Source organism: Pseudoalteromonas qingdaonensis (assembly GCF_038739665.1).
GTDB classification, from domain to species: Bacteria; Pseudomonadota; Gammaproteobacteria; order Enterobacterales; family Alteromonadaceae; genus Pseudoalteromonas; species Pseudoalteromonas qingdaonensis.
The window spans coordinates 1-57,671 of the sequence record NZ_JBCGCU010000012.1 but is presented as its reverse complement, the minus strand read 5'-3'; the positions used below and the strand labels follow the sequence as shown (position 1 = coordinate 57,671).

Here is a 57,671-nt window from a genome sequence, read left to right as displayed (position 1 = left end):
ACCACACGGCGAGGCTTTGCCTTTGCGCCTAGTATAAACTAACAGGGCTAATAGCAGGGCCATGATGATATAACCAATAAAAATACGTTTATTGGCATCAAAAAGATAATCAGGCGTTTGTGCAATACTTTGCCAAATTGTCTCGATCATGACCCTTTCCAATTAAAACTGATACTTGTAGCCAATGGATAAAGTACGTGGCTTGCCAGGGCGAGCACCGTACGGACGGCGGCTGATGATCTTATCCTGATCCAACAAATTATCAACCTTGGCATATAAGCGGCCGTATTGACCAAGCTCGTAATGGGCAGCCAAATCCACCACGGTCGTGGCCGGCACTTCTTCACCAGCCAACGCCAGCTCAAAACCTTCGTAGCCAACGCCTGCGGTCTCAGGCATATCGCTGACATACTTAACCAGCATATCCAGCGCCCAATCCTGATGTGCCAAACCAATGCTTAAAGTAGCCTGGTGAGTTGGCAAATAAGGCAGACGATCACCCTTACGAATATGGCCCCACTGCACGAATTCGGAGAACAACTCCTCCTTGAATTCGCTTTGTGTGTAGGTGTAAGTCAGGCTCATAGGGATATCCAGATGTAGATTCAACGGATAGGTTTGCGCCAATTGTGACTCAACACCCCATACATCCACTTCTCCGCCGCTAAACTCTCTGTCCAGCTGGCCCTGAGAACCACAGTTTGACTGACCACAGCTTTCGATCAAATTAGAATAATCGTTAAAGAAGCCGATCACTTCAAAGCGGGTCACGCCATCGTTAAAGCGGCCACCGAACTCGTAGTTCACGCTTTTCTCAAAGTCATCTTCACCGGCACGTACAGGAGCCGCAGGGCTTGATGGCACAAAGCCCTGATGCACACCGAATAATAAGCCACTGTCTTCATTTAACTGATAAAAACCGCTGACACCCGGCAGCCAGATGCGAGTGGTCTTTTGCTGATAGTCATCGGCCAGATCCGGCTTGTCGTTTTGGTACTCCATATCCATTAATTCACCGCGTACACCCACACCCAGGGTAAGCTGGCCGAGTGTCACCTGATCTTCCAGGTAAACCGACCAGGCGTCGGTCGATTCGGTATTCTCTGTGGTGAAGTGACGAGTATCGGCAACCTTGGTATTAAAGCCATCCACCATGGCATAGGTGTCTTCAAAATGGTTACGCTCTATTTCGTCCTGATGGAAACGCACCCCAAAAGACACCTTGTGATCCATACCGAACAAGGCGGTGCGCCAGTTACCATCGACCTGAATCCCCTGCGAATAGTATTCGCGGTCATTGGTGCCCATGGTTAGGTAATAGGTGGTTTCACCGGCCACCACTGAATTGCGCTCACCAGTGATCACTTGATACTGCTCTGCAAACTCCTCCGGGCTGGCAAGAATATCGGAGAGGCTGGCACTGGTGTTGCCAACGCCGTTAAGTTTAAGCCAGGCTCGCTCATAATCATTACGATAGACACGGGTGGTCAGGTCAAAGTCCTGTGCACTCAACTGGTAAGTGAACATCGCCTGGGTGTGTTTTGTATCCATTTGCGCCGGTTGCGATGCCGCATAACGACGGTATGGATTTTGTGCATAATCGCTGTCGGTTAGGCCTAAATAGGTTTCATCTGACAATTCATCGGCATAAGAAAGCTTAAGCTCAAAACGCTGATCAAAACGTTCGCCATCAAGCTGATAATCCAACTTCACTAGGAAGTCGTCTTTTTCAAAGCCAGTGTCGCCGCCGCCATCGAGTTCTTTGAAACCATCGCTCTCCAGGTGCAACCCTTCAACCAAGAAGCCAAAGTTACCCTGGCGGTCGCCGTAATAACCATGGGCCTTGTTGTAACCATCGCCGCCCACTGCTAAATCAATGCCACCGGTGGCGTAATCGGGCACCTGACGACTAACCAGGTTTAGCGTACCGGCCACGGTTTGCGGGCCATATTTAATGGCCGCCGGGCCTTTAAATACTTCCACCGCGGTCATGCGCGTGGTTACCGGGAAGTAATAAGCCGCCGGCGCCGAGTAAGGTGCAGGGCCGATTAACACGCCGTCTTCCAAGATAGTGATCTTCTTACTGCGCTCGGGAGTCACACCGCGAAAACCGATATTCGGACGTAAACCAAAGCCGTCTTCTTCACGAATATTGACGCCAGGCACCTGTGAAAGCACGCGGTGAATATCGTCAAATTCAAACTCTTCGAGTTGTTCTTCACCAATTAAAGTCGCGGATCCGGCTTCGGTACGCAGCTTGTCGTGGTGGCTGATAATTTGAATATGCTCAAGAGATTTTTTTTCATCGGCAACTGCGTTAAATCCCAGCGCCGCGATGCTTACGGCTAAGGCTAATTTACTGTAATTCATGGTCTTCCTTAGTCGTTATCGCCGGCAGAAGTAGCCGGAAGCTCAAGGGCAAGTTCGTTAATAAAGTCGTTTTTCAGCTCATCGGTAATGGCTTTCACCTTGGTATGAACGTCACGTACCTGCTGCTCATTGTCGATAAGGGCGCTGGCCAGGCTCGAGTCGATGGCGGCAATGGCTGCCTTGGTCTCACTAATGGCTTGCAACATGCGCTCCTTGGTGGCCGTCGCCTGCTCTTCATCCAGATAATTATCAAAGCCCACCAAGGCCTCCTGGCCTTGCTGTTGACCCACTAACAGGGCTTCAAACGCCAAGAGGTTAGCCTGAATATTGGCAAGCGAGCTTTTTGCATCCAGACTTTCCACGTCCTCGGCACAGGCCGAAGTACCACAGGAGTTAGGTAAAATGCCGATGGGCTCGGCCAGCTTTTTATCCTTCACCATTTCAGTCAGGTAGAACATGGCATCGGAGATATGATTTAAGGCAACGTGGGCGTTTTCAAACTGAGAATTCGGCTCACCGGCGCTTTTCAACTGTGCCGCAAAGCCATTATCACCCTGCCATTTATTCAGTAGCTCCTCGGCAGATACTATCAGGTCGTCTGCAGCAGTAACCGCGTATTCACAACGGGCCACCTTACGATCTAGCTCGGTTAGGCTATTCCAATCGGCCAGTGCCTCATTGGCGATGCTGCAGTGATGGTCGTACTGGGGGTTAAATAACACATGTTGCAGCGCAAACAAGCCACGGCGAGTGGCGGTGCGGGTGCTGATATCGTATGGACGGTTAGGGTCCAGGTTGATCACTCCGTCCTGATGGTAGGCCACATCCTGGTCGATGCCGCAGCGGCTAATAGCCGGCCATGAATAGATGCGGTTACGCAGCTCGCCACTGTTGCTAAGAAGTGGCCCCATTTGCATCACTTCAACCTGTTGCCAGGCGCCCATGGTATCTAACCAGGCATTTTGCGCCGTACTCATCGCTGCTAACGCCTGCTCAGAGCTGCTTTCTATGCTCGCCTGCTCCAGGGCGCAATAATCGGCAATGGCCGTGCGCTGGGCTTGCGCCTGGGTATAAAACAAGCTGTAAGCAGGTGTAATTACATTATCGACCAAGCTGGCAACCAGCCCGGCTTCATCGAAAGTAGTCGGGTTGGTGATAACCCCTTGATCGCCGCCATTATTAAAGCCTTCGCCCTGTGAGCTTGAAGTGCTCTCGCCGCAGCCTACCAGGGCCAGGGTCAAGGCAAGTGCCAGGGTTTTAACGCGAAAATTCGCAGTAGTCATAATTCATCCTATTTAGCCAAACTCCCAGTTGCCGGGAGGTGCTGAAAACGACAAAAGGCCAGGCGCGAATAAGCTCGCGACTAGCCTTTAAAGTTATTATATGGGCGTGCTGCCTTGTTTCATTGCTTACCAGTTAGCAACATTGTCGGCGTTAAAGCCGTAGATGCTTTGCAGTAAGTCACGGGCCGCCATTAAGTTCGCCTGATATGCGGCAATGGCTGCTGCATCTGATACTATCGGCATATCGCCTAGCAAACCGTGCAACTGGGCAAATTTACCTTCATTAGCCGCAGCATTGAACGGCGAGAATGGGCTGAACTGGAAGTTCATGGCAAAGCCCTTCATTTCCGAGAAATGCTTAGCCATATTAGCAAAGTCATCCGCAGTGTAACCATCCGCAGCAATACCGGCTGCAATCGTGTCTAAGTCAGCATGCGTCTCGTTGATATAGTGCACAACGGTAGAAGCAATAGCATTTTCCCAGTTAGCTACGGCGATATCACGCTGAACTGTTAGAGCATCCATTTGCTCAGTGTTAAGCGCAGCGCCTACATTGTCGTTGATAATCTTACGACCGGCGATAAAGGCATTCATCGCCGCCGCCGAGAAATCCGTGGTTACCGTGGCGCCACGGTCACGCTTGGCGGCATTGGTCGAGTTGCCCCAGTTATATTCAGAAGTAAGGTTGATCTGACCATCGCCAGAATAGTCGTTATACCCTGAGGCGAAAGCCTCGCGACCGCCTTTACCAGCAAGCTCATCATCGCTGTACTCCAGGTAGTTACGCGCCGCACCGAAGTAACCAAAGCCTTCATCAAACTGGTGCTCAAGCGAAGTGTAGAGATCGCCGCTAATGTTATCTTCTTCAAGACCTTGATCTAAGTAATCATCGGTACCTTGTGAGAACATCAAAGCGCCAAGGGTATGCTTTTGAATTAACTGGTTTAAATCTAAACCTGATTCAGTGATATAAAGCTTGGTGATGCTGTTGCCATCCGGGTCGACCAGCATTTCACCGCTATTGAATTTATCTATGTTGGCGGCCAACAAATCGAAGTAATGGAAGATCAAACCTTCAGGCGTCTTTGCTTGTGTGCCGAAATCAGTCCAACCTAAGAAATTACCTTCTTCCTGCCAGGCCTTGTGCATTTTGTCTAGGCTGTCTTTACCTGCAATTTTTAGACTAAGCTCTTTGCCCGAAGAAGAAATTTCTGCAAATGAGCGCTGCTTGGTTTCTAGGTCACCAACAAATTTAAGACTGCTGTCTTTAACCGTTTCATAGTCACCCCAAAGCAGCATTAGCTGCTCTCTAACTTGGCTACCAGTTAGACCATTAGTAGCTATATGGTCATCTGTTAACTGACCGATAAAGTGCTTAATTTCCGCAGAGAGTGCGTGGCGAGCGATCTGGCCGCTGTAAGAAACCGATGAACCAGCGCCCAGTTTAGAGGCAAATTCATAGATGTTTACACCGTTTTCAGCGTCAACATCCTCAACGCTGATGGTCAATTCTTTGCTAAAGGTTAAGCCACCTGCGTCTGTTACCGTCACTGTCACCTTGGCATCGCTTTGCTGCTCAAAGTTAAGGGCGATGCCCTCTTTTAGCTTTAACCTGGTGCCATCAACAATTTCAAACAGGGCTTCATCGGCCGCTAATGAGAAGGTTAAACCCGAGGTGCTGTCATCCGTTGCGTTAAGTGTCCCTACCACAAAACCTACCTGGTCATCATTGACCGAACTTGCTGAAACAGCAATATCTGTAGGAGCTTTGTTTACCGGTGGAGGAGTTGTGCCTTCGTTATCCGAGCCTGAGCCACCGCCACATGCGGTCAGGCCTAAGGTTGCTGCTAGTACAGCGGTAGTCAGTAGAGATTTGCGCAAGTTCATGTTGTCACCCAAAAGTAGATAATAATCATTCTTGTTTGTAATTGGGAGCACATTATAACGATACGTAAATAACAATCAATATCATTTATTAATTTATTTAAATTAAGTTATTAGTTTTGATAACACATGTTGCATAAAGAGGAACTAATTGAGCTTTGACTTACTCTGCGGCAGTGACATAACGAACTTAGCACCCCCTAAGGCGCTGTCATCGACACTGATTTTGCCCTGATGCCACTGCACAATTTTCGCTGTGATAGCCAGCCCCAGGCCATAACCACCTGTGCTTTTAGCACGGCTTTGGTCAAGGCGGGTAAAGGGTTTAAAGATATCGGCGCGTTTTGACTCTGCGATACCGGCGCCATCATCCTCAATATAAACATCGCATTGCTCTTCATTGGAGCAGATACGCACCTGAATATGATGGCGGGCGTGTTTTAGGGCATTGCCGAGGAGGTTTTGCAGGGCGCGGGCTAAAAAGTGTGGGTCACAGCGATACAAGTTAGGTTGCTCGTGCTGCACTTCAATGCGCACCTTGCTATCAAAGTTCAGTTTTTCCACCATATTATCGACCAGCTCATTAAGGTCGACCAGCTCCAGCGCCAAGGTTGGTCCTTGTGCATCCAGGCGCGCATAGTGCAACATTTCACTGACCAGATTTTCCAGCTCGGTAATATCTGAGGTCATGGACTGCATATACTTTTGCTGCTTTTCGTCACTGCCCTGCTCTAGCATGGCCAGAGCAAACTTAAGCCGGGCCAGGGGTGTGCGAAATTCATGGGAAACGGAAGAAGTAAGTTCGCGCTGAGCATTGAGCAGGCTATAAATACGTTGCTGCATCACTTGCAAGGCATCTGTGATGGGTAATAAGAAGGAGCGGCCCATACCGCTGACGTTAATATCGGTGCGGCCATCCACCTGAGCACAGGTTTCACTGAGTTTATTGAAATCGCGCCACAGCATCAGACTCCACAGCCCTACTGGCGCGCCAACCACCAGCAAAACCAATAAATAGGGGCCAACAAAGTTCTCTCCTGGGGCCTTTGGCAATTCCACCGGGCCTATTTGCAGTAACTCTTGATCATCAAGGGGCACATACCAAAGCAAATGTTCTTCGGCATCAAAAACATGCACGGCCTGCGCCTGATCCAGACGTTGCCCGAGCTCATTTGGGAGGGAGATATCGCTGCGCTGCAACAAGCGCATGGGGTATTGGCTATTAATATACTGACGGCCGAGTTCGCTTTGCGCCAGAGCCTTAAAGTTGTTGCCCAGCTCCATCGCCAAGGGCGTCGACTGCTCCTCTATGGGCCATAGCCTTTCTATGGCCCCGGTCGCTATGACCAGAGAAACAATAATATATAAGTAAAGGCTGACAAAGAGTTTGCCCAAACTAGTTATTAACTCCAGGCATCACTGACGAAGAGATAACCCTGACCCCAAACCGTCTTGATCTTATAGGGTTTATCACTGTTATCGCCGAGCTTTTTACGAAGGCGCGAGATACGCACATCCACGGTGCGATCTAAGCCATCGTATTGGCGGCCGATCATTTGCTCATGCACGTATTCACGGCTTAATACTTCACCGGCATTGCTGGCAAGCAACCAAAGTAACTCGAACTCATGGGAAGTAAGGGTGATCTCATCGCCTTTTAAGGTAACGATACGGCTGTTTTTATCTATTTTCAGCTCGCCAAAGCTCACACTTTGTACCACCTTGTCCTGCTCCTGAGTACGACGCAGCAAGGCAGTAATACGTGCCAGCAACACTCTGGGCTCTGCCGGTTTAATAACATAATCATCGGCGCCCAATTCCAGCCCTATCACCTGATCGAAATCTTCACCCTTGGCGGTCAGCATCAAAATAGGGAAAGAATACTTATCACGGACTTCGCGGCATACGGCAAAGCCATCCTTGCCCGGCAGCATCACGTCTAAAATCATCAGATCCACTTGATGCTTTTGCACATAATCCATTACCTCGTCACCGCGAGATAACACCGCCACATCGAGATTATTCTGTTGTAAGTAGTCCCGGGTTAGCTCCTGTAGAGCCAGATCGTCTTCGACTAAGAGTATGTTCGCCATCGGCCAACTCCTGAATTAAAAAAAACTCCACACGGAACGTAAGCGTCGACGCGAGCTGCGTAACGTTTGTAATTCCAGCTGGGTATCTACGACTAATTCGCCTGTGTGCGCGTGAGTGAGGGAGTATATGGCTGGCAGATGAACCTCGGCTTTATACTGCCACAACCCCTGTTGCTGCGCGGGCCAGCAGCCCAAAGTGCGCTTATTTTCCAGCAAGCACACGGGAATAGCTTCGGGCAAAGTCCAGCGAATATTGACCTCAGTTGTACAGGCCTGTTCTTTGTTTTCAACCACACAATATTGCGGCGAGATCTCCAGCAGTTCGTCACTGTACGCGGGCATGGCTGTTATCATCACCGCACTGCCGATCATTGCTGTTGCCGCCACACTCATCATGCTAAAAAAGGTGCTTCACACCGATAAATAAGGTCAACGAAGAAGACTCTTTAAACAATGGGCTGGCCTTGGCCTGAGTATGGTAATCGATATACCCTAAATGCATACGCAGCGCATTGCGTTCATCGACTATATAGCTGAGATCAATTTTAGCATAGGGCTGAATACTGCTCCCAACAAGAATATCCGCATAACCGCCTGTTTCTTCTCGGCTTAAACCATAAAAATAGTCGTTCTGCTCGTTATTACTGTAATTGATACCTAAAGTAGGCTCCACCAGCCAGTGTTCAAAGCGGTATCCCCAGCGCCAGCTTGCCTGAGCGCGCCAACCCCGGTAAACATCACTGATATCCGCCAAAGCCTTGACCTGAAACTGTCCTATCGGGGAGAAATAATGATATTCAAAACCGCCATCAAGTGCCCAATGGCGTTTATCCAGATCATCGACTCTTACTCTGACCGGGCCATCGGCGTTCAAGATGCTGTTATTGCCCATTTGTTGCAACGCAAAGACACTGCTCGGATGCCAATCGACAAAAAACCTGGTTTCTGGGTTAACCTCGGTGATCAGGCTGAGTACATGTTCGTCCTGGTTAACAAAGCTGTAGCCCAGCTGATTATTGTCGAGATACCAGGTATCTGTGTAATAGGCGACATCGGGAACCAGAAATAAGGGCATATCACCGCCGCCATAAAGCGGATTGGTCATCATCCCATAGCCGATGTTAAGACCAAGATGCCATTGCTTTAAGGGCAGCTCATTGGCTTGTACGCCACTGGCAAATGCAGCCAAGGCGACACTTAACACCGAATTATGAAGCCCTAAACGCATAAGCTTTCCCGAAAATAATTTCCCGAAAATAAAAGTGCCGCTATCCTAGCAACAGTCAAGGTTTTGTTCAGTATGCAATAACAATTGTTAACAAATTAAGCCGCTCTGGTCACTTAGACGCCATTTATAATTGCTCCGCCAACTGCCAGCAGGCGCCGATCACAGGCTCAGACAGGCGTCGTTGCAAGGCCACCAACCCAATCTCAAAAGGCCGCGGCGCATCACCTACTTTCACTACCTGCACCTTATCACTAAAAGGACTGTTCTCAAGCACCACCTGCGGTATCAAGGCCACCCCTAACCCCAAGCTGACCATGGAAACCAAGGCCTCATGGCCACTGACCTGAGCATAAATGGGCGGCTGTATCCGCCTTGTTCGCCACCAATTAATCAAACGGGTGCGATTTTCCCCCTGCTCGGGAATAATAAAGGGGAGTTGCTCCCAGGCAATGGCCCCGCCCTGATTGATCTGCTGGCTCACCTCACAGGGAATTTTTGGGGCGATAAACACCAGCTCAGACCAACCTAAACGACAAAAGGCCAATTGTTGCGCCAAACGCTCGGGCCTGGCAGCGATGGCCACATCTTCATGGTGATCCAATACCCGCTCCGGCGCCTGAGCCGGGTCGCCGGTATGCAATTTCATTTCAATTTTGCCGTGGCGCTGACGCAGTGCCGATAACAAGGGGTTTAAAAAACTGTAGGCGGCACTGACGGAGCAATAAATACTGAGCTCTCCGGCTATTTCCTGCTCTTGGCTCAGGCTGGTTTTGAATTGCTGCCAATGAGCCAAGGTGCTTTTGGCATATTGAATAAAGTGCATACCGGCAGAGGTCAGCTGTACCTGACGATTATCACGCACAAACAGCTCGCTCCCCACTTCCTGCTCTAGCTGCTTAATGTTGCGACTCAGGGTCGAGGCACTGATATAACAGCGCGCGCTGGCGCGACCAAAATGCAGGGTCTCGGCGAGCGCCAAAAAGTAATGGAGTTGCTTATGTTGCATGGTTACCTCGTTTCAATATCTGCAATACAATAATGCAAATATATCATTTTACGCAATACACTATTTTGCCTACATTCAATAGCAGACCTATTTGCAGCACTTCTATTTTTAAGGACCGACAATGGCAAATTACTTTAACTCTCTGGCGCTGCGTGAGCAGTTGGCACAATTAGGGCAATGTGAATTTATGGACCGTAGCGAGTTTAGCGACGGCGTCCAGGTACTGCTTGGCAAAAAGCTGGTCATTGTCGGCTGTGGTGCTCAAGGCCTCAACCAGGGTTTAAATCTGCGTGATTCAGGCCTAAATGTTAGCTATGCGCTACGTGAGTCAGCCATTAGCGAGCAGCGCCAATCATTTCTTAATGCCAGCGAAAATGGCTTTGTAGTCGGCACCTATGAAGAGCTTATTCCACAAGCAGATCTGGTATTAAACCTGACTCCGGACAAGCAACACAGTGCCGTGGTTGATGCGGTCATGCCACTGATGAAGCAAGGCGCGACCTTGGCTTACTCTCATGGCTTTAACATAGTTGAAGAAGGCAAGCAGATCCGTGATGACATCACAGTGATCATGGTGGCGCCTAAATGTCCGGGCTCAGAAGTACGTGAAGAATACAAACGCGGCTTTGGTGTACCTACGCTTATCGCCGTTCACCCGGAAAACGATCCTCAAGGTAAGGGTCTGGCTCAGGCCAAAGCCTATGCCGCGGGCACAGGTGGCGATCGCGCTGGCGTTTTGCTGTCATCCTTTGTAGCCGAAGTAAAATCGGATCTTATGGGTGAGCAAACCATATTATGCGGCATGCTACAAACCGGCTCACTACTGTGTTTCGATAAAATGGTGGAAAAAGGCATAGACGCCGGATACGCCGCCAAACTGATTCAATACGGCTGGGAAGTGATCACCGAAGCACTTAAACACGGCGGCGTGACCAATATGCTTGACCGCTTGAGCAACCCGGCAAAATTAAAGGCCTTTGCCCTAAGCGAAGAGCTCAAAACCATTATGCGCCCGCTTTATAACAAGCATATGGATGACATCATCAGCGGTGATTTCTCCAAAGGCATGATGGCGGATTGGGCCGAAAACGATGTTAAATTACTGAGCTGGCGTGCAGAAACGGCAGAAACCACCTTTGAACAGCAAGAAAATAGCGATGTGCATATCAGCGAGCAGGAGTTTTTCGACAACGGTATCTTAATGATAGCCATGGTTAAAGCCGGTGTTGAATTGGCCTATGAAACCATGACAGCAGCGGGCATTAAAGACGAGTCGGCCTATTATGAATCGCTTCATGAAACGCCGCTTATCGCCAATACCATAGCCCGTAAAAAACTTTATGAGATGAATCGCACCATCTCTGACACCGCAGAATACGGCTGTTACTTGTATAACCATGCCTGTTTACCCCTGCTACAAGACTTTATGCGCGATATCGACACGGATGTGATCGGCCGCGGTCTGGAGCAAACAGACAATGGCGTTGATAACCAGGTACTGATCCAGGTGAATGCAGCGCTACGTAACCACCCAGTGGAAATCGTCGGCACCAAGCTGCGCAGCTATATGTCGGCAATGAAAAAGATTGTATAAACAGCGCCCTTAATCGCTGTGACTCCCTTCGGCCCTGCCCCTATGCGCAGGGCTTTTTTCTTTATGAATCAAACACCCATTCATGCTTTGTAACAATTCACCTGCCGGTGAAGCATCAGCCTCAACTATACTTAAATGAGTATTCTTCCAAGGATTGGGTTCTAAGTTTTAGATACGCCTGAGCCGTGGAGGTTAGTATGCGCGCTTTAATTACCTTGGTTATCCCACTTTTACTGTTATGGGGCTGTAATAGCACACAAGTCCAAGAGCTCCCTGCACCACCTATTAATTTGGCGCAACACCCGCAGCTCCAGGCCCAGCCGGTGGAAAGTTTGGAGGAAATATTCGCGCTTACCAGTACGATGAAAGCGCAATTAAACAATGCCTTTGCCACCCGCTCAGGTAATCTCAGCGCCACCAAGCGCTTAATGATGCTCATTTTGGAAAACGGCGACAAAAGCGTGCGCTATCAATCCGGCGCCACCCTGACTGCAGCGCAAACCTATAAGCAACTCAATGCCAACTGTTTGTCGCTGTCCATTTTGGCCTTTAGCATGGCCGAACACTTGGGTCTTCAGGGGCAATTCCAGCGCGTACATATTCCCGAATACTGGGCCCTTAATCGCGGCTATAACCTGCTCACCGGCCATATTAACCTGCGCTTATATACGCCGCGTCGTAACCGCCCCGAGGTTTATGAACTTTACAACGCCGAACGTGAGGTAACCGTGGACTTTGCCCCGGATTTATCCGGTAGCCAGTTTAAAATCACAGACATCACTAAAGAGCGCGTCGCCGCCATGTTTTATAACAATAAGGGCGCTGTCGCCTTGGTTGAGCAAGATTATGAACGCGCCTACAGTTACTTCTATGCGGCCACACAAATGGATCCCTATTACTCCGGCGGCTGGGGTAATTTAGGCATACTCTATCGTTTACTCAATGATTTCGAGCGCGCCGAGCGCGTCTATCAATACGCCATCAATATCGACAAGGATAACAACACGGCGCTCGGTAATCTGGCGATCCTGTATCGCCATACTGGGCGCGAGCAACAAGCTAAGGAGATAGAGCACAAGCTGGCGCAAATGCGCAAAGACAACCCCTACTATCATATTGCCCTGGGGAACGACAGCCTGGTACAAAAACAGTATGTTAAGGCCCTTAATCACTTTCGTAAGGCCCGCGAACTGGACGAGCGTATTCACGAAAGCTACTTCGGCATGGCTCATACTTATTATTTGATGGGCGACATTAAGGCCACACGCCGCTACTTGCTGATGGCGCAAAAGCGGGCGCAATTTGACTATGATAAGTTACGTTATCGCGGCAAACTGGCAAGCCTAGAGCTAATCGCTAACAATCGATGAAAAGACATATATTTTTAGCCACTGTGCTAATTGTGCTGGCGGCAAACCCGGCCATGGCGACAACGCTGCCACAATGGCACAAAGACTTAACCTACCTGAGCAGCGAGGCTCTGGCGGGGCGTAAAGCGGGCAGCGACACTGGTGCACAAGCCGGTGACTATGTGCAAAAGCGGTTACAACAATTGGGGTATCAAACTCAGGTGCAGCCCTTTGCCTTTAAGCAGGGCTTTTTTCAACAGGGTCAAGGGCGTAATATTATCAGCAATGATTGCCTGCAAAATTGTGTGGTGATCAGCGCTCATTACGATCATTTGGGACACTCAGGGCATAATTATTACCCCGGAGCCAATGACAATGCCTCTGGCGTCGCCGCCATCTTGTATCTCGCCGAGCAATTACATCCGCTGCGTAAGCACATCACCTTTGCCGCCTTCGACGCCGAAGAAAATGGCCTGCATGGCGCCAAACACTTTGTCGAAAACAAAGACCATGATGCGGTGCGCCTTAATATTAACCTCGATATGCTTAATCTGCCGCGCGCCAACAGTCGCTTGTTTTTCTATACCCGAGAGCCGTTATGCCCGATGGCGAAAACGCATTTAGATAACAGCCCAATAAAAACCCAGTTGACCAGAAGCAACCGCAGTATAAATCGCCGTCTTGATGGCGAGCGTATCGACTGGTTAAGAGCCAGCGATCATTGGGCTTTTGCCCGGCAAAAATTGCCCTTTATCTTTGTCACCGCCGCAGATGCCCCCCATTATCATCAAACAAGCGACACGTTAGCGCAAATCCACGGCAAGCGGTATACACAAACGCTGCAACTATTAACCCAGTTTATTGGGGAGTTGCTAGGAGCTCACTGCGATGATTTTCATGTTCGTGAATAAACTTTTCTTTGCCTGCACGACTACGCTTTTTAACCTCAATCTCTAATTTGCAGGCATCACTGCGCGTGCCCACAGGCATGGTGAAGACTAAAGTTAACGGCCCCTTGCCCTTGAGGTTTTTCGCCCCCTTGCCCTGCTCATGAGCCTGCAGGCGTTTGGCAACATTATTGCTGACCCCGGTATACCAATGGCCGTATTTTGTTTGCACAATATACAGCCACCACAACTCGGATTTTTCTAAACTCATTAAACTAATTACCTCGGTTGGGGTCTTATACCAATTCACTTAAATAGCTACATACTTAACAGAATTAATATGATTTATGATTTCGCGCTTTACCTTCGGTGTCGAATGGGTATCATGCTAACAACAATAAATAAGGACTGATAATCGAACATGCAGTGGTTTAAACAGTTTTCGCTAGTAGCAGCCATGGTTATTGTGTGCAGTAGTTTAAGTGCATGCTCTAGTTGGGTCTACCGCATCAATATTCCCCAGGGTAACTTTCTAGAACAATCCGACGTTGATAAATTACGTGTTGATATGAGCCGCGAGCAAGTGCTTTATGTACTTGGCAAGCCGGTTGCACAGGATGCTTTCGACAAGGATACCTGGTATTACCTTTATGTTTTCAACCTTGACCGCCAGTCTGAACAACGCAAACAGCTGAAGCTGCAATTTGCCGATGAGCGTCTGGTAAGCATCAGCTCGGAAGATTACGAGCAACCAGAAGACTTTAATACCCCGTTAGAACAATAACAAAACTCTCGGGATGATCTAAAAACGCGGCATTGGCCGCGTTTTTTGTATCACTGCTGTGCTAGTTACTAGGGTCTGTTTATCTTTGCGGTTTACTTTATGTTCAATCTAAACGCATTCTGATGAATATAATCACTGATTTATGTGTTCAAATTCATCCATGAAGCTTGGTTACATCGCGCATCCATGCGCTCACCTCGCTAAGCTGCGAAGCATTGCTTCGGTCTTGCTCGCCTATGTTCATAGCGAGCAACACAGAGCAGGATGCGTTTAGATGAACCCGTAGGGCAGCGCTTGTAGCGCATTTCTACTGTGTTGTTACATGTTTATGTAGAATAACTACACCACACATGTGCCGCCTTGTATAAATACACTACAAACTGCTGCAGAAACGAACAACAAAGGTCAACAGACCCTAGGGTCATCGCTTTTCACCTTGGCGCCAGTGATTTTATTGGCTCGGCCTTCTTCTTTGGCTTTTTCCGCGCGTTTACGTCGCGCTTCTTTAGGATCGGCAATCAGTGGACGATAAATCTCTACCCTGTCACCGGCTTTAAGCTCAGTATCCAGCTTGCAGGTGCGGTTCCAAATACCCAGGGTAAGATTTTTCATATCAATTTCTGGGCACTTGTCCACTATACCTGATTTCAATACCGCTTCTTCGGCTGTGCTGCCCTTGGGCAATTCAACACTGAGCACGGTTGCTTTATCGGGCAACGCAAAGACCACTTCAACTTCTATCATTAACGCTCTCCGTACACCACTTTGGCGCGCTGGGTAAAGGCCTGCACCATGTTTTTAGCGACCTCATTAAAGACGCGACCAAAGGCCATTTCCACCAACTTGCTGGCAAACTCGAATTCCAATTTAAGGCTCACCTTGCAGGCATGCTCATCCAGAGGCATAAACTGCCAATGACCATGCAAATGCTTAAAGGGGCCATCCACCAAAGCCAGGGCTATGGTGTGCTGCTCGGCATCAAGTGTATTTTCGGTGGTAAACCACTTTTTTAGTCCGGCCTTGGATATTTCCAGTCCGGCGCGCATATGATTTTGCTGCTGTGCAAACACCTTGGCATCACTGCAATGGGGTAAAAACTCCGGGTATGCATCGACATCATTGACCAGGTCGAACATTTCCTTGCTGCTAAACATCACCAGCGCTGATTTTTCTATTTGTGGCATAACCTCTCCTCACAACAGCGCAATTCTAGCAAGCTTTAGGGCCAGCCCCAAGGGGCATTCGCAAGGCTGCTGTTTAGAGTTAATATCAAACTCCACATCAAGCTCTAAGCAGGTAATAAAAAACTGGTGTAAATACACATACAATCAGTATAATGACGCCACTATGGCAAAGAAAAAAACAGCAAAATCGACCTCAAATACCATCGCGCTTAATAAAAAAGCGCGTCATGAGTATTTTTTACACGATAAATTCGAGGCTGGCCTTGAGCTTCAAGGCTGGGAAGTGAAAAGTATTCGCGCCGGTAAGGTAAATATCTCCGAAACCTATATTCATATAAAGAACGGGGAAGCCTACCTATTGGGGAGCCAAATCCAACCCCTGAACAGCGCCTCAACCCATACCATTTGCGATCCCTTGCGCTATCGCAAGTTGCTTTTAAATAAGCGTGAAATCGACCGCTTGATCGGCGCCACCGAGCGCGAAGGTTACTCTTTAATTGCCACCGCCATGTATTGGAAAAAATGCTGGGTGAAATTAGAGTTTTACCTCGCCAAGGGTAAAAAGATGCACGATAAGCGTGCCGATACCAAAGAAAAAGACTGGGCACGCGAAAAAGAGCGAACCCTAAAGCACAAGATATAAAAAAAGCGAACTCAGGTTCGCTTTTTTTTATGCCCATTATCAGGTAACAAAATATTCTTCTCTCCCCTCGCCTTCAGTACCACAAGAACCAGTATTTCTGCCTTTAACAGCCCTTCAATGTAAATCTATCTACACGCTTTTTTACAGATTCAACCAAAAGGCGCATTGCTTACACTTGTTAACAATGTTAATTCTATGTTTCTACTAAATTTCTACTACACTCCTATGTGGATATTTAGCAGTAGATAATTATGACAATGAAAAATCCCCACAGGGATAATAATAAGGATTTCAGGATGAGAAAGTTCACACCTAGTGCTCTTGGCACTGCACTCACCTTGGCTTTAGGCACAGGCGCGCTATCCGTATCGATTCAGGCTCAAGCCGAAGAAGCAACGGCGGAAAAAGTCGAACGCATCGAAGTCACCGGCTCGCGCATTAAACGTACCGATATGGAAGGCCCTTCACCGGTGCAAAGTATCGGCAAAGAAGACATTGCCAATATGGGTTACGACAACCTGCAACAGCTCCTAGAGCGTATGCCCGTTGCCGGTAATGGTACCTTCTCGACCCGCGGCAATAACCAGGACTCAACCGCTAACGGTGGTGCCGCGGTAAGCTTACGTGGTCTAGGCCCGGATGCTACCTTGGTATTGATCAATGGTCGCCGCGTTGCTATTAGTGCCTTTGCCGAGAGCATTACCAACTCTTTCGTTGATATTAACTCAATCCCAGTATCGGCCATCGAGCGTATCGATATCTTAAAAGACGGCGCCTCGGCCATTTATGGCTCCGATGCGGTTGCCGGTGTAGTCAACGTGGTCTTGAAAAAAGACATCGAAGGCATAGAAGTTAACCTCGGCTATGGTGGAACCACGGGACCAAACCATGAAGAAACCACTGCCAGTGTGGTCTGGGGTACCAGCAGCGCCAAGGGCAGCGCCTCAGTTATTCTTGATTACTTTAAAAACACTGGCCTCGAAGCCGATGAAATGGGCTCTCTGGGCACGGCCGACCAATCGCCTTATGGTGGCATGGATTTTCGTTCATCACGAGGCTTTCCTGGTTACTTCTACGTTAATGGCGTAAAAACCATTGACCCGGATTGTCCTGCCGACAGCGCCACCGCCAGTGGTAGCTGTTTATTCGATTACGGTCCTTATGGCTATATTACCCCGCCCTCGGAGCGGGTCGGTGCCATCGCCCAGTTCGATTATAAATTCGATAACGATATCACTGCCTTTATGGAAATCGCAGCTCAGCACAACACTTCTAAAGCCGCTGGCGCACCCACGCCTTTAGATGAAGATGCGGGTTTAACGGTTCCTGGCAGCCACCCATATAACCCCTTTGGTCAAGACATAGAAATAGGCCGTTACCGTACCGTGGATGCCGGTGCTCGTCGCTGGGATATAGAGTCTGACACTCTGCGCCTGGTTGCCGGTCTGCGTGGTGAAATCAACGACTGGGGCTGGGAAGTAGCGGCACAAAAAGGTCGCAGTAAGTCCGAGCAAAGCGGTGATCGATCCATGGGTTGGGTACGTGTTGACTTCCTACAGCAGGAAATCGATGCCGGTAACTATAACCCCTTCGGCGGCGTGCAAAACTCAGCTGACGTTATCGACCGTATTACTACCAGCCTTGTACGTCGTGGTGAATCACATATGACTTCATTCGATGCCAGTATCAGTGGTGAAGCCTTTGAGTTTAACGACCAAATGGTAATGATGGCGGCAGGCCTTGAGTACCGTGAAGAAGACGTGAGCGACGTGCCGGATGACCAATTCCAGCGCGGCTTAATCTTCGGCACCGAGTCAGTATCGGCAGCAGCGAAACGTGACCAGTGGGCAGCCTATGTGGAGTTCTCAATTCCGCTTAGCGATAACTTTGAGCTACAGCTTGCCGGTCGTCACGATGACTACAGCGACTTTGGTTCAACTACTAACCCGAAAGTGGCCTTTAAATGGGCACCAAGCGGCGAGTTTTCACTGCGCGGTTCATGGGCTCAGGGCTTCCGAGCGCCATCATTGGCACAAATTGGCTTAGGTCCATCGGAAGAGAGCCAATTCTTCGTTGATACTTATCGTTGTCAGGCCACGGGCCAAGACTGTGACTTACTCGACTATAATATCGAGTTTGCCGGTAACCCGGATCTGGAAGCGGAAGAGTCTGAGTCTTGGAACCTAGGTGCTATTTGGGCGCCGGTTAACGAGTTCGGACTTTCAGTGGATATCTGGAGCATAGAGCAAGACAACAAGATAGACGAGCAAGACTTCGGTAGTATTTACAACACCCATTGTAATGACCAAAACAGCACGGTTTGTGTGCGTCTTCCTCCAACAGCAGGTCAAAGCCTGGGCGTGATCCAACAGGTGCATAGCACGTTTGAAAACGTTTCTTCGCAAGAAGCCTCGGGTATCGATATATCCACCAACTATAAGATGGATATGGACGACATGGGTCTGCTCAAGTTCAATCTTGAGTGGTCATATATGCACGAGTTCAACAAGGATGGCCGTGAATATATTGGCGAGTACGAGTACCCGCGTCACCGTGGTTTATTCGCCACCAACTGGGAGTTCCAGGACTTCAATGTCAATATGAACATCAGTTACGTAGGCTCGTTTGAAGATACTCCAGATATCGATTTCGACGGTGCCCTTGATTTCGACACCCAGAAATCACGTGACGTTGACTCGCACACCCTGGTAGATATTCAAGGTGCGTATAACTTCAATGACGATATTCGTATCTCTGTGGGCATGAACAACGTCTTCGATGAAGAGCCACCGTTTGCCATTGGTGATGGCGATTCCGACCTTTACGGTTATGTGTCCTCAGTACACAACCCCCGTGGTCGTTATATCTACACCAACCTGACATGGCGCTTTAACTAATACGCCAAACACGACAAAGGCCGCTAAATAGCGGCCTTTTTATTTGCTTATATTTAACCTGAGCGATTAGCCGTAGGTATATGAAGCTTGAATACCCAGCGGAATACCCAGACCCCAATAAGCCAGTAAGAACAGGCTCCAGCCCACCAAGAAAGCGATGGAGTAAGGTAGCATCATGGCAATCAAAGTACCTATACCTGTATTCTTAACATACTTCTGGCAGTAGACCACTACCAGCGGGAAGTAAGGCATCAGGGGAGTTATGATGTTAGAGCTGGAATCCCCAACGCGATACGCGGCCTGAGTTAAATCAGGAGAGATATTCAGCTGCATCAGCATGGGCACAAAAATAGGTCCCAACAGCGCCCATTTCGCCGAACTTGAGCCTACAAACAGGTTTACAAAGGCGGTTAGGAAGATGATACCGACTATGGTCACCCCACTTGGCAGCGACATAGACTTAAGCACCGCAGCCCCTTCAATGGCCAACAAGGCACCGAGATTCGACTGCGCAAAGGCGGCAATAAACAAGGCACAGAAAAACGCCATAACTATATAGTAAGCCATGCCTTCCATGGACTTGGTCATGGCCATGATCATGTCTTTGGAAGTCTTAAAGGTACCGGCAACAAAACCGTAGACCGCACCGGGGATCCAGAACAGCAAGAAAATCAGCGGCACTATGGATTGCATAATCGGCGCACTAAAGTCCGCCAGATTGCCATCTTTGGAACGCAGCGGGGAGGCATCTAAGCTCGCGACATAGGCTAACAAGGCCAAGCCGGCCAGCATAACGCCGGTGGCAATTAAAAAGGCTTTCTTCTCTTTGCCGGTGGCCTGATCAAAGGCGGGCAGTTCATCGGTATTGCCATCCACTTCTGAGCTTTTCAGGCGCGGTTCGATAATTTTGTCGGTGATATACCAACCCACCAGCACGATAAAGATGCTCGACAGTGAGGTGAAGTAATAGTTGTTAAGCGGGTTTACTTCCATGCTCGGGTTGATGATCTGCGCCGCGCTTTGGGTAAAGCTTTGCAGTAAGGGATCTATGCCCGATGGAATAAAGTTGGCGCTAAAGCCGCCACTTACCCCGGCGAAAGCCGCGGCGATACCCGCCAAGGGATGACGCCCCATGGCATAGAAGATCACCCCGGCAAGCGGAATTACCAGCACGTACCCGGCATCTGTGGCTGTGTGTGACACAATACCCACCAAGATCACCATGGGCGTCAGCAGCGCCTTAGGTGTGCGTTTAAGCATCAACTTAATGCCGGTATTGATATAGCCGGAATGCTCGGCCACACCCACACCCAGCATGGCCACCAGTACCACGCCTAAGGGTGCAAAACTGGTAAAGGTTGTGACCATGGAAGCCAAAAAGCCCGCCAAGGCCTGGCCAGTAAGCAGGTTATTTACCACTATAGGGGCTTGAGTGCGCGGGTCAATAACATCAAAGGTCACGCCCGAGAAGGCCCAGGATAGAACCCAGATAAGTAACATAGCAAAGAGGAAGATCATCGCCGGATCCGGCAGCTTATTCCCCACTCGCTCTATGGTGTTAAGAAAGCGCGCGATTGCGCCACTTGGTGCAGCTCCTTGCTGGTCACCGTTATTATTATTCATTTTGTGACTCCTAACCTAAAAACAGTCACTCGGGCACTGGGCCCGAGTGAATAACAACAAGCAGCCTACTTGAAAATTAACATAAAGGCTACATGCTAAAGCATTAGAACGAACTAATGCCTGTAAACTAGAAATCCTTGGCTCTTAGCTGCCCAAGGCTTTCACCTGCTCCCAAATCACCACCACATGGTCACGATCTGTGTCTGTTAATTCGCCATTATGATAGGCCTTAACCAGGCTTTGCTCGATTTGCTCGTTGAGCTCCTGTGGGCTTAAAGCCAGGTTTTCTACTTGGGCATAGCCCACGGCCAAGTCAAAGTGACCGCGCAAATAGCCGCCGGCAAAAAGCTGGTCGTCATCGGCATGCTCAACCAGGTCGTCAAAAAAACGCTGTGCCGCATCTACATAGTTTGAATAAGGCATTACTGCTCCTCATTGTGGCCCACGGCATAGAGCACGTGGTCATTAAAACCTGTGGTTACTTGGATATAACCGGATAATTCGTCGTCCAGGGCACTGTCGCCGGTATCACAAATTAGTGGCCGACCTTCAAGGGCCTGTAGTTTGCCCTTGGTGGCCACCACGATAATATTTTCTTTGCCTATGGCGCGAATAAGCGCCGGGCTCAACTGCTGGTTACCGCGACCAAAGAGATGCCCCTGACCACCAATTAGAGTGATCACCAGTTTAGTCGGCTTGCCTTTACAGGCCTCGAGCAGCTGCTGAGCTGTCATATCGCGGCCTATTAATTCCTGGTCTTTAACCAGGTCAACGCCAAGCAGGGTGTTGTCCAGGCCCATTTCTTCCATTACCGCGGCCACGGTCGAGCCAGAGCCAATAATATATTGCCAGTCTTCATCCATTTCGCTGACCACATAGGCGGCGATATCGGCCAGAACCAGCTCGTCTACTTCCTTACCAGCACCGTTTTTCACCGCCTGAACATAACGCAGTTCGCTTGGCACTCGCAGCTCACCATAACGCTTGGCGCGCACCGCTCCGGCGCGAAAGGCGTCTTCGTCGATATCCATCACATCGCTTTCACTAAGGGTAACCAGCTCGCCCTTAACCAGCATTTCCACCACACGGCCTGCCGCTTTGGGAGTGATGGCATAGACGCCGGAGTGAATTTTACAACCCGCGGGAATGCCAAGGGCTGGCACTCGCTCGCCAATAGCGTGACATAGATTGCGCGCGGTACCATCGCCACCGGCAAACAAAATAAGGTCAACCCCTTGCTCGCACAGCAATTGCGCCGCTCGCTCTGTGTCCGCGGCTGTGGTCGGGCTGGCACTGTGATACACCACCTCAACGTCAAAGCCGAGCTCACGGGCCACTTGCTCACCCATGCCGCCATTGACGGTATAGATGGTTAAATTCTCTTGATAAGGCAGCAGTTGCTCAAGCGCCGCGCGAGCGCGCAGATGCGCCTTAGGCTCGGCCCCCAAGGCCATGGCTTTAGCCGCGGTATCGGCGCCATCACTGCCTTTTAGAGCCACCGAACCGCCAAGGCCGGCTACAGGATTGATAATAAAACCCAGCTTAAACTGCATAATCTAGTTCCTTTGGAGGTTGCCATTGTAGCTGCTCACGGCGCAGCGGATAAGCTTGACCATAATGCTGCGCTAAGGCCTGAAGCAATTGCTCGGTGCGCTCATTAAAGCCCTGCTCTATCAGGGTCAAGAGTTTATCATAGACCCGCTTTTGAAAGGAAAAGCGACAGGTCTGCTCACCGCCAAGATTATCGGCGGAGACGTTAAAGGTAAAACCCGCGGCCAAACACAGCGCCCATTCAATGGCTTGCGGATGCACTTCGACATTTTCAAACTCATGTTGCTGCGCCTTATCTCGGCCATCAGGGCAATACCAGTAGCCATAATCTTCCAATTGACGGCGGCGCTGACCGGCCACCAGCCAATGAGCTATTTCATGCAGGGCACTGGCATAGAAACCGTGGGCGAAAACGATACGATGAAAGTTACACTCGTCATCGGCGGGCAGATAAATAGGCTCAACATCGCCTCGCACCAAGCGGGTGTTATAAGTGGCAAAAAATGTGCGCTCAAAGAGCGTGATGAGTTCGTCAATCTGATGCATAACTAAGGGGAAATCTAAAACACCGCGCGATTGTACGGGCTTTAGCCGCTAAAGTAAAAACGCAGCCCTTAGGCTGCGTCGTTTATTCGGGTTTTTATTAGGCTCTTTGCCCTGGGATGGGCCCATGCTCAAGTTGCACATCAGGGTTTTGCCCTCGCTGACGCAACAGATGATCCATCAGGGTAATAGCCATCATGGCCTCGGCAATAGGAATGGCGCGAATGCCCACACAGGGGTCATGACGACCCTTGGTGATCATCTCAACCGCTTCATTGCTGGTGTTGATACTCTGCCCCACCACGGTAATGCTGGAGGTTGGCTTAAGGGCAATGCTGGCAACAATATCCTGACCGGTGGAAATGCCCGCAAGCACGCCGCCGGCATGGTTAGAGGTAAAACCTTCGGGAGTCAGCTCGTCGCGGTGCTCAGAACCCTTTTGTTCGACTACCGCAAAACCGTCGCCGATTTCCACGCCTTTAACTGCATTGATGCTCATCAGCGAGTGCGCCAGCTCCGCATCGAGGCGGTCAAACACAGGCTCACCCAAACCAACGGGAACGCCACTGGCAACCACCTTGACCTTGGCGCCAATAGAGTCGCCTTGTTTTTTCAAATCGCGCATATATTCGTCCAGAGCATCTAACTTGCTGCTATCTGGGAAGAAAAACGCATTTTGCTCGACCTGCGCCCAATCATACTGCTCAGCCTTAATGGGGCCAAGCTGTGACAAACAGGCTTTGACTTCTATGCCATGGAATTGCTTCAGGTATTTTTTGGCAATAGCACCGGCGGCTACACGGATCGCGGTTTCCCGTGCCGATGAGCGGCCACCACCACGGTAATCACGAATCCCGTATTTGTGCCAATAGGTGTAATCACCATGACCAGGACGAAACACGTCTTTGATCTTGCTGTAGTCTTTGGAGCGCTGATCTGTGTTTTCAATCAACAAACCTATACTGGTGCCCGTGGTTTTGCCCTCGAACACGCCAGAGAGAATCTTCACTTTATCCTCTTCACGACGCGCCGTAGTGTAACGGCTCTGCCCGGGCTTACGGCGGTCTAAATCGCCCTGTAAATCCGCTTCATCAAGCTCTAAACCGGCGGGACAACCATCGACCACCCCACCAAGGGCGGGGCCGTGGCTCTCACCAAATGTGGACACCCGAAACAGCTGCCCTATACTATTACCTGCCATATTTCATCCTCATTCCAAATGGCGCGAAAGATCAGCGGCGCTTATTGCCCAAAGTAGGCGTCAAGATCCGCTTTCGATATCATAAATACCCCAAGGCCGCCGTGTTCAAACTCTAACCAGGTAAAAGGCGCATCGGGGTAAAGCATATCCATATGTACCATAGAGTTGCCTACTTCAACAAATAACAAGCCCTGCTCGGTCAAATGGGCAGAAGCCTTGGCCAGCAACTCGCGGGTGACATCCAAACCGTCTTCACCAGAGGCCAGGCCCAGCTCGGGCTCATGGTGAAACTCTTCTGGCAAGTCAGCCATGTCCTCGGCGTCCACATATGGCGGGTTAGCAACAATCAGATCGTATTTTTCATCGCCCACACCACTAAAGACATCAGACAGAATCGGCATAACTCTATCTTCTAACTGGTAATCCTGAATATTGATATCGGCCACAGCCAAGGCATCCGGGGAAATATCCACCGCATCCACCAAAGCATTGTCAAAGGCCTGAGCCAAAGCAATGGCAATACAACCTGAGCCGGTGCACATATCCAGCACACGGGTGATCTGCTCTGGGTGTTGAACCCAAGGAGAGAATTGCTCGCTGATCAGCTCGGCAAAAGGCGAACGCGGTACCAGTACTCGCTCATCGACATAAAACGGCATGCCGGCGAAGTAGCCTTGATTGGTCAAATAGGCCACAGGCGTACGCTCATTAATGCGTCTGGCGATAAGCGCACTCAAGTGTGCCTTTTCGCTGCTGGTGAGGCGACTGCCAAGCAGGTTTTGCGGCGCATCCATGGGCAAGTGCAGCGAAGGTAAAATAAGTGCTACCGCTTCATCCCAGGCGTTGTCAGTGCCATGGCCAAAATAAATGCCATGGGCGCTAAATTGACTGGTGGTCCAGCGTAGCCAATCACTAATGCTATGCAATTCCTGCTGAGCTTCTTGTAGCTCAGCGTCGTTAATAAGGTTTTCGTTCATACTCTGTTGCTAGTTCAGCTGATAATGTCGTCATTGTAGCCTGTTTAGCGCTAGGTTTTTACGCTTTTTTTGGCTAAAATCCCGGCCATGAAAAAACACCAATCTCCGAGTTCGGACAACGCCGAACTATCACAAGACGACATCGATTTATTTCGCCAAAGCATAGGCACGACCAAGCGGGTGAAAAGCGACACTGTGCGTCTGACAAGCGGGCAAAAAAAGCACATAGGCGAGCGCCAACAGGTGCAGCGCCAAAGCAAAACCGAATTCTACTTTTCCGATGAGTACATTCCCGATATAGATACCCAGGGTACGGTTAGCTATGTCAAAGAAGGTGAAGACAGATATCTGGCTAAGCAGTTACGTCGTGGGGATTATGCACCTGAGCTTATCCTCGATTGCCATGGCATGAACAAGGAAACGGTAAAGCTGGAACTGGCGGCGCTGATCAGTGCCTGCAAAAAGCAGCATGTGTCCTGCGCCTGTGTGGTACATGGCATTGGCGAGCGCATTTTAAAGCACAAGGTGCCTCAATATCTGGTGCAGCATCCGGATATTATTGCCATGCATCAGGCGCCGCTGGAATACGGTGGCAAGGGCGCCTTATTAATTTTGATTGACCTGCCCGTGGATGTCAGCCCACTGCTGTAGTGCCCAACCAATAGCAAAGGGCTCGTAAGAGCCCCTTGAACATCTTTAATCAACCGCTGATTCACAGCCGGATAAAACTTCTGGCAACTCAGCCACCGCTTGCTCCGACAAGGGCGGGCTAAAGTAATAACCCTGCACCACAAAGCAATTGTTAGCTTTGAGGAATTCCATTTGCTCCCTGGTTTCCACCCCTTCGGCCACCACATTAAGATTGAGCTTTTGCGCCATGGCGATAATAGCCGCAGTGATCGCCATATCGTTCGGATCATCTGGAATATCCTGAACAAAGGAGCGGTCAATCTTAAGCACATCGACAGGGAAACGCTTTAAGTAGCTAAGAGATGAATAGCCGGTACCGAAATCATCGATGGAAATCGACACACCAAGGCGCTTGATATCATGCAGTTGAGAAATGGCGGTATCCACATCCCCCATCAGCATGCTTTCGGTGAGCTCCAGATGCAGATTTTTAGGTGCCACCTTGGTCTGCTCAAGAATATTGGCAAGACTAGGGATCAAATTGGCATCCTGGAATTGACGTACCGATAAATTCACGGAAACATTTGCTTCAAGCCCAGCTTGGGCGCGACGAGCGGAGAAACGACAGGCTTCATGAAGCACCCATTCTCCAAGCTCAACAATCAAACCTGTGGCCTCGGCGATAGGAATAAACTTCACCGGTGAAATCGCCCCCTGAGTCGGATGAGTCCAGCGGATCAGTGCTTCAAAGCCCAATACCTTACCGGTGCGGCTATCTACCTGAGGCTGATAATTCAGATGGAACTGGCTGTCGCGAATACCTTGGCGCAACTCGTTCTCAATATACAGACGCTCATTGGCGGCGGCATTAAGTTCGCTGGAATAGAAGTGATAGGTGTTTTTACCCTTGGCTTTGGCCTCGTACATGGCCAAGTCCGCATGTTTAAGCAGTTGGTCTTCTTCGCTACTGTCTTCCGGCGCCATGGTGATACCAATACTGGCACTGACGATCACTTCGTTATTGCCTAAAGTAATGGGCTGGTTCAGGGTACGCTGTATGGTGTGTGCCACCTCTTTAGCGCGCTCATGATTTTCAATCCCACTGAGCAACACGGCAAATTCATCGCCGCCAAGGCGGGCTATGGTGTCTTCGGTACGCAAACGATTTTTCAAACGATTGGCTACCTCCACCAAAAGTTGGTCGCCGCTGTCATGGCCCAGGGTATCATTAATGCGCTTAAACTCATCAAGGTCGAAATAAAACAGTGCAAAAGCATAGTGACCACGCTCGGCCAAGGCCATGGATTTACGTAGCTGCATGCGGAAGAAGGTACGGTTAGCCAGACCTGTCAGGGTATCAAAATAGGCCAGCTGTTCCATTTTACGCTGGCTTTCTTTTACAAAAGAGATATCCTGCGCCGACACCACATAGCTGCTTACGCCTCCTTCTTCATCGCGGATAGGTGATACGCTTAGAGACACCCAGAGCGCCTTGCCATCGACTTGCTCCAACATGGTATCGCCACGCCAATAATTGCGGGTACGTAAATCATACTCGATATCGTCGTTAAATATCGCCATTTCCTTGGCTATCACGCTCAGCAATTTACTACTGGTAAAATGCTCTTCATTAAAACCTGTCATTTCCAGCATTTTTGGGTTTACGTATTCGATTTGCAGCTGATAGTTGGTGATCAAAACCCCCGTGCCCGAATGCGCCACCGCCTTGGACAAACGATTGGCGGCTCGCTCGGCAATGTCTTTTTCTTTAATACGCTGATTAAGGCCGGTGATGGTATTGGTTAGCTCCACACTCATGTCTTTAAAAGAGCCGTTGAGTACGCCTATTTCGTCCTTGCCTTCTGGCGGAAATTCGGTGTCCATCTTGCCTTTACCAAAGCTGGATACAGCGTCCACAAGCAGATGAATACGGCGCAGCACCAGCTGGTACAGGGCCTGATGCAACAACAAGGCGACCAAAATCGGGTAAAGAATAAAAAGTGCTAAGAATTTAATCTGTAGCGCCTCAAGCGCTTCTAATGCACTCGATTGCTTGCGATACATACCCACATACCAATCCAGACCTTCAACCTTGCTGATGGTAGTCAGGTATTGCTCCCCTTCATATTCAAACTGCTCATTCATGCTCGACTGCTTCGAGCGCAGCACATCGCCAACCAATTTGACCAACTGGGGATTAATAAAGTCGGACATGCGCAGCGCCCGACCCTCACGGCCATAACGCTGATACGTTGCCTCATCCAGGCTCGGATGGGCCAATAACTGGCCCTTGCCGTCAACCACGAACATTTGTTGATGCTTATCGTCTATGGGCAAGAAGCGTAACAAGCTGCTTAACTCGATATCGGCACCTGTCAGGGCTAGATGCTCATTATTCTGATAAATGGGGGCCACTATGCTGACCACCCATTTGCGACTCACAGTATCGTAGTAAACCGGGGTCCATACCGCGAGCCTGTCTGGGTTTTGCTCTGGGCCAACACGGCTGAAATTAACCGCATTATTGGCGCGATAATTTTCCGGCACATCCATGGCCCAGGTTGCAGGGGCAATACGCACAAAATCATCAGCGGTAAGCAGGTAAAAATTGGCAAACTCTTGCGTCAAGGTTGGTGAAATCACTCGCCAAAGTTGCTCGGAGCGAGTAAAAAGCTGTTGATAATAAGAGGAATAATTGGCTTTTGGTATTACCGCTGCACTCATACCATCGCGGGTAACACTGCGCAGGATGGGGGTATCGGTAGTAATAAAGTGCGGCATCGAAGCGCTGCTATCAAACTCGCCGGAAAACAACTCACGGGCCACCACTGCATTGGCTTGCTCAGCAATATTGGTTTTACTATCAATTAATTGCCCAAACTGACCAATAAACCGAGCACTGTATTGTGCCAGTTGCTCATCTTCTTGGAACATAGTTTGTTTTTGCTCGGATTTGAGCATAAACACCGCAGCAAAAATACCGGCGATCAAGCATATAGCCGAGATCAATACCGAAAGCTTTATGCTTAACGAGTGTATGCCAAATCGCGATGGCGGACGCCTATAAACCACAGCCGATCCTTTTTAAGTATCTGGTTTTTATTATTTTAGCCGGCTAGCAAATATAACAGCCACAGCCTTGATGTATAGCCCTTTTGATGCAAATTATCAGCTAACCGGCCAGCAACTAAGACAAAAGAATGAACCACAAGAATAATATAGTCGTTTTGGGAACAAACACCCAAAGAAAGTCATGTCTTAGCCTTTCAATCTTACTTTTATCCCCATGCCATAACGGGTGCAAATATTTACCAAATAACCACCATAGGCCTATTGACTTTTATCTGCCCAAGCCAGTAGATTGAAGTTATGAACATTATCTCTTTCGTATTTTTTCGCTTCTTTATCTACCACCCTTGTTAGGGAGGCGCGAGCGAGTACGTGAGATTCACACACATGCTAAGGCCTCCCAAACGGGAGGCCTTTTTTGTTTTGGGAATGAGGAAACCAAATAATGACTAATGATACGCTTTTGGCGCTGCGCCGAGACATCAATGAAATCGACTCTGAGCTGTTGATTTTATTGGCAAAACGCCGCCGAATCAGCCATTCAGTGGTGGAATATAAAATCGCCAACAACAAGCCCATTCGCGATGAAGCACGAGAGCAGGAGTTACTGGAAAAGCTGATAAGCTATGGTAAATCGCTCGGCCTGGATGCCTACTATATCAACAGCGTGTTTCAGCGGGTGCTTGAAGACTCGGTGCTGCACCAGCAAGCCATGTTGCAACAAAACCTCAACCCCGAGGTACTGGGCGAGACCAATCGGGTGGCGTATCTTGGCGGTCAGGGCTCCTACTCCCAGTTAGCAGTGCACAAGTATTTTAGTCGCCGTCCCGGTAAGCTGGTTGAAATGGGCTGCGCCCAGTTTGACGAGATCACAGGTGCGGTAGAAAAAGGTCAGGCTGACTTCGGCGTGCTGCCAATCGAAAACACCAGCTCGGGCAGTATCAACGAAGTATTCGACCTGCTCCAGCACGCCCAGGTTTCCATCGTTGGCGAAGTCACTCACTCGGTGGAGCACTGCCTACTGGTTAAACCGGGCACCGAGCTGGAAGACATCACCAAGCTCTATGGTCACCCCCAACCCTTCGCCCAATGTAACCGTTTTATTCAGGGCCTAAATGATGTGCAGCTGGAAAACTGCGACTCCACCACCAGCGCCATGAAGGCGGCGCTTAATTGTGATAACAGTGCCGCCATCGGCTCTGCCGAGGCAGGTAAACACTTAGGTCTGGAGGTGCTAAAAACAGGCATTGCCAACCAAAGTGAAAACCACAGCCGCTTTATTGTGGTGGCGCGCAAGGCCATGCAGGTTTCAACACAAATACCGACCAAGACCAGCCTTATTATGGCTACCGAGCAGCATGTGGGCTCGCTGGCCGATGCCCTTATGGTGTTCAAGGAGCATGGCATTAACATGGTAAAACTGGAGTCACGCCCAGTACCAGGCAACCCCTGGGAAGAAGTGTTTTATGTTGATTTAATTGCCAACCTGGCCGAGCCCAAGGTGCAGCGTGCTCTTGAAGCCCTAAAAGATCACACCCAGTTTGTACGTATTCTCGGCTGCTACCAAAGCGACTCACTGCAGGCGGTGGAAGTAAACTAACACCGAAAAAAAGAGCCAGAAGTGATGACTTCTGGCTGTTAATCTTATCTACTTAAATACATATCCCAATCATTCTTACGGTTGAAATCTGCAGTAATGCTGGTGTATACCTTTTCGCTTCCTGATCGGTTAGACCCCAAAAGATCAAAGCACCTGTACGAGCGTCACTATTACCGTTTAAATGAATATAGTGAGTACGCGCTGGCTGTTGCTGCTACATGGAGGCATAGCACTTAACCAGAGCTTTGCCGCTACAAGCAATCACCCACATAAGAGCTATACTCTATAGGCAGATTGGAGCATGAATTATGAGCCAAAAACGAGCCTTTTATCGCGTCCACAACAAGGTGATTTATATGTCATTTAAGCGCTCTTTTGCGCATGAAAATGACGGCACAGAGTTGCAGTCGTCATCCCCTAAAAAGCTCGCCAAAGTGATTAGACTTAAGCGAAAACGCTAACAGCGCTCGGCGTATCCTGCCAACTTCAACTTAGTGATCCTGTAAAGTTTCCAGCCACTGCTGCGGGTTGGCGAGAATAAACTCGTAGGCTTGTCCGTTGATTAAGGTGATTTTAATCGCCTCGCTCGATAGCGGAATGATGCCCCCACCCTTTCCCCTTGTCCTTTGCACCTCGGTGATATTGGCGCGGGAAAAGGCATAGGGCCCAAGGCCATACTTTTTATTGAAGGGGCTAAATTGTAGTTCACTTTCGGTTAAAACCAACTCTCCATCGGCGCGCGCTACACCTTGCTGAGCCGTAACCTTGGCCGACTTTAAAATAGACGCTGACATATTACACTCCTTTGCAGCTAGCTTGCTCTTCGCTCAAAACAGCCGCGGTTTATGCTTTAGTATCAAAAAGCTAGCAGTCTATTAGCAATTAAACAAACCAAAACCCGTAAAATCATTGAGTAAGCTTGCTTTTCAACCCTGCTTCTTACCCATAGGCCAAAATGGGATCACCGCAGGCACCCTATTTTTGTAATCCACATAAACATTACCAAAACGAGCTATTTTATAAAGAAAAATTACATTAAATTCATGATCTTCATCTGGGTTCATGGACAAGCTTTGTTTTAGCTCCATTAAATGAAAGAGGTCTATCTCAAAGGTGGCTAGCACCAAGATAAGCCAGCCAAAGACATGTAGTGCACGTAATATAATCACCGCAACCTGGTTATCTGTATGCCAAACCTTTCCGGCGATGGGCTGCCAGTACAGGCAAAAAGCGAACATAAAAAGGCCGGAAATGAGCACATAGATACTGCGCTCCACCGCGGCGGGCACAATCTGAGTCAGCTTTTTCTTAAAACTGCTGCGTGCCGCCAGGCTATGGTGCAGACCAAATAACAAGATAATTAATAAGTTAATAAGGATAGCCTGGGTGCCAGCGCTGCCGAGGGGCTGAGAATTGATATGCAAAGGTAAAAAGCTCCATCCCCCTAAATACAGCATAAATGCTGTGAGGCCTGCGAGTCCAACAAGATAGGTAAAAATCCCAAAGAGTGAAACCAAGAGCTTACTCATACTGCTCTCCCCGACCTCGGCCGGAATCAAGCATAAATGAGTAATTTACCGTTCGAGGTACAAACTAGCACCTGTGCTCACCTCCTTGTTTGCGAGGGCCGATTAAAATCTACTTTTAACTATAGACTTAATCTGTGCTTATGGTGGCTAAAAACATAGCTGGCTGGAGGTTAATTTTCAGGGCAAAGTCGTATCAACTTAAGAGAAACCGGTCGGCGCTTAGCACCGACCTGGCATGAGGGAAGCGCCGAAATGATTAATCCAACACTTTGGCATCATTGGCTTTATTAAGCAGGGCCCGGCTTTGGCGTAAAAACTGGTCGCTGGCATCGCTAAAGAAATGTTTGGCATCGTTAAAGGCGGCGATTAAGGCACCCTTATCCTTATCGCGAAGCATGTTCAGGGTTTGCTCGTAGGTGTTTTGGTACGCCTCAAGCAGCGGCTCGACGCGGTCAAACTGGGCCAGCATAATATCGCTGTAAAGCTCCGGGCTTTGTGCAAATAACCGCCCTACCATCATCAGCTCTAACTGATAGATGGGCGATGAGCAGTCACGAATTTCCTGCAAGCTGTGCTCCTGGCGCGCCAGAAACTGACCGTACACAAAGGTGGTTAAGTGGCGCATCACCTGAATTATTTGCATGGCTTCATCGTGTTTACGTGCGCTCATTGTCACCAGCTGGCAACCCCAAACCTTAAGCTGGGCTTGCAAGGCATCCCCAGCCTGACTCTGGCGACCTGGGCACACCACCACAGTTTGCTTAACCCAATGGCTGATATCGGGGCCAAACATGGGGTGTAAACCCAGCACAGGGCCACTGTGCTTTTGTGTAAGCGCGGCTAACGGCTTTTCCTTAACTGAGGTGATATCTACCAGTAGCGCGTCCTCATCAAGCGCAGGGAGTGACTCAACCACCTTCTCTACCGCATTGATGGGCACACTGATAATCACGCACTTTGCGCCGCGAATAATCTCTTCCGCCTTGCCTTGCTGTTGTTCATCCTTATCAAGGATACGCACCTCAACGCCACTGCGGATAAGTTGCTTGGCAAACAACTGACCCATGGCACCGCGGCCACCGACTATCACCACAGGGCTAAGCTCGGGACAAACACAGGCAAGTTCACTTTGTTGATTTTGATAGGCCTCGCGCATCATGCGGCGAAGAATATCTTCGACCAGGTCGGGATTCACGCCTTGCTCTGTTGCTTGCTCACGGCGCGCGGTAATGAGCGCGGCTTCTCTATCTGGTGCATGCAAAGGCGCGCCATAGCGCTGCTTGACCTTACCGACCTGCTCGGTGATCTGATTGCGTTTTGCTAAAAGGCGGACTAATTCACTGTCGCAGGCGTCTATTTCGCTGCGTAACTGGGCTAACTGCTGCTCGGCTGACATTGTGTAAACTTATAATTACATGCGGTAAATTAATAATTACACCGATACTAGCACAATCAAAGAGGAATTGAAGGGCTCGCTAGGCGACTGACGGAAACAAGTTGAGGGGGAAAAACCAAAACGGGCCAGCTATTGCTAGCTGACCCGTTTTTTCACGTTTTAGTAAAACGCGCGTATTAATTAAGTTTTTCTTTAATACGTGCAGATTTACCAGAACGCTCACGCAAGTAGTAAAGCTTAGCGCGACGAACCGCACCACGGCGCTTAACTGCGATGCTGCTAACAAGAGGGCTGTGCGTTTGGAATACACGCTCAACGCCTTCACCGCTCGAGATTTTACGAACTGTGAATGCTGAGTGTAGACCACGGTTACGCTTAGCGATTACAACACCTTCAAAGGCCTGTAGACGCTCTTTTTCACCTTCTTTTACACGTACCTGTACAACAACTGTATCACCAGCGCCGAACGCAGGTACATCTTGCTTAAGCTGTTCAGCTTCAAGCTCTTTAATAATATTTTGGTTTACTTTTGCCATTTTATTTCTCACTTTCCTAGGTGTAACTGTCTTCTAGCCACAAGCTATGAGTTTTCCTGCTGATATTCAGCAAGTAAACTTGCTTGCTCCTCAGTCAGAGCTAGGTTTTGCAACAAGTCTGGACGTCGTTGCCAAGTCCTTCCGAGTGACTGCTTAAGCCGCCATTTCGCAATTTCCTGGTGGTTGCCACTCAGTAAAACTGGTGGAACCGCTTTGCCATCCAATATCTCTGGCCGGGTATAGTGTGGACAATCAAGCAAGCCATCCGAAAATGAGTCTTGCTCAGCCGACTGGTTATGGCCTAACACCCCTGGCACCAACCGCGCGACTGCGTCGATTAATGTCATGGCAGGTAGTTCACCACCGCTGAGGATAAAATCCCCAATCGACCATTCTTCATCGATATAGGACTCGATGATCCTTTCATCTATACCTTCGTAACGACCAGCTACTAAAATCAGTTTGTCGCTAAGAGCAAGCTCTTGCGCGCCTTGCTGATCTAGTTTCCGCCCTTGTGGCGACATATAAATTACCTTCGCACCCTCGCCCGCTGCGGCTTTGGCATCGATTATGGCCTGCTTTAATGGTTCAACCATCATCAACATGCCCGGACCACCGCCATAAGGTCGGTCATCCACTGTACGATGCTTATCCGTCGCGTAATCGCGTGGGTTCCAGCAGTGAAAGTCGATTAAACCACGTTTCACTGCGCGGCCTGTGACACCCTGCTCAGTAATAGCCGAAAACATCTCGGGGAAGAGGCTTATCACCCCCACCCATAAAGGTGCTTGCGCCATTAAAAGGCCGGATCCCAGTCCACGGTAATTTGGCGAGCTTCATGGTCCACGTTCTGAATAACCGAATCGGTTAAGAACGGGATTAAACGCTCACCCTTGCCAAACGCATCTTTACTGTTTGCTTTCACAACCAGTACGTCGTTTGAGCCTGTCTCCATCAAGTCATCAACCTGACCCAGGTTGTAACCTTTATCGGTTACCACCGTCATGCCGATGAGATCTCGCCAATAGAACTCGCCTTGCGGCAGTTCTGGCAGTTGCGCCGCATACACAGAAATTTCCACATTGGTAAAAGCCATTGCTTGGTCTCTGTCGTTTACTTGCGCGAACTTGGCGATAAAACCTTTGTTGTGGCGACGCCAGTCACTCACTTCAAAGGATTGCCATTTACCTTGTTGCCCTATCAACCATGGGCTGAAATCGAAGATCCCTTCGGGATCATCAGTAAATGAATGTACCTTAAGCCAACCCTTAATCCCATACGGGGCTCCGAGTTTGCCAACGACGATTGTAGAGGCTTGCTCCTGTTGACTCATGGTTACACTTACGCCTATTAAGCCGCTTTACGAGCGTCTTTAACTAATTTTGCTACGCGATCTGAAAGAGATGCGCCTTGACCTACCCAGTGATCAACACGAGATAAATCTAAACGTACTTTTTCTTCCTGACCTGCAGCAATAGGGTTAAAGAAACCTACTTTCTCGATGAAACGACCGTCACGCGAGAAACGGCTATCCGCAACCACAATTTGATAGAAAGGACGCTTCTTAGCGCCACCACGTTGCAAACGAATAGTTACCATACCGTCCTCTAAATAGATTGACTGTTTTCATTAATAAGTTTACTTCCCCATAGAGGGAAGCTGGGGAATTGTACGAATTTTTTGCCACAATGCAAGTAAGAAGTGCATTTAATGCTTGGTTTATGTCGGTTAAATGCTGATCCTAAGCCGCTGTGGCAAGAGGATTTGGCCGTTATTCAAACACCTGCCGCTAATCATCTTCATCTATACAAATTGATGCTAAAACGAGCAGTGTTATTGCTTTCTCTTTTCCAGCATAACAAAGCGAACTTACTTAACGTCACCCGAGGCTTTGTCTGAGGCATAGCCACTGCCGATGGCTGAAAAGGGCATTTTCAATTGCAGCTCGGGCACCTGCAAGCCTATCCAGGCGGGAAAGGTGTTGCTGTTTGGCCCAGGGAACAAGGTGTATTTATGAGCCCAAGGGTAGCGCGTGGCCGCAGCTTTTATCTTAGGAATAAGTTGTTGTGCCTGTTTGCCACTGATGGATAAAAACTTCTCTGGCCTGGCACCATACCAGTATCTGTCCGGAGTACTGGTTTGATAGGTGCGCAGTGCCGGGCGTCCCTGGTCAACGCCCCAACCCACCACTTCGTACACAGTATATTCATCGGCGCCCTGCTCTTTAATGGCGAACCAGGTATGCACCGCAAACCAGCCGCGCCAGCCAAAGGCATCGGCGGCATAAAACTCGATAACCGCTTGTGGCTGCGAAACAGGCATAGCAATACCAGCGGGTTCACGACTGGCGGTGCGCCAATCTGAGTTGGCACAGCCGCTCACGCCAGTGAAGAATAAAACTAAGAGCAAAACTCGCAACATGATCACAACCGTTTTAGGCAGGAGCTTAGGCTGTCACTATTTCATGTGCTCTTGAGCTTTGCAAATACATAAAAAAAGCGCGACTCGTGTCACGCTTTTTCTATCTCGCTTGTTAAAGCGATTAAAGGCTTAAAACTTAGGACCGCCTGGGCCACCCATCATACCCGGTGGTAGCATGCCCTTCATGCCGCGCATCATTTTCATCATGCCGCCTTTACCTTTCATCTTCTTCATCATCTTCTGCATTTGCGTAAATTGCTTCAACAGTTTATTGATTTCCTGCACCTGAGTGCCCGAGCCCGCAGCAATACGCTTTTTACGCGAGCCCTTGATGATTTCCGGACGAGCACGCTCTTTAGGCGTCATAGAGTTTATAATGGCTTCCATTTGCACAAAGGTTTTGTCGCTCATTTGGCCTTTTACCGTATCCGGCAAGTTGTTCATGCCCGGTAACTTATCAAGCATGGACATCATGCCGCCCATGTTTTTCATTTGGCGCAGCTGCTCGGCAAAATCTTCTAAGGTAAAGCCATCACCTTTAAATACCTTGTCGGCAACCTTAGCGGCTTTATCCTTATCAATCTTCATCTCCACTTCTTCGATAAGCGACAGTACGTCGCCCATGCCAAGAATTCGTGAAGCTACCCGGTCTGGGTGGAAAGGCTCTAGGGCATCGGTACGCTCACCCACACCGATAAATTTAATCGGCTTGCCAGTGATATGACGAATTGACAGCGCCGCACCACCGCGGGCATCACCGTCTGTTTTAGTCAGGATCACACCGGAAAGCGGCAATGCTTCATCGAAGGCTTTAGCTGTATTGGCGGCATCCTGACCCGTCATTGAGTCAACAACGAATAAGGTTTCAATAGGATTGATGGCTGCGTGTAGCTCTTTGATTTCATCCATCATGTCGCTGTCGACATGCAAACGACCGGCGGTATCCACCAGCACCACATCGATAAACTTTTTCTTCGCGTGGCTAATGGCGCCAGTGGCAATATCAACCGGCTTTTGGCTGATGTCACTGGGGAAAAATTCAACGTCAACTTCGTTGGCCAGGGTTTCCAGCTGTTTAATCGCCGCCGGACGATATACGTCGGCACTGACCACAAGCACAGATTTTTTCTTACGCTCTTTTAAGAACTTAGCCAGTTTACCCACACTGGTGGTTTTACCAGCACCTTGAAGACCCGCCATCATGACTACAGCCGGTGGCTGGGCATTGAGGTTGAGCTCTTCGTTGGCCTCACCCATGGCTTTTTCAAGTTCTTCGCGGACGATTTTAATGAAAACCTGACCTGGGCTTAGGCTTTTTGTTACTTCCGTGCCAACCGCACGCTCTTTAACCTGCTTTACAAATTCACGTACTACAGGCAGGGCAACGTCGGCCTCAAGTAGCGCCATACGTACTTCGCGCAGCGTTTCTTTAATATTGTCTTCGGTAAGACGGCCGCGGCCACTAATATTTTTTAGGGTCTTTCCTAATCGTTCCTGAAGGTTTTCAAACATCGCTAACGAGTCCGTTGCTACTAACTTGGCGGCGATTATAACTGAAAGCGAGGGGCAAATCCCAGTGGCAAGTGCAATGGATTCACATAATTAGATCTAGGCAAGCGTGTGTGCATTACATACAATGTCCTTTTAAAGCATTCATTTAATTCCTTATAAAGGTCATTATGCTGATCACGGTTTTGACATTACTGAGTTGTGTTTTTTACGCTGCGGCGACGGTGCACGTTTTAACACGCTTATTCCACACCCAAGGGCCTTCACAGAAAACGACGGTGATCCTCAGCACCCTGGCTATTTTGACGCACATGGTACTATTGGTAAATTCGGTCTTTACCAATCAGGGTCAGGATGTCAGCTTTATTAATGTCTCTTTATTAACCTGCTGGGTTATTGTGCTCTCGGTTACTGCGGTGTCGTTAAAGTTCCCGGCCACCCTGCTGTTGCCTGTGGTCTATGGCTTTGCTGCTATTTTGCTGTTTGCCAGCCTGTTTATGCCGCACCATCTGATAGTGCAGAATATTCACCTTGAGGCAGGTCTGGTTACCCATATCACCTTGTCATTACTGGCCTACTGTATTTTGATTATCGCGACCTTGTACGCGGTACAATTTTACTTTATCGATAAGCGCCTCAAGCGCAAAGACCTGGCCATAGTCTACAGCCATTTGCCGCCACTTATGGTGGTTGAGCGCCAACTGTACCAATTGGTTACCGTGGGCACGGCGCTGTTGACCTTAGCGCTGCTGTCGGGCTTTATCTTTGTCGATACCATGATCAGCAAAGAATATGCCCATAAAACCATCTTATCTCTGCTCGCTTGGGCGATCTTTGCCACCGTGGTTTTCGGACGTCATCTTAAAGGCTGGCGTGGCAAGTCCTCGGTCATCACCATTATGGTCGGTGCCGCTTTATTAACGCTTGCCTACTTCGGTAGTCGCTTTGTTCAAGAAGTGATTTTGCATCGTTTTTAAGCAACCACAAACAGACCAGCATAAGCGGGCTTGACTCTGGGCTTTGAGTACCGCTTAATATACCCTGACTAACTACAAAAGGATCCTTCTTTGGACGACATATCGACGAGTACCCTGTTTATAATCTTGGGCATACTCATATTGATTTCGGGCTACTTTTCCGGCTCTGAAACCGGCATCATGTCTATAAACCGGATACGTCTTAGGCATCTAGAAAAAGAAAATCACCCTGCCGCCAAGCGTGTCAGCAAGCTACTGAACCGCCCGGACAGACTGATCGGTTTAATTCTTATCGGTAACAACCTAGTTAATATCGCCGCCGCCCAGGTTGCCACCATTATCGGTTTACGTTTGTATGGCGATATGGGTATTGCTATCGCCACCTTTGCACTAACCCTGGTCGTGCTTATTTTTGCCGAGGTTACACCAAAAACCCTAGCGGCTCTGTACCCAGAAAAAGTGGCCTTCCCCAGCTCGGTGATCCTCAAATTCCTGTTAAAAGTGCTTTATCCTTTGGTTGTTGTGGTTAATGCCATGACCAATGGCATGCTGCGCCTGTTTGGTGTATCGACTCAGGAAATTGAAGAGCACAGCCTGAGTAAAGAAGAATTAAAAACCGTGGTAAGTGAGTCTGGCGCCCTGTTACCGGCCAAACACAAAAGCATGCTGACCTCGATTTTAGACCTCGAGCAGGTCACGGTTGAAGACATAATGATCCCGCGTAACGAAATCAACGCCATAGATATCAATGACGATTGGAAAGTGATCAGCAAACAGCTGACTAATGCTCAGCACACCCGCGTGCTTCTGTATCGTGACCAAATCGACGATGCGGTAGGCTTTATCCACGCCCGTGATGCCCTGCGTTTGCTCACCAAGGAGCAGTTTAACAAAAACTCCCTGCTACGAGCGGTACGGGAAATTTACTATATTCCTGAAGGGACTTCGCTCAACACCCAGTTACATAAATTCCAAAACGTTAAAGAGCGTATCGGCCTTGTTGTCGATGAATACGGTGATATTCAAGGCCTGGTAACGCTTGAGGATATTCTCGAGGAAGTGGTTGGTGACTTTACCACCACCCAAACTCGCGCCCCGAGCGAGGAAGTTAATGTTCAGGCCGACGGCTCTGTGCTGGTTGAAGGCGGCGCCAATATTCGCGACCTCAATAAGGAAATGGGCTGGAAACTGCCTATCGACGGACCTAAAACCCTAAGCGGCTTAATCGTTGAATATCTTGAAGATATTCCCGATGCCAACCTGGGCTTAAAAATCGCCGGCTATCCTATCGAGGTACTGGAAGTAAAAGAAAACATGATTAAGCTAGTGCGCGTTATCCCACCGAAAAAGCGTAAGAAAAACTAGAAAAATCAACGTGGCTCAGTTATCTGTGTTTCTCCTTGGAAATGACAAGGTTTACTAAATACAGATAACTCGCACAATCAAAAAACGGCGCTCTGGCGCCGTTTTTACTGTCTTTTATTAAGGTAATTGAGGTGGTTAAGAGAACAAGCGCTCCAGCCAACTCTTGTCTAAATCGGCCTCACAACGCTTTAACTGAGCGCCATAACGTCCAGCCCGTTGCTTCACCTTGCTGGCCACGCTTAGTAACCACTTTTTATTATTGTGAGTGCCGCGCTTAAAGCCGCCCCAGCCTTCGTGATAATTAAGGTATTGGGCATAGGCATCCCATTTAGATATGCCGTTAACCTTATGGGTTTTCCACACAAACCAGGCCATAAAGTCGATGGCATCGTCAAAGTCGTCTCTGTCGGCACCGCCATTATCGGTTTCACGGGTATAATCTTCCCAGGTCAGGGTTTTCGCCTGAGAATAACCATAGGCATCGCTGGCACGGCCTATGGGAATAAAACCAAGAAAGTATTCCATAGGTGGTGCGGCATCGTGTTTAAAAGAGCTTTCCTGATACATCATGGCCATCAGCACATGTTTCGGCGATCCCCACTTTTCCTGGGCATCTTTGGCATCAAAATACCAATCTTCCTTTTCTTCAAAAATCTTACAGATATCATCGGGTTGCTTTGGTGGCGCGGTGGCACAACCGGACAAATACAGAGTCAGCAGCAATAAAGTCGAAATTTTTTTCATTTTTTTTGAACTAACTCCTTTGGGCCCAGTCTGAGTATATGAATGCAGCAGTTTAGCATTGTTTCATCCCTGTAGAATAATTTGCGCGGCTACCTTAGCCGCGCTTTTTTTATTCCTGAAACTATCCCTTAAAATAGTCATCCAAAAAGGCTTCAAAACTCAAGGTATCCGCCGCTTCAATCTCTTTTTGCGCCACCACCGACTGCTCAGCCTGTTGCTGCAAATAGGCTTTATCAAAGCTGTGATATTGCCACTTCTGATGTTGCTCCAGGTATTCCTTAGCCAGCTCCAAGGCAAATACACCATTGTCCGTATTCGCGGCCAATAGCTTCGCCATATAACGTCCTGAGGTGGTTTTTTCAGGAGCATCTACCCAGGTTGCAAGCTCATTAACCGTTTCACTGTAATGACTCACACCATGGGCCATATCCATATAGTCAGCGACCAGTGCGAGCTCAGCAAAAATATCGCCGGCCCACTGAGTTAACGAGACCTCTTGAGCATTGCGAACGAGCATAAGCTCAGGGTTACGGCCCTGATTGACTACCTGATCGAGGTTTTCCTGAGTTTGCGTTTGCTCTTCCCAGCTCATCTGTGGCGAGGCCTTAAGCAGGCAGTAGGTTAGAAATACATCGAGGAAATAAATTTGCTGTAAGTCGATACCGGTATCGGCAAAGGGATTCACATCCAAAGCACGGATCTCGATATATTCAATGCCACCACGTAACAGGGCTTCTGTTGGTTTTTCACCGGAGCGGGCATTACGCTTAGGGCGAATAGGCGAGTAAAACTCGTTTTCTATTTGCAAAATATTCTTGTTGAGCTGCTGCGGCACGGCTGCGTGATAATCTGCCAAGTTCTGATATAAATTTGAAGGCAGGCTGATCGCCTTTTTCAGACCGTCAACGTATTCTTCAAGGGAGTTATACATGACCTTTAAACTGGACTGGGCGCTATTGGTATAACCGAGATCGCCTAAACGCAGCGCCGTGCCATGTTCAAGATATAAAGACCCCTTACCGAGCGATTTAAAGGGCAAGTCAGTTTTGCGCCCTTCCAAGAAAGAGCTGCACAGGGCCGGCGAAGCGCCGAACAAATAACTGATCAGCCATAATTCGCGCTTAAAATTACGAATAAGCCCAAGGTAACCGTCGGAAATAAAAGCCTGTAAATCACCACTATCGCCGCTTTGGCTTTGCAGGCTGCGCCACAAGCTCTGCGGGAATGAAATATTAAAGTGCACACCAGCGATGGCCTGCATCATACTGCCATAACGATTTTTTAGGCCTTCACGATACAGGGTTTTCATTCGCCCTATGTTGGAGCTACCAAACTGGGCCAAAGGGATTTCCTCTTGGCTTTGAATGTAACAGGGCATGCTCACGGGCCACAGCAACTCACCGTCGAGTTCTTCAAGGGTGAACTTTTGTAAGTCCCTTAGCTGTGCCAGTGTTTCTTTTGGGTCATCACTCACCGGGGTAATAAATTCTAATAAGGCTTCGGAGAAGTCGGTAGTGATCATTGAATTGGTCAGGGCGCAGCCGATGGCAACGGGATGCGGACGCGTCGACAAACCGCCCTGCTTATTCGTGCGCAATGCCTCACGCTCAATACCACGTTGTATGCCTACTATCGCCGCCAATTCCGATGGCGCCGATAAAGCGCTCAGTCGCTGCTGTAATTGTGTACAAGTCAAAAAGTTCTACCTCTGGAGCGTCAGCTCAATTGTGTTGTTATGGGGGGCATAGCTCATTACTCAAGACCAGGGCAGTAAAATTACTTTCTCTTTGCTGCTATTTTGCTCGATTTGCTGATGCGCCACCCCCGCTGTACTTAAAGGCATACACCTGTGTGCTAACTTTAGCTTATCTTGGCAATACCAAGAATAAAGGCGCTGTAATTGCGAGGTGTTTTTTACCACCAGCACCCCCTTAGCTTGGACCCTTTGCTCCTGAGCCGCTGCGATAATTTGCGCCTGCGATAAGGTCGGCACAGTCACCATCACACTTTGTGCGGACAAACCCTGTAAACAGTGCATGCCCACTTCCATGCCCACCACATCAAGCAAATAACGCTTGGCCGATGATTTAACAAAGTCATCATAACTGATTTGCTCAAAGCGATCCGCTAACTCTTGGGGTAATGCACTGCGGGTGATTGCCACCACCCGATAGCCCATATTGGCGGCTATTTGCAGCGCCAGCGAACCGACACTGCCATTGGCACCGTTTACATACAAAGGCAGACTTTTCGGGCATTCGAGTTTATTAATGGCTTGAAATGCGGTCAGTCCGGCAAGACAAAGACCAGCTAACACAGGCTCTGCGCTCTCTTTATCGACTTTGATCAACTCGTTACCACGGGCCTTGGCATATTGTGCATAGGTGCCTGGATGCGCGGCAAATCCAACCATGCCCATAACCAGATCGCCACCTTGCAGGCCTGCAACCTGCTCGCCACACTCGACCACCTCACCGTAGAGATCATAACCCAGAGCCAGGGGCAGATTATGCTTGTTCTGCTCGGCGGCAAAACCTATACCGGCACGGGTTTTCACATCAATGGGATTAATGGCCGCACTAAGTACCTTAACCAAGACCTCATCGCCTGCAACTGTGGGATAGGCCAGCGAAATGGGTTTAAGTACACCGGGCTCACCAAAGGCCTGAATAGCCATGGCTTGATAGTCGCGTGTCATAAGCAACTCTGTTTGTTCGAATTAATAGCTCTATATTGACATTACCGCCGCGCAGAGACAATAAAAAAGGCGGCCAAAAACAGGCCGCCTTGTTATGTATTAGAAGATTAAATTTATTTACCGGTAAAGATAAAGCCATTCTCATCGGCATCGATGCAAATGTTACTGCCCGTTGTTAACTCACCACTGAGCAGCTTCTGCGCCAACGGGTTTTCAATGGCCTGCTGAATGGCACGCTTCAACGGGCGAGCGCCATACACAGGATCAAAACCACTTTGCGCCAGTTTAGCCAGGGCTTCATCGGTAACCTCAAGGCTAAAGCCCTTCTCAGTAAGGCGTTCATACAGTTTCGCCAACTGAATATCGGCAATCTGCTTGATATGTTCGCTTGCCAGCGGGTGGAAGACCACGGTTTCATCAATACGGTTTATAAACTCGGGGCGGAACTGCTGCGCTAGCACCATCATGACCTTCTCTTTCATGGTGGCGTAGTCGTTTTTACCCGCTTCCTCTTGGATCACATCCGAACCCAGGTTTGAGGTCATAATGATCACCGTATTTTTAAAGTCCACGGTACGTCCCTGACCATCGGTTAAACGGCCGTCATCGAGCACCTGAAGCAAAATATTGAACACATCCGGGTGCGCTTTTTCCACCTCATCAAGCAAGATCACCGAGTAGGGACGACGACGTACTGCTTCCGTGAGGTAACCCCCTTCTTCATAACCAACATAACCAGGAGGCGCACCCACTAAACGAGCAACGGAGTGTTTTTCCATAAACTCGGACATATCGATACGTACCATGGCATCTTCGGTGTCAAACATCAGCTGGGCCAAGGCCTTAGTTAGCTCGGTTTTACCCACACCCGTTGGCCCCAGGAATAAAAAGGAACCTATGGGGCGATTAGGGTCGGCCAATCCGGCACGAGAGCGACGAATGGCATTGGCCACCGCGGTCACCGCCTCATCCTGACCTATCACTCGCTGGTGCAGCTCCTGTTCCATTTGCAACAGCTTCTCGCGCTCGCCTTGGAGCATTTTCGCCACTGGAATACCTGTCCAGCGCGACAGAATTTCGGCAATTTCATCCTCGCCCACCTTATTGCGCAACAGGCTCATATCCTGCATTTCGGCTTGCGATGCAAGGTCCAGCTTGCGCTCAAGCTCAGGAATACGGCCATATTGCAGCTCAGACATGCGCTGTAAATCGCTGGCACGACGCGCCACATCTAAATCCAAACGAGCCTGCTCCAGCTCCGCCTTGATCACTTGGGTGCCCTGCAAGGAAGCCTTTTCTGCGCTCCAAACTTCGTCAAGCTCGGCATATTCGTCTTCGAGCTCTTTAATAAGCCCCTGCATTTCTTCGCGGCGCTTTTGAGAGGCCTCGTCTTTTTCCTTCGCCAATGCATTATCTTCCAGCTTCAGCTGAATAATACGGCGCTCAAGGCGGTCTAACGCCTCCGGCTTAGAGTCTATTTGTAAACGAATGGACGAGCCGGCCTCATCGATAAGATCAATGGCCTTGTCCGGTAACTGACGGTCGCTAATATAACGGTGCGACAAATGCGCCGCCGCAACAATAGCCGGGTCGGTGATCTCCACCGAATGGTGCAGCTCATAACGCTCTTTTAAGCCACGTAAAATGGCAATCGTGTCTTCAACGCTGGGCTCATCCACTAACACTTTTTGGAAGCGACGCTCAAGGGCGGCATCCTTTTCAATATATTGGCGATACTCATCCAAGGTCGTCGCCCCAACACAGTGCAGCTCACCGCGAGCCAAGGCCGGCTTTAGCATATTTCCCGCATCCATGGCGCCATCGGCTTTACCGGCACCGACCATGGTATGTATCTCATCGATAAAGAGGATCACCTGCCCTTCTTCCTTGGCCAGCTCATTAAGCACCGACTTTAAGCGCTCTTCAAACTCACCTCGGTATTTAGCACCGGCCACCAGGGCGCCCATGTCCAGCGACAAGACTCGCTTGTTTTTAAGGCCCTCGGGCACCTCACCATTAATAATACGCTGGGCCAAGCCCTCAACAATCGCGGTTTTTCCCACACCCGGCTCGCCTATAAGCACAGGGTTATTCTTGGTACGACGTTGCAATACCTGCACGGTGCGACGAATTTCTTCATCACGGCCAATCACAGGGTCAAGCTTGCCTTGCTCGGCGCGCTCGGTGAGATCTATGGTGAATTTTTCCAAGGCCTGACGGGTTTCTTCGGCATTTGGGTCATCTACTTTTTGTCCGCCGCGCAGTGCTTCTATGGCGGTTTCTACCTTGCTACTGTTAATGTTCAGCGCCTTGAAAATATCGCCCAGCGGGCCCTTGTCATCGCAGGCGGCAAGAACAAAAATTTCGCTGGAGATGTATTTGTCTTTTCGCTTTTGCGCGTATTTGTCGCACAGGTTAAGCAAGGTCACCATGTTGTTCGACAACTGCACATCGCCACCGACGCCTTCAACCTTAACAAGTTTTTCAATCGCCTGTGAGAGCTTGGTATTGAGTTCATCGGCACTGACGCCGGCTTGGGCAAATAAGGCACGCACGCTTGAGCCGCTTTGCTGCAGCAGCGCATACATAAGATGGACGGGTTCAATAAATTGATGATCGCGCCCCAGTGCCAAAGATTGAGCATCGGAAAGCGCTTGTTGGAATTTACTCGTAAATTTGTCTAAACGCATGTATCTGTTTCCACTAAATAGTTTGATTAGCTAATTAATGGGTGCGGGTTAGACAATGTTCAAGATGAACGAGCAAAAAACGGACGATTATTTGCGCCAGATCACACTTGCCATGCGTCCGGTTTGACCATCGCGACGATAAGAGAAGTATTTCTCGGTCAATGAATAAGTGCATTGCTGCGCATCGGCAATAGCGGTCACACCAAGGCCTTGCAGTTTTTGTGTTGCCAATAGAGGTAAGTCGGCAAGGAACTTATCGCCATGGGGTTTAAAGGCAAGCTTATGGGCATTATCAAGGGCAAGGAACTGTGCCTTTACCTCGGCGCCGACCTCAAATGCCAAGGGGCCAATTGCCGGTCCTAGCCAGGCGCATACCTGTGCCGCCGGAGCATTAAATAATGGGATGGCCTTTTCGATGATCCCCCCTTGCAAAGAGCGCCAACCACAGTGCAAGGCAGCAATTTCTTCACCATCATCACTGGCAAGTAAAACCGGCAGGCAATCTGCTGTCATAATAGCAAGGGGTGTTTGGGCGCAGCGGGTGAATAAGCCGTCCGCTTCGATATGGCTGGTATCGCTTTGATCGATAAGGGTATGGATATGGGTGCCGTGCACCTGCTGCACATAGTGTGCCGGTGCAGGCAGGCAAGCATTCAGCAAAGCACGGTTTTGGGCAACCAAGGCGTTATCATCACCGACATGATAGCCGAGATTAAAACCCTGATATGCCCCTTGACTGACCCCGCCCTGGCGAGTGGTTTGCAATGCACCCACTTGCGTGGGCGCGGGTGCAAGCCAATTCGGTTCGAACAGACTGGAATTAATAGTCTTCGTGACCATTTAGCTGGGTATCCAGACGCAAGGCTTCGGTCAGGGCAACCATATCCTCGGGCACAGGTACCTGCCAACGCATTTGCTCACCTGTGATCGGGTGTGCAAGTTGCAGCTTAATCGCATGCAGAGCCTGGCGTTTAAAGCCACGCAACACACCGATAAACTCTTCACTGGCATTTTTCGGCGGACGCGGTCGACCACCATAGAAGGGATCACCTACCAAGGGGTGGCTAATATGTGCCATATGCACACGGATTTGGTGCGTACGTCCAGACTCCAAACGCAAACGCAGACGCGTATGAGCACGGAATTTCTCAGCAACTCGGTAATGAGTGACCGCCGGCTTACCAGCCTCGGTTACCGCCATATGGGTACGTTTAGTCGCGTGACGGCCTATTGGCGCATCCACCATGCCACCCGCCGTCATGGTGCCATAACAAATGGCCTCATACTCACGGGTAAAGTTATCGCGCTTTTGCAGCGCCGCCACCAGGTGCGTTTGTGCCGGTACAGTTTTGGCTACCACCATAAGACCCGTGGTATCTTTATCCAGTCGATGTACTATGCCGGCACGCGGCACATTTTCGATTTCCGGGCAGTGATGCAACAAGGCATTAAGCACTGTGCCATCTGGGTTACCTGCACCTGGGTGCACAACCAAGCCCGCTGGCTTGTTAATAACTAAAATATCATCGTCTTCATAAACGATATTCAAGTCGATGTCCTGAGCCTCATATTCGCGCGGTGCTTCCAGTTGGGCTTCGATGTTAACCTGTTCTCCCCCCAACAATTTTTCGCGCGGGGTGTTTACCACAAGGCCGTTAACATGCACCATGTCATCGAGAATCCAAGTTTTAATGCGCGAGCGAGAATAATCCGGGAACAATTGCGCCAGAATCTGGTCTAGACGTTTACCGCCGAGCTCTACGGGAACATCTGCACTAAGGGAAATTTGTTCTGCCATAAGCAAGTTTTACCTAATTTACCAGTGCAAGGTCTGCTTGACTGGGTTAGAATCGCATAATTCGCATAGTTTACTCGGTTTTACCTACTTGGCCTAGCCAAAGACAACTAAGGTACCTAATTAATGATAAATAAAATAAGTAAACGGGCATTAGCAGTCGTATTTACGGCCTCCTTACTTAGCGCATGTTCATCGGCACCAGAGCAAGAAGAAATAGAACGCGTGCCTAATAAATCGGCGCAAGCGCTTTATGAAGACGCGCGCCAAACGCTAGACTCGGGTCTTTATGCCCGTGCAATAGAATTGCTATCGGCCATTGATGCTCGCTACCCTTTTGGTCCATTTTCTAAACAAGTACAGATGGACTTGGTCTACGCCCACTATCAAACTGGCAATACCGAGCAGGCCTTGGCTACCATCGACCGTTTTATTCGCTTAAACCCCAACCATAAAGACCTGGATTACATGTACTACATGCGTGGCTTGGTAAATATCAAGGCGGATGAAAATGCGTTTCAGGAATATTTTGGCGTTGACCGCGCCGACCGCGATGCCCAGCGCACTCGTGTGGCTTTTGCCGATTTATCGACTCTGATCAATAGCTATCCTGAGAGTAAATATGCTCCCGAAGCCAAACGTCGCCTGGTATGGCTGCTAAATAAAATGGCCCGCAATGAGCTAAAGGTGGCTAATTATTATTATGAGCGTGAAGCCTATTTAGCGGCGGCAAACCGCGGCAAATATGTGGTTGAGCATTTCTCGCAAAGCAGCTATTTAATCCCGGCACTGGAAATGATGGTGAAAAGCTATGAAAAGCTTGGCCTTGACGATATGGCGGCGCACACCAGACAAACACTGGAATTAAACAGAAATAAACGTTAAGCCGTTAAACAGCTTAACTCAGATACTAAAAAATCCGATGCTCAACACATCGGATTTTTTTATAGCTTAAATACCAATTCTATTAATGTAATTGGTATTAGATGGCTTGTTCGTCTTCTTCTTGAGTACGGATACGTACTACACGCTCGACATCGGTCACAAAAATTTTACCGTCACCAATTTTGCCCGTTTGTGCCGTGCTCACTATTACTTCGATGGCACGATCAACATCTTCATCGGCAAGAACAATATCCAGCTTCACTTTAGGCAAAAAATCGACCATGTACTCGGCGCCACGATAAAGCTCAGTGTGCCCTTTTTGACGGCCAAAGCCTTTCACTTCGCATACCGTCATACCTGTGATACCCACCTCAGATAAGGCTTCTCGTACGTCGTCCAATTTAAATGGCTTGATGATGGCTTCTACTTTTTTCATATTTTCGTTCTTGCGCTGGTAGATGCGCCGATTTTAGTCAATTGTTGACGGCGACGCAAACACCAAAAGGGTGACTAATGCGTTAATGGTGTTAAAATTAATATAATTACACCGACAGGACGATGCAATGAAAAATCATCACTTTACAAAACAACGCGGTTTTACCCTTATTGAACTGATGGTCACAATCGCCATTGCAGCTATCTTGCTGGGTATTGCTTTATTCAACACCACACAAATGACGAATAAAGAAAAAGCCAATAACTTCGCCATAGAATTTAAGCGTCAGGTTAAGTTTGCCCGCGCCAAAGCCATGACAACAGGCGACCCTGTGATCATGTGTGCCATGGAAAATCCAGGCTCTGATGGTGCTTGTGCAGCGGACTGGATGACAGGCACCATCATTATGTTTTCCGATATCGACAACAACGGCAGTTTTGAAAAAGACAACGATATTTTACTGCGCTCATTGTCTTCTCTTGTTTCTAATAGCAAATTAAAAGCTTCCTCTTCAACAATTAGGTTTGATGAAAAAGGCCAAGTGGGTGCAACTCCAAGCTTTGTTTATTGCCCAAGCAGCGACAATAAATACAATATTAAGCTTCAGGTGATACTTGGGGGCACCATTCGCGACCTAGGTAAAACGACTGATACTTGCGATTCCTAAGAAGGGAACTACTCTTACAGTTAAAGGATTAGATATGGGCTTCAAGGATGAAAGCACAATCTCTGGTTTATACACATCATGCCACCTTAGGTATGACACTGGTCGAATTAATGGTTGCTATCTCAATAGCCGCTATTCTTATCAGCATCGCCCTGTTTAGCTTTGGTGATCTACAACTCACTAATCGCCGCACCAACTATATGCAGACCCTGCATCGCAATGTGATGTCGGCTCGCACCTACGCCATCTACCATAATCAGTTTGTCAGGATCTGCCCTAGCATTGCCCAGCAATGCACTGATTCCTGGCAAAACGACATAATGATTTTCGTTGATGAAAATAAAGACCAACAGCGCAATACTAACGAACAGATCCTGCGTGTTATCTCCCCTCCTCGTTCAGGCGACAACATCAGCTATTCACGAACCGGTGTCAGCTTTAAACCCACAGGTATGTTGCTGGGCTTTAATAACGGCAGCTTTGTCTATTGCTCAGCAGAGCCCAAATTAAACCAACCCGCAATGCGTATTACTGTAAGTCTAGTCGGCCGAATTCGCTTACTTGAAGATAGCGATAAATGTAATTAAGACCAATTCTGTTAAGTGTTGTTGAGGGGCTGAAAATAAAAAATGCCAGCTATGCTGGCATTTTCAACAAGAGAGAGGCTAGCTCAATAAAGACTAACGCAGCTTCAACTCATCCAGTTTACGCGCATTGGCATCGGCAAACTCTTCACTGCGTAAAACGCACTGCTGAATTTCGGCTACCCGTTGCAGCTTTTTGCCTGGGTATTTATGGCCTTCTGCAATAGCTGCATTGGCTGCTTGCGCCTTACTTTTTTGCTTTATCTCCACATCGATAACGGCAAAGGTATTGTCTTCTAACAAGGCATAACACTTATAACCATTCAGCGATTTAGCATAGACACTTGATGACAAGGCAACCAAGGCACCCGCTAGCATTAATTTTGATGAAATTTTCATAGCTTACCTCTTCCAACAAGTATCGACATCGGCGGTTCCGTCTGAGCCTTTCACGCCAACCTCGGATATGGTGAATTTAGTACACTTGGTATCTTTTAACGCCACGCCTCCATCGGGAGTGGCAGTTATTTCGAACGTTTGACCATCTACGGTGGCCGATAAGGCGTATAAACCTGATTCAGTTTTAGTATTTAAGCCCAACTTGCTTATGTCCGTAGTGTACTCACGGTTATCGGCAAAATACTGCTCTTGCTTACTGGCCGCATCAAGTACCGCACTCATGGCTTCGGAGCGGGCACTGCTAATAACAAAGCTCTGATAACTCGGATAGGCAATAGCCGCTAAGATACCGACTATAGCCACCGTAATCATCAATTCAATTAGAGTAAATCCGTTACCTCGTTCCATTAGTTATTGTCCTCTTGACGGAAGATATAGTTTTGTATGGTTCTAAAGCCTGGCTTGGTTGTTTTAGTCGGATCGTTTTCATCTACCCCGATTAACTCTAACAACTTACCATTATCCGGCGTATCAGGTTCAGATTCGTCATCGGTACCACAGTTTAAGCAATAAAACTCATCTTCCACTACAAAGGTCGGCGGTGGCGGGATCTTATCGCCTAAGTCCAGGGAATGACCAAAGTCATACACACTGGAGCCATAGTGTAGGTTAAATGCGTATAAGCGCCCCATACCACCGGCAAGCACACAGTTTTCAAGATCATTCTCTTCTCTTGGGGTAAAGGAAGTAAAATAAGCAACGCCAAATAACACTGTAGGTTTAGCTAGTGATTTTTCGGTTGGGCTTAGTGAGTAATACCAGCCTTGGAAGCTGCTCATTTCTTTCTCAAGCTCTATAAATGCATCACTACTGGACTCAACATCTTCAAATGGTGAAGCTGAAATATTCATTAAATCCAAAGTTGTTAATGTCGTAGGTACATTATCTAAAGCATCTGTAAAAGACTTTGTTGTGGTATTTGTATCGCGCAACATATAGAGGAAGTTGCTCTCGACCGTTTCCAACGGGTGAGAACGGTTACCACTGCCCACCAACACGGCCTCATAAGGTAGCTCCTGTCTGGTTATATACTCTTCACCATCAATTGTGGTGGTTTTTACTTGCGTATAATAAGTACGAGCTACCGAGGGGCCATAAAAGAAGCGACGCTGCTCCGATAGTATTTCTGAATTACTTAACGCGGCAAAATGGAACACAGACCAGGTGCTCTTATCAGTACTAGGCATATCGAATCGCCACACATTACCACCGGTATCGCTGGCGTACATACGGTCAGTATAGCCATCATAATCACTATCTAACATAGCGACTTCACCGACAATGCCATGCTCGCCTTCGAAGGCAATGCCACCGCTTGAATCACCATTGGTGAACTTACCAACTAGACTACCATCACTAGCTTTAACCATATAGATACCACGGCCGACATTATCTGCTCCGAAGCCCGTGTCTTTGTTTGTGTCATAACCAGCACCAAATACCAAGATGGGCTCATCATTGCCAGCAGCATCACGATACCCTTTAAGGTAGGTAATAACGGGGTTTGACCAGGTTTGTCCTAGCTGACCCATTCCTGGAGTACTATTGTCCAAAGACCACATAAGCTCTGGCTCACTCCCTGAAATATCCAAAGCATAATATGAAGAACCACCACGGCGCATGCCGATAAAGACCCATACCTTGTCATCACCATCAACTATGCCATTGTTATTAGCATCGTTAAAATGAACTGTGGCGGTGCCATCCATACCATAGACTTTCTCGCCCGATTCGTTGTTACGCAAGGTCTTTAAATTACTTAGCAGCTCATGAGGAATAAAACTCCACTCTTCGGTTAAGGTATTATTTTTATCCGAGAACAAGTGCACAAAGCCTGCATTAGTTCCCATAATAATTTTTATTTCACCATCAGGGTAAGTCAGTGCCACTGGGCGGGAGTGCAAAGGGTCACCCATAATATCCTGGCGTATATCACCGGTTTGACTATCATTATCTTCATCATCGACATCGAAACCGCGTGCCCAGTTAATCACGTTTGTGATCTCTGTGGTGGAAACCCCCAGTTCAATAGCCGCTTTATCTTCACCACCATAAAAAGTTTTAACTTTTTCAGCGTCTAGTTCGAGCAGCGTATTACTCTCATTGTCAAGATTGGAATATACTTTGCGATTATCAACGCTTAGCTGTGATAGTACATAGTTGGCACCACCGGCACGAACCTCATCCCCATCTGGGGCTGCACTCCAAAATGTGGTTACTATGTCATTACCCGATTTAATATTACCGTCACCATCAAGCGCCGGAACACCATTTTTATCTACCACTTTGCCACCAGACACTTTTAACTTTTTCAAGTTGCCGGCCCAGCGAGCACCTTCCGTAGGTAAAAACATGGCGTAATAAACGGAGTCCGAGGTTTGCGTACGGTCAAAGTTATTACTGGCAACCGATGGGGCCGTAAATGAACTCGATTTCGAGAGAATATCACCGACTGACTTTTGAAGAGCTAGTTGCAATTCCTCACCGCTGTTAGCTGAATAATACTCGCCACCTCCCTCATGAGCGGCTTTTTTTAGAAGAGCCTCAGGGGCCCCTCCACCAAAACCAACCGTGTATAGGGTAGCGGTCTGATTACCTGAGATATTCTGATTAATATCCTGCTTTTTCATATAGTGAGCAAGCGCTGGTAAATAGCTTATTTGTGTCGTGACTACCGGGTCGCCGTCATCTCCCTCTACTACTTCTTCGTATTTAATCAAATCATCTACATCAGGCGCAGTTGAAGGGGTTACTTTGGGAATTTGGCCAGTAACATAATTATTAAAAAGGGTTCTTATTGATATATCAGCCGCGTTATCTATGGTAGGCGCACCATCTGTAATATAAATAATGCTGATATCTTCGGCGCAACCGCCACGGTTAGTATAGGGAGTTTTATAAATGGTACCAGCGCCGTCTATTGTTGTAGACTTATCAAATTCAGGAATATTCGCCGTATAATCAAGTCGGGCACATGCACCGCTCTGTTCGCTGGTGGCATTACAGTCCGTATCGTCATCACCAAACAACACATTATGACCACCAAAATAATTGTAAGCTTCAAACAAGGTCTCACACAAAGGTGTGTTCGTTTGACCTTCAATAGAGGTAATTATATCGACGATATTTTCATCCTGTCCAAATCCTGCAACTATACGCCCCCCATCTCTTGTGTTTTCTTCGGGGAAATTCAAGTTATATAGCATAAGAGCAAACTCGGCATCTGGGGTTGTACCAAGAGTTGTTCTTATTGTTTCTTTAGCCACTTCGATCTTATCAATCTTGTTATCTTGTTTATCCTTGTTAGCTATATACCAACGGATATAGTTAGGAGAATAAAGTGTAACTACATTAGCATTTTCGAACTCAGCCTCCATGTCTGAACGATCGTATTGGGAATGAGGAACCTCGCCACTGTAACCAAAAAATGGGTTATGGCTTTTGCCATAATTACTGTTTGAGGGAAAACCCTTAAGCCCATCGTAATTTGCAGAACTCTTTCCATCAACTTTCAAATACTGTTCTATCTGCGTTTTGGTGTCTACCGGAGATTGAAAGGCATTATCACCATCATCGTTATGAAAATCAGCCAAACAATCAATGGGGTTTTTCATATCAGCGCCATTGTTATTTATCAGGTTTATCCAACCACCATTCTTTTTAGATGAAAACTCAAGCATTTTCCCGGTAAAATAACCGTATTTGGCTAGAGCTTCTTTTGCGGCGTCACAGCCATTAAGCTCCATTTTAAATCGTTTTGCATCGGAGCGATTCTCTATTTCACTCGCAGCGATTTCATCGATGGGAATACCGACAGAATAGAAGAAAAAACCATCATCAAAAGCATTACCCGCCCCAACACCTGGGTACTCCTCATTGGTGTTATAAGGAGGAGGAGCAATAACCCCTTCATTCATACTACCGGAGTTATCAATTATTATCAGCACCTTGGCTTTGGCGCCCGTGGCGCCCATATTACCTACATAAACTTCTATATCTTCAGCATGTATTGCGGCGGGCACAGAAAGTGCGCACAGCAAAGCTAATTTTTTAAAAACTTTCATGTCGTTCACCTATTATTTTGTGCCGCTAGTATTACAGAGACTCTTGCTCTATGCCGGCAACCACACTGACCGTATGGCGATTGTTTTTTCCATAAGCAACTGAGCTAACGACCCTTAAGTCTCGACTGCATTTAATTTGGGCACCAGTGGCATGAGCCGATTTTTTACGCGAGCAGTTGGTGGCGCTAGGCACTCCAGGCGCCTTTAGCAAAGACAAGGATGCTTTAGAGCCAGTTGCGGTTAACACCACTGTTTCATCATTCGGTTTACTACCATCGATTGGGAATGGCGCTAAATTAGGCTTGGTGAAATTAATAGCACCATTTACCTTTATTTCATCATAAATAGCGCGGCTACTATCAGCATAAGCCTGAGTAAGAGCCTCATCATAATCTTGCGCCGCATTAATAACCTTCATATCCACGCTACTGCTACTCATTAGCGTTACTGCAATGCCGCTCACTACCAACACCATAACCAGGGCTGCAATCAGCACCACCCCTTGTTGGTGAGTACGTCCTAAATTGCTATTAACCATTGGTTGCCTCCAGCATTGTTAATCTTAAAGGTTGAAACAAACACCATGCGGCGATAGTTACCTGGTACAGCATCACCCGTTAATACTCGCTGCGTATCTGCGTTATCTCCACCCAATATATAGGTTTTATTTTCCAACTGCATATTAGGATCTTCTTTTGTGGCACGCACTAAGACAGATACTTGCACAGTTTTAATACTTGTAGTGCCAGATTGCTGCCAATGTGCAGGCGTCATGTCGCCCGCTTCTAGATATTCATCCACATCGCCATTGCCATCGTTGTCGAGGCCATAAAGAAAGCGAATATTTTCCACACCTTCAAGTACTGACTCAGTTTGCATTTGATCGCCAACTAAACGCTTACGCATAAGCACAGGCACGGCAATCTCTTTATCGCCCGAGGTATAAGTATCCTCACCGACGTAATACACTAGATGCTCGTAAGGCCATACGCCCTTACCAAGTTCAAATGGAATTGCAGTACCATCACCTTCGATAAAGCGCGCATCAGATAAGGTGGTTTGCACATAATACTGGCCAGTCTGTGTGTTTTGACCAGACATTTCCTCACCCGCAGCTCGTTTAATTTGAATTACATCACTGTTACTCTTAGGCTTGATCTCAGCTGAAAGGTCAACACAACTTAGTGGATTTTTCGTGTCTGTTGCCACAACACCGTAGAGTACGGGAAAGTTTGGTACAGCCCCCGTACCTGGAAAACTGCCTATACTAAAGACCTCGTCAATACAATCCCCTGTTGGAGCAGTCACCCCAGAGGCATCAGCTGTAGTTAAAGAGTTGATATTCAAACGGCCAAAAAAGCCTGTCATGGTCAGATCCTTACCTAAAATATCCAGGGCAATACGTCCGGTTTCTTGCAGCTCACCCATTTCCACCGTATCCGATGTAGTTACCTTCATACTCAGGTAGGTAAACATCACACCACCCAGTAGAAATAAGCCAACAACCATGGCGATCATTAGCTCTAATAGGGTGTAACCAGCGTTACGATTGACCCTGTTGTGCTTTATATCCATTGTCGCTCCCTACACAAATAGAAATGAATTAAGTGCTAACACACGGCGGCTATCGCTATTGGTGCCGCAATCTCCCTTGACGGCTCCGGCGTCAGCGTTGGCGACCAACTTCTGCCGTGAATCCCAGGAAATAACCACGTTTATATTTAAATTATCAGCACCACCTGCGGTCGTAATACAAATCATGGCATCGGATAATGAGCCTGTATTATCGGTTGCACGAATTGACTTGCGCCAATGCTCGATATCAAAGCTGGCAATCTGCCCGGCACTGCAACCGCTATCGATACAAGTCGTATAACCACCGGCTTGATCCGCACTGCTGGCTATATTGCCATTGTAGTTACCGGCCAGCGCCCCTTCGCTATTGGCTTTGATACGTTCGATGACATCGTTGGCAACGCCCAGCGCTGCCGCACGCTGCATAGCATCATAAGTAGCCTGTTTGGCTTTTGCCTGCAGTGCAACGGCACCCAGAAGACCGAAAACCAGAACGATGAAGGCGATCAAGGTCTCGAGTAAAGTAAAACCGCTTTGCTTGAACATAAGTCGTACTCATTTCAAAAATAATCATTTAACACTTTAGTTACTCATACGAAACAAGCAACAAGATGGGGGGTGAGCGGTGCATTCTTTGGTGCGAACGGTTGCCCTAAACCCAGATACCTGGGCTTATTTCTAGGGCCTGTTGATCTTTGCTGTACATATTTCACTCAGCAATACATCGGCAGCCACATCATTGAAAATGCCAGTGACACCATACTGGCATAATTCCTCGCGAGTTTTTCATATCTAGTTGATATTGAACGATAATGTTTTATTCGTGCGAATGCATTTTCAACTAAGTGCCTATATTTATAAAGACACCAATCGACACTGTCCTTGTCTATATCTTGGCCATAATTTCGTTTGGGTATGACAGAAGCGCCTCCTTTGGCTTCAATA

55 protein-coding genes (1 of these 55 running past the window's edge) are annotated in these 57,671 nt (G+C 48.4%); 13 read left to right on the top strand and 42 right to left on the bottom strand.

Going from position 1 to position 57,671, the window contains the following annotated elements:
- From WCN91_RS11330 to ilvY, 9 genes are all read right to left on the bottom strand, one after another.
- Positions 1-150, bottom strand: the beginning of a protein-coding gene (locus tag WCN91_RS11330) for a sterol desaturase family protein (protein ID WP_342679137.1). The gene continues 834 nt to the left of window position 1, outside the view; the window shows 150 of its 984 coding nt (coding positions 1-150); the start codon lies at positions 148-150; its stop codon lies beyond the left edge, outside the window.
- Between the two features lie 12 nt (positions 151-162).
- On the bottom strand, positions 163-2,370 hold the full coding sequence (locus WCN91_RS11325) for a TonB-dependent receptor family protein (RefSeq protein WP_342679135.1): 2,208 nt from the start codon (positions 2,368-2,370) through the stop codon (positions 163-165).
- Positions 2,371-2,378: 8 nt separating this feature from the next.
- Positions 2,379-3,653, bottom strand: a complete 1,275-nt coding sequence (locus WCN91_RS11320) for an imelysin family protein (RefSeq protein ID WP_342679133.1) — start codon at positions 3,651-3,653, stop codon at positions 2,379-2,381.
- A gap of 126 nt (positions 3,654-3,779) precedes the next feature.
- Positions 3,780-5,540 (bottom strand): DUF4856 domain-containing protein, encoded by a 1,761-nt coding sequence (locus WCN91_RS11315; protein WP_342679131.1) that lies wholly within the window; start codon positions 5,538-5,540, stop codon positions 3,780-3,782.
- A gap of 144 nt (positions 5,541-5,684) precedes the next feature.
- Positions 5,685-6,932 carry an ATP-binding protein gene (locus WCN91_RS11310; RefSeq protein ID WP_342679129.1) on the bottom strand — a complete coding sequence of 416 codons (1,248 nt, stop codon included), beginning with the start codon at positions 6,930-6,932 and terminating at the stop codon, positions 5,685-5,687.
- Between the two features lie 8 nt (positions 6,933-6,940).
- Entirely contained in the window at positions 6,941-7,630 is a 690-nt protein-coding gene (locus WCN91_RS11305) for a response regulator (protein ID WP_342679127.1), read from the bottom strand.
- A gap of 15 nt (positions 7,631-7,645) precedes the next feature.
- A complete protein-coding gene (locus WCN91_RS11300) occupies positions 7,646-8,017 on the bottom strand; it encodes a DUF3019 domain-containing protein (protein WP_342679126.1) in 372 nt (123 codons plus the stop codon).
- 10 nt (positions 8,018-8,027) lie between these two features.
- The gene (locus tag WCN91_RS11295; RefSeq protein WP_342679124.1) at positions 8,028-8,858 is read right to left on the bottom strand and encodes a MipA/OmpV family protein; all 831 of its coding nucleotides are present in this window, start codon (positions 8,856-8,858) and stop codon (positions 8,028-8,030) included.
- A 124-nt stretch (positions 8,859-8,982) separates the two neighbouring features.
- The gene (gene ilvY / locus WCN91_RS11290) at positions 8,983-9,864 is read right to left on the bottom strand and encodes an HTH-type transcriptional activator IlvY (protein WP_342679122.1); all 882 of its coding nucleotides are present in this window, start codon (positions 9,862-9,864) and stop codon (positions 8,983-8,985) included.
- A gap of 121 nt (positions 9,865-9,985) precedes the next feature.
- Here ilvY and ilvC point away from each other — a divergent pair, with 121 nt between their 5' ends.
- The 3 genes from ilvC (at position 9,986) to WCN91_RS11275 (ending at position 13,718) form a co-directional block, all read left to right on the top strand.
- On the top strand, positions 9,986-11,458 hold the full coding sequence (gene ilvC, locus WCN91_RS11285; protein WP_342679120.1) for a ketol-acid reductoisomerase: 1,473 nt from the start codon (positions 9,986-9,988) through the stop codon (positions 11,456-11,458).
- Positions 11,459-11,655: 197 nt separating this feature from the next.
- Positions 11,656-12,828: a tetratricopeptide repeat protein gene (locus WCN91_RS11280; RefSeq protein ID WP_342679118.1), complete on the top strand. Its 1,173-nt coding sequence runs from the start codon at positions 11,656-11,658 to the stop codon at positions 12,826-12,828.
- Positions 12,825-13,718 carry a M20/M25/M40 family metallo-hydrolase gene (locus WCN91_RS11275; protein WP_342679116.1) on the top strand — a complete coding sequence of 298 codons (894 nt, stop codon included), beginning with the start codon at positions 12,825-12,827 and terminating at the stop codon, positions 13,716-13,718. The genes WCN91_RS11280 and WCN91_RS11275 overlap by 4 nt, the downstream gene beginning before the upstream one ends.
- On the opposite strand, the gene WCN91_RS11270 is transcribed toward WCN91_RS11275, so the two are convergent.
- Positions 13,666-13,965 carry a GIY-YIG nuclease family protein gene (locus WCN91_RS11270; RefSeq protein ID WP_342679115.1) on the bottom strand — a complete coding sequence of 100 codons (300 nt, stop codon included), beginning with the start codon at positions 13,963-13,965 and terminating at the stop codon, positions 13,666-13,668. The genes WCN91_RS11275 and WCN91_RS11270 overlap by 53 nt on opposite strands.
- A 150-nt stretch (positions 13,966-14,115) precedes the next feature.
- Between WCN91_RS11270 and WCN91_RS11265 the strand changes: the two genes are divergently transcribed.
- Positions 14,116-14,478 (top strand): outer membrane protein assembly factor BamE, encoded by a 363-nt coding sequence (locus WCN91_RS11265; protein ID WP_425416036.1) that lies wholly within the window; start codon positions 14,116-14,118, stop codon positions 14,476-14,478.
- Positions 14,479-14,883: 405 nt separating this feature from the next.
- Here WCN91_RS11265 and WCN91_RS11260 read toward each other — a convergent pair whose 3' ends face one another.
- Both WCN91_RS11260 and WCN91_RS11255 read right to left on the bottom strand, forming a co-directional pair.
- Positions 14,884-15,222, bottom strand: a complete 339-nt coding sequence (locus WCN91_RS11260; protein ID WP_342679113.1) for an RnfH family protein — start codon at positions 15,220-15,222, stop codon at positions 14,884-14,886.
- Positions 15,222-15,662, bottom strand: coding sequence for a type II toxin-antitoxin system RatA family toxin (locus tag WCN91_RS11255; RefSeq protein WP_342679111.1), 441 nt, complete (start codon positions 15,660-15,662; stop codon positions 15,222-15,224). The genes WCN91_RS11260 and WCN91_RS11255 overlap by 1 nt, the downstream gene beginning before the upstream one ends.
- A gap of 163 nt (positions 15,663-15,825) precedes the next feature.
- Between WCN91_RS11255 and smpB the strand changes: the two genes are divergently transcribed.
- Positions 15,826-16,305, top strand: coding sequence for an SsrA-binding protein SmpB (gene smpB / locus WCN91_RS11250; RefSeq protein WP_342679109.1), 480 nt, complete (start codon positions 15,826-15,828; stop codon positions 16,303-16,305).
- 296 nt (positions 16,306-16,601) lie between these two features.
- The gene (locus WCN91_RS11245; RefSeq protein ID WP_342679108.1) at positions 16,602-19,202 is read left to right on the top strand and encodes a TonB-dependent receptor plug domain-containing protein; all 2,601 of its coding nucleotides are present in this window, start codon (positions 16,602-16,604) and stop codon (positions 19,200-19,202) included.
- A gap of 66 nt (positions 19,203-19,268) precedes the next feature.
- Here the strand turns inward: WCN91_RS11245 and WCN91_RS11240 are convergent, their stop codons facing one another.
- From WCN91_RS11240 to prmB, 6 genes are all read right to left on the bottom strand, one after another.
- Complete coding sequence (locus WCN91_RS11240; RefSeq protein ID WP_342679106.1) at positions 19,269-20,825, bottom strand: AbgT family transporter; 1,557 nt, start codon at positions 20,823-20,825, stop codon at positions 19,269-19,271.
- A gap of 144 nt (positions 20,826-20,969) precedes the next feature.
- Positions 20,970-21,248, bottom strand: coding sequence for a YfcL family protein (locus WCN91_RS11235; protein WP_342679105.1), 279 nt, complete (start codon positions 21,246-21,248; stop codon positions 20,970-20,972).
- A complete protein-coding gene (locus WCN91_RS11230) occupies positions 21,248-22,378 on the bottom strand; it encodes an ATP-NAD kinase family protein (protein ID WP_342679103.1) in 1,131 nt (376 codons plus the stop codon). The genes WCN91_RS11235 and WCN91_RS11230 overlap by 1 nt, the downstream gene beginning before the upstream one ends.
- Positions 22,368-22,922: an elongation factor P hydroxylase gene (locus tag WCN91_RS11225; protein WP_342679101.1), complete on the bottom strand. Its 555-nt coding sequence runs from the start codon at positions 22,920-22,922 to the stop codon at positions 22,368-22,370. The genes WCN91_RS11230 and WCN91_RS11225 overlap by 11 nt, the downstream gene beginning before the upstream one ends.
- Positions 22,923-23,019: 97 nt before the next feature.
- Positions 23,020-24,120 (bottom strand): chorismate synthase, encoded by a 1,101-nt coding sequence (aroC, locus tag WCN91_RS11220; RefSeq protein WP_342679099.1) that lies wholly within the window; start codon positions 24,118-24,120, stop codon positions 23,020-23,022.
- A 41-nt stretch (positions 24,121-24,161) separates the two neighbouring features.
- Positions 24,162-25,097: a 50S ribosomal protein L3 N(5)-glutamine methyltransferase gene (prmB, locus tag WCN91_RS11215; protein WP_342679098.1), complete on the bottom strand. Its 936-nt coding sequence runs from the start codon at positions 25,095-25,097 to the stop codon at positions 24,162-24,164.
- 87 nt (positions 25,098-25,184) lie between these two features.
- Here prmB and smrB point away from each other — a divergent pair, with 87 nt between their 5' ends.
- A complete protein-coding gene (smrB, locus tag WCN91_RS11210; protein WP_342679096.1) occupies positions 25,185-25,748 on the top strand; it encodes an endonuclease SmrB in 564 nt (187 codons plus the stop codon).
- A 45-nt stretch (positions 25,749-25,793) separates the two neighbouring features.
- Here smrB and WCN91_RS11205 read toward each other — a convergent pair whose 3' ends face one another.
- Positions 25,794-28,799, bottom strand: a complete 3,006-nt coding sequence (locus WCN91_RS11205) for a bifunctional diguanylate cyclase/phosphodiesterase (protein ID WP_342679094.1) — start codon at positions 28,797-28,799, stop codon at positions 25,794-25,796.
- A 442-nt stretch (positions 28,800-29,241) separates the two neighbouring features.
- Between WCN91_RS11205 and WCN91_RS11200 the strand changes: the two genes are divergently transcribed.
- Positions 29,242-30,396: a chorismate mutase gene (locus WCN91_RS11200; RefSeq protein ID WP_342679092.1), complete on the top strand. Its 1,155-nt coding sequence runs from the start codon at positions 29,242-29,244 to the stop codon at positions 30,394-30,396.
- Between the two features lie 491 nt (positions 30,397-30,887).
- Here WCN91_RS11200 and WCN91_RS11195 read toward each other — a convergent pair whose 3' ends face one another.
- From WCN91_RS11195 to ffh, 9 genes are all read right to left on the bottom strand, one after another.
- Entirely contained in the window at positions 30,888-31,190 is a 303-nt protein-coding gene (locus WCN91_RS11195; protein ID WP_342679090.1) for a hypothetical protein, read from the bottom strand.
- Between the two features lie 132 nt (positions 31,191-31,322).
- Entirely contained in the window at positions 31,323-31,925 is a 603-nt protein-coding gene (locus WCN91_RS11190) for a hypothetical protein (RefSeq protein WP_342679088.1), read from the bottom strand.
- A 256-nt stretch (positions 31,926-32,181) separates the two neighbouring features.
- Positions 32,182-33,321: a bifunctional chorismate mutase/prephenate dehydrogenase gene (tyrA, locus tag WCN91_RS11185; protein ID WP_342679086.1), complete on the bottom strand. Its 1,140-nt coding sequence runs from the start codon at positions 33,319-33,321 to the stop codon at positions 32,182-32,184.
- 176 nt (positions 33,322-33,497) lie between these two features.
- The gene (rplS, locus tag WCN91_RS11180; RefSeq protein WP_105190117.1) at positions 33,498-33,857 is read right to left on the bottom strand and encodes a 50S ribosomal protein L19; all 360 of its coding nucleotides are present in this window, start codon (positions 33,855-33,857) and stop codon (positions 33,498-33,500) included.
- Between the two features lie 44 nt (positions 33,858-33,901).
- On the bottom strand, positions 33,902-34,654 hold the full coding sequence (trmD, locus tag WCN91_RS11175) for a tRNA (guanosine(37)-N1)-methyltransferase TrmD (protein ID WP_342679083.1): 753 nt from the start codon (positions 34,652-34,654) through the stop codon (positions 33,902-33,904).
- Positions 34,654-35,190 carry a ribosome maturation factor RimM gene (gene rimM / locus WCN91_RS11170; protein WP_342679082.1) on the bottom strand — a complete coding sequence of 179 codons (537 nt, stop codon included), beginning with the start codon at positions 35,188-35,190 and terminating at the stop codon, positions 34,654-34,656. The genes trmD and rimM overlap by 1 nt, the downstream gene beginning before the upstream one ends.
- A 17-nt stretch (positions 35,191-35,207) precedes the next feature.
- Positions 35,208-35,456, bottom strand: a complete 249-nt coding sequence (gene rpsP / locus WCN91_RS11165; protein WP_017216164.1) for a 30S ribosomal protein S16 — start codon at positions 35,454-35,456, stop codon at positions 35,208-35,210.
- 270 nt (positions 35,457-35,726) lie between these two features.
- Positions 35,727-36,278 carry a DUF3750 domain-containing protein gene (locus WCN91_RS11160; protein WP_342679076.1) on the bottom strand — a complete coding sequence of 184 codons (552 nt, stop codon included), beginning with the start codon at positions 36,276-36,278 and terminating at the stop codon, positions 35,727-35,729.
- A 129-nt stretch (positions 36,279-36,407) separates the two neighbouring features.
- Entirely contained in the window at positions 36,408-37,790 is a 1,383-nt protein-coding gene (ffh, locus tag WCN91_RS11155) for a signal recognition particle protein (protein ID WP_342679074.1), read from the bottom strand.
- 167 nt (positions 37,791-37,957) lie between these two features.
- Between ffh and WCN91_RS11150 the strand changes: the two genes are divergently transcribed.
- Positions 37,958-38,764 (top strand): cytochrome C assembly family protein, encoded by an 807-nt coding sequence (locus WCN91_RS11150; RefSeq protein ID WP_342679072.1) that lies wholly within the window; start codon positions 37,958-37,960, stop codon positions 38,762-38,764.
- Positions 38,765-38,854: 90 nt separating this feature from the next.
- Entirely contained in the window at positions 38,855-40,129 is a 1,275-nt protein-coding gene (locus WCN91_RS11145) for an HlyC/CorC family transporter (protein WP_342679070.1), read from the top strand.
- A 135-nt stretch (positions 40,130-40,264) separates the two neighbouring features.
- Here WCN91_RS11145 and WCN91_RS11140 read toward each other — a convergent pair whose 3' ends face one another.
- The 6 genes from WCN91_RS11140 to rluD form a co-directional block, all read right to left on the bottom strand.
- Positions 40,265-40,873 (bottom strand): transglycosylase SLT domain-containing protein, encoded by a 609-nt coding sequence (locus WCN91_RS11140; RefSeq protein ID WP_342679068.1) that lies wholly within the window; start codon positions 40,871-40,873, stop codon positions 40,265-40,267.
- A gap of 121 nt (positions 40,874-40,994) precedes the next feature.
- Positions 40,995-42,569, bottom strand: coding sequence for a glutamate--cysteine ligase (gene gshA, locus WCN91_RS11135; protein WP_342679066.1), 1,575 nt, complete (start codon positions 42,567-42,569; stop codon positions 40,995-40,997).
- Between the two features lie 60 nt (positions 42,570-42,629).
- On the bottom strand, positions 42,630-43,571 hold the full coding sequence (locus tag WCN91_RS11130) for an alcohol dehydrogenase catalytic domain-containing protein (protein ID WP_342679064.1): 942 nt from the start codon (positions 43,569-43,571) through the stop codon (positions 42,630-42,632).
- Between the two features lie 113 nt (positions 43,572-43,684).
- Positions 43,685-46,261, bottom strand: a complete 2,577-nt coding sequence (clpB, locus tag WCN91_RS11125) for an ATP-dependent chaperone ClpB (protein ID WP_342679062.1) — start codon at positions 46,259-46,261, stop codon at positions 43,685-43,687.
- Between the two features lie 87 nt (positions 46,262-46,348).
- Complete coding sequence (gene pgeF, locus WCN91_RS11120; protein ID WP_342679060.1) at positions 46,349-47,101, bottom strand: peptidoglycan editing factor PgeF; 753 nt, start codon at positions 47,099-47,101, stop codon at positions 46,349-46,351.
- Positions 47,082-48,059, bottom strand: a complete 978-nt coding sequence (gene rluD, locus WCN91_RS11115) for a 23S rRNA pseudouridine(1911/1915/1917) synthase RluD (protein WP_342679058.1) — start codon at positions 48,057-48,059, stop codon at positions 47,082-47,084. Before rluD ends, pgeF begins: the two co-directional genes overlap by 20 nt.
- 123 nt (positions 48,060-48,182) lie before the next feature.
- Here rluD and WCN91_RS11110 point away from each other — a divergent pair, with 123 nt between their 5' ends.
- Complete coding sequence (locus tag WCN91_RS11110) at positions 48,183-48,941, top strand: outer membrane protein assembly factor BamD (RefSeq protein WP_342679056.1); 759 nt, start codon at positions 48,183-48,185, stop codon at positions 48,939-48,941.
- A 97-nt stretch (positions 48,942-49,038) separates the two neighbouring features.
- Here WCN91_RS11110 and glnB read toward each other — a convergent pair whose 3' ends face one another.
- Entirely contained in the window at positions 49,039-49,377 is a 339-nt protein-coding gene (glnB, locus tag WCN91_RS11105) for a nitrogen regulatory protein P-II (protein WP_105190133.1), read from the bottom strand.
- A 127-nt stretch (positions 49,378-49,504) separates the two neighbouring features.
- Between glnB and WCN91_RS11100 the strand changes: the two genes are divergently transcribed.
- Both WCN91_RS11100 and WCN91_RS11095 read left to right on the top strand, forming a co-directional pair.
- A complete protein-coding gene (locus WCN91_RS11100; protein ID WP_342679051.1) occupies positions 49,505-50,044 on the top strand; it encodes a GspH/FimT family pseudopilin in 540 nt (179 codons plus the stop codon).
- A 47-nt stretch (positions 50,045-50,091) separates the two neighbouring features.
- Positions 50,092-50,631, top strand: a complete 540-nt coding sequence (locus WCN91_RS11095) for a GspH/FimT family pseudopilin (RefSeq protein ID WP_342679049.1) — start codon at positions 50,092-50,094, stop codon at positions 50,629-50,631.
- A 93-nt stretch (positions 50,632-50,724) separates the two neighbouring features.
- Here WCN91_RS11095 and WCN91_RS11090 read toward each other — a convergent pair whose 3' ends face one another.
- The 7 genes from WCN91_RS11090 to WCN91_RS11060 form a co-directional block, all read right to left on the bottom strand.
- Positions 50,725-51,027 (bottom strand): hypothetical protein, encoded by a 303-nt coding sequence (locus WCN91_RS11090; RefSeq protein ID WP_342679047.1) that lies wholly within the window; start codon positions 51,025-51,027, stop codon positions 50,725-50,727.
- Positions 51,028-51,030: 3 nt separating this feature from the next.
- Complete coding sequence (locus WCN91_RS11085) at positions 51,031-51,435, bottom strand: type IV pilin protein (RefSeq protein WP_342679045.1); 405 nt, start codon at positions 51,433-51,435, stop codon at positions 51,031-51,033.
- Positions 51,435-55,151, bottom strand: coding sequence for a pilus assembly protein (locus WCN91_RS11080; RefSeq protein WP_342679043.1), 3,717 nt, complete (start codon positions 55,149-55,151; stop codon positions 51,435-51,437). The genes WCN91_RS11085 and WCN91_RS11080 overlap by 1 nt, the downstream gene beginning before the upstream one ends.
- 31 nt (positions 55,152-55,182) lie before the next feature.
- The gene (locus WCN91_RS11075; RefSeq protein ID WP_342679041.1) at positions 55,183-55,689 is read right to left on the bottom strand and encodes a pilus assembly PilX family protein; all 507 of its coding nucleotides are present in this window, start codon (positions 55,687-55,689) and stop codon (positions 55,183-55,185) included.
- A complete protein-coding gene (locus tag WCN91_RS11070; RefSeq protein ID WP_342679039.1) occupies positions 55,671-56,726 on the bottom strand; it encodes a PilW family protein in 1,056 nt (351 codons plus the stop codon). Before WCN91_RS11070 ends, WCN91_RS11075 begins: the two co-directional genes overlap by 19 nt.
- A 9-nt stretch (positions 56,727-56,735) precedes the next feature.
- Entirely contained in the window at positions 56,736-57,272 is a 537-nt protein-coding gene (gene pilV / locus WCN91_RS11065; RefSeq protein WP_342679037.1) for a type IV pilus modification protein PilV, read from the bottom strand.
- 167 nt (positions 57,273-57,439) lie between these two features.
- Positions 57,440-57,671: transposase (locus WCN91_RS11060; protein ID WP_342679035.1), on the bottom strand; the 232-nt coding region annotated here is incomplete at its 5' end.

Excerpts from the sequence above, each read along its gene's own strand:
- WCN91_RS11325 (WP_342679135.1), bottom strand. The coding sequence starts at position 2,370 with ATGAATTACAGTAAATTAGCCTTAGCCGTAAGCATCGCGGCGCTGGGA.
- WCN91_RS11320 (WP_342679133.1), bottom strand. The coding sequence starts at position 3,653 with ATGACTACTGCGAATTTTCGCGTTAAAACCCTGGCACTTGCCTTGACC.
- WCN91_RS11315 (WP_342679131.1), bottom strand. The coding sequence starts at position 5,540 with ATGAACTTGCGCAAATCTCTACTGACTACCGCTGTACTAGCAGCAACC.
- WCN91_RS11305 (WP_342679127.1), bottom strand. The coding sequence starts at position 7,630 with ATGGCGAACATACTCTTAGTCGAAGACGATCTGGCTCTACAGGAGCTA.
- WCN91_RS11295 (WP_342679124.1), bottom strand. The coding sequence starts at position 8,858 with ATGCGTTTAGGGCTTCATAATTCGGTGTTAAGTGTCGCCTTGGCTGCA.
- ilvY (WP_342679122.1), bottom strand. The coding sequence starts at position 9,864 with ATGCAACATAAGCAACTCCATTACTTTTTGGCGCTCGCCGAGACCCTG.
- ilvC (WP_342679120.1), top strand. The coding sequence starts at position 9,986 with ATGGCAAATTACTTTAACTCTCTGGCGCTGCGTGAGCAGTTGGCACAA.
- WCN91_RS11280 (WP_342679118.1), top strand. The coding sequence starts at position 11,656 with ATGCGCGCTTTAATTACCTTGGTTATCCCACTTTTACTGTTATGGGGC.
- WCN91_RS11275 (WP_342679116.1), top strand. The coding sequence starts at position 12,825 with ATGAAAAGACATATATTTTTAGCCACTGTGCTAATTGTGCTGGCGGCA.
- WCN91_RS11270 (WP_342679115.1), bottom strand. The coding sequence starts at position 13,965 with ATGAGTTTAGAAAAATCCGAGTTGTGGTGGCTGTATATTGTGCAAACA.
- WCN91_RS11265 (WP_425416036.1), top strand. The coding sequence starts at position 14,116 with ATGCAGTGGTTTAAACAGTTTTCGCTAGTAGCAGCCATGGTTATTGTG.
- WCN91_RS11260 (WP_342679113.1), bottom strand. The coding sequence starts at position 15,222 with ATGATAGAAGTTGAAGTGGTCTTTGCGTTGCCCGATAAAGCAACCGTG.
- WCN91_RS11255 (WP_342679111.1), bottom strand. The coding sequence starts at position 15,662 with ATGCCACAAATAGAAAAATCAGCGCTGGTGATGTTTAGCAGCAAGGAA.
- smpB (WP_342679109.1), top strand. The coding sequence starts at position 15,826 with ATGGCAAAGAAAAAAACAGCAAAATCGACCTCAAATACCATCGCGCTT.
- WCN91_RS11245 (WP_342679108.1), top strand. The coding sequence starts at position 16,602 with ATGAGAAAGTTCACACCTAGTGCTCTTGGCACTGCACTCACCTTGGCT.
- WCN91_RS11240 (WP_342679106.1), bottom strand. The coding sequence starts at position 20,825 with ATGAATAATAATAACGGTGACCAGCAAGGAGCTGCACCAAGTGGCGCA.
- WCN91_RS11235 (WP_342679105.1), bottom strand. The coding sequence starts at position 21,248 with ATGCCTTATTCAAACTATGTAGATGCGGCACAGCGTTTTTTTGACGAC.
- WCN91_RS11230 (WP_342679103.1), bottom strand. The coding sequence starts at position 22,378 with ATGCAGTTTAAGCTGGGTTTTATTATCAATCCTGTAGCCGGCCTTGGC.
- WCN91_RS11225 (WP_342679101.1), bottom strand. The coding sequence starts at position 22,922 with ATGCATCAGATTGACGAACTCATCACGCTCTTTGAGCGCACATTTTTT.
- aroC (WP_342679099.1), bottom strand. The coding sequence starts at position 24,120 with ATGGCAGGTAATAGTATAGGGCAGCTGTTTCGGGTGTCCACATTTGGT.
- prmB (WP_342679098.1), bottom strand. The coding sequence starts at position 25,097 with ATGAACGAAAACCTTATTAACGACGCTGAGCTACAAGAAGCTCAGCAG.
- smrB (WP_342679096.1), top strand. The coding sequence starts at position 25,185 with ATGAAAAAACACCAATCTCCGAGTTCGGACAACGCCGAACTATCACAA.
- WCN91_RS11200 (WP_342679092.1), top strand. The coding sequence starts at position 29,242 with ATGACTAATGATACGCTTTTGGCGCTGCGCCGAGACATCAATGAAATC.
- WCN91_RS11195 (WP_342679090.1), bottom strand. The coding sequence starts at position 31,190 with ATGTCAGCGTCTATTTTAAAGTCGGCCAAGGTTACGGCTCAGCAAGGT.
- WCN91_RS11190 (WP_342679088.1), bottom strand. The coding sequence starts at position 31,925 with ATGAGTAAGCTCTTGGTTTCACTCTTTGGGATTTTTACCTATCTTGTT.
- tyrA (WP_342679086.1), bottom strand. The coding sequence starts at position 33,321 with ATGTCAGCCGAGCAGCAGTTAGCCCAGTTACGCAGCGAAATAGACGCC.
- rplS (WP_105190117.1), bottom strand. The coding sequence starts at position 33,857 with ATGGCAAAAGTAAACCAAAATATTATTAAAGAGCTTGAAGCTGAACAG.
- trmD (WP_342679083.1), bottom strand. The coding sequence starts at position 34,654 with ATGGCGCAAGCACCTTTATGGGTGGGGGTGATAAGCCTCTTCCCCGAG.
- rimM (WP_342679082.1), bottom strand. The coding sequence starts at position 35,190 with ATGAGTCAACAGGAGCAAGCCTCTACAATCGTCGTTGGCAAACTCGGA.
- rpsP (WP_017216164.1), bottom strand. The coding sequence starts at position 35,456 with ATGGTAACTATTCGTTTGCAACGTGGTGGCGCTAAGAAGCGTCCTTTC.
- WCN91_RS11160 (WP_342679076.1), bottom strand. The coding sequence starts at position 36,278 with ATGTTGCGAGTTTTGCTCTTAGTTTTATTCTTCACTGGCGTGAGCGGC.
- ffh (WP_342679074.1), bottom strand. The coding sequence starts at position 37,790 with ATGTTTGAAAACCTTCAGGAACGATTAGGAAAGACCCTAAAAAATATT.
- WCN91_RS11150 (WP_342679072.1), top strand. The coding sequence starts at position 37,958 with ATGCTGATCACGGTTTTGACATTACTGAGTTGTGTTTTTTACGCTGCG.
- WCN91_RS11140 (WP_342679068.1), bottom strand. The coding sequence starts at position 40,873 with ATGAAAAAAATTTCGACTTTATTGCTGCTGACTCTGTATTTGTCCGGT.
- WCN91_RS11130 (WP_342679064.1), bottom strand. The coding sequence starts at position 43,571 with ATGACACGCGACTATCAAGCCATGGCTATTCAGGCCTTTGGTGAGCCC.
- clpB (WP_342679062.1), bottom strand. The coding sequence starts at position 46,261 with ATGCGTTTAGACAAATTTACGAGTAAATTCCAACAAGCGCTTTCCGAT.
- pgeF (WP_342679060.1), bottom strand. The coding sequence starts at position 47,101 with ATGGTCACGAAGACTATTAATTCCAGTCTGTTCGAACCGAATTGGCTT.
- rluD (WP_342679058.1), bottom strand. The coding sequence starts at position 48,059 with ATGGCAGAACAAATTTCCCTTAGTGCAGATGTTCCCGTAGAGCTCGGC.
- WCN91_RS11110 (WP_342679056.1), top strand. The coding sequence starts at position 48,183 with ATGATAAATAAAATAAGTAAACGGGCATTAGCAGTCGTATTTACGGCC.
- glnB (WP_105190133.1), bottom strand. The coding sequence starts at position 49,377 with ATGAAAAAAGTAGAAGCCATCATCAAGCCATTTAAATTGGACGACGTA.
- WCN91_RS11100 (WP_342679051.1), top strand. The coding sequence starts at position 49,505 with ATGAAAAATCATCACTTTACAAAACAACGCGGTTTTACCCTTATTGAA.
- WCN91_RS11095 (WP_342679049.1), top strand. The coding sequence starts at position 50,092 with ATGAAAGCACAATCTCTGGTTTATACACATCATGCCACCTTAGGTATG.
- WCN91_RS11090 (WP_342679047.1), bottom strand. The coding sequence starts at position 51,027 with ATGAAAATTTCATCAAAATTAATGCTAGCGGGTGCCTTGGTTGCCTTG.
- WCN91_RS11085 (WP_342679045.1), bottom strand. The coding sequence starts at position 51,435 with ATGGAACGAGGTAACGGATTTACTCTAATTGAATTGATGATTACGGTG.
- WCN91_RS11080 (WP_342679043.1), bottom strand. The coding sequence starts at position 55,151 with ATGAAAGTTTTTAAAAAATTAGCTTTGCTGTGCGCACTTTCTGTGCCC.
- WCN91_RS11075 (WP_342679041.1), bottom strand. The coding sequence starts at position 55,689 with ATGGTTAATAGCAATTTAGGACGTACTCACCAACAAGGGGTGGTGCTG.
- WCN91_RS11070 (WP_342679039.1), bottom strand. The coding sequence starts at position 56,726 with ATGGATATAAAGCACAACAGGGTCAATCGTAACGCTGGTTACACCCTA.
- pilV (WP_342679037.1), bottom strand. The coding sequence starts at position 57,272 with ATGTTCAAGCAAAGCGGTTTTACTTTACTCGAGACCTTGATCGCCTTC.